Genomic DNA, 55,389 nt, shown 5'->3' with positions numbered 1-55,389 from the left:
TCGCCGGGCCGTTGTAGTGCAGCGGCACCGCGTGCTCGCCCCGCAGGGCGACCGGGACGAGCCGGGTGTCGCGCGGATGGCCGTGTACGTCGTCCCGCAGGGGCGCGGTGTACGGCTCGGCGGGGACGCGGCCCGCGAGCCTGCGCAGCAGGGGCTCGGCCAGGGTCAGCAGACCGGAGACGGCGGCGAGGGGGTTGCCGGGGAGGCCTACGAGGTGGCGGGGTGGTGGGGCGGTTTCGGCGGACGCGGACGCGGCCGATGCCGCGGCATCGGCATCGGCTTCGGCGGGCAGGGCAGCGCCGTCGGCGGGCAGCCGGGCCAGCAGCATCGGGTGGCCGGGGCGTACCGCGACCCCGTCGACGAGCAGTTCGGCGCCGACGCGGCGCAGCGTGGGGTGAACGTGGTCGACCGGGCCGGACGCGGTGCCTCCGGTCGTCACGACCAGGTCCGCGGTGGACTGCGACAGGGCCTCGTACAGGGCCTCGGCGTCGTCACCGAGGCGACGGACAGCCGTCACGTCCGCGCCGAGCGCGCGCAGCCAGGGCGGCAGCATCGGGCCGAGCGCATCCCGGATGCGGCCCTCCTGGGGCAGGCCCTCGGTGAGCAACTCATCGCCCAGGACGAGGACTTCGACGGTGGGACGCGGGGCCACGGGCAGCGCGTCGTACCCGGCGGCCGCGGCGATGCCGAGCACCGCCGGGGTCACCAGGGTGCCGGACGGCAGCAGTTGCTCGCCCGTGCGGCACTCCTGGGCGCGCGGCCGGATGTCCTGCCCCGGCACGACGTCGCGCTGGGCGTGCAGCTGGTGCTTGTCGTCCACGCGCGCGTGCTCGCTGCGGACGACGGCGGTGGTGTCCGGCGGGACCCGGGCACCCGTCGCGATCCGCACCGCCTCACCGTCCCCCAGCGGCTCGGGACGCTCCTGCCCGGCGAGTACACCGCCGGTCTGCACCGCCCAGGGACCCGGGCCCGCGACGGCCCAGCCGTCCATCGCGGAGGTGTCGAAGGAGGGCAGGTCGGTGAGGGCGGTCAGCGGGGCCGTGAGGGTGCGGCCCAGGGCGCTGGGGAGGGGGGTGGGGTCGGCCGCGCGGGCCCTGCGGGATGCGGCAGCCCCGGCGGCGGCCCCGGCCCGCCCGGCGGTGGCGCGGGCTTCGGGCCAGGGGGTGGCGGGGTGGGAGTGCTTGGAGTGGGAGGGGGTGGCGTGGGACGGCGTGGAGTCGGACGGGGTGGAGCCGGACGGGGTGGAGCCGGACGGGGTGGCGTGGGGGGCGGATGGGGCCAGGGAGGCTTTGGAGGCTTTGGAGGCTTCGGAGGACCTGGCGGCGGCGGGGATGCCGGGGCTGCCTTCCTCGGGACCTCGCCCTCCGCAGCCTCCACCTCCGCCTCCTCCGCCGTCGGCATGGGCTTGGGCGTGGGCGGCCTGGTCGTCGCGGTGGGGGTGGTCGGCGTGGGCGGGGCGGGCCTCGTTCGCCAGGGCGAGGGCCTCGTCGAGCTCGTCGGCCGGGTGGCGCGCGTTCACTGGTCTTTGCCCTGATCCTTGCCTTCGCCCGCACCTGCGCCTTCGTCGGCCCAGCGAGCCGCGAGTGCGGCAGCCTTGCGCGCGGCTTCCGCGACGGCCTCAGGACCGCCCCCCGCTCCGGCCTGCGCCGCCGCGTACCCGACGAGGAAGGTGGTCAGCGGCGCCGCGGGCCGGGCAACGCCGTGGGCGGCGTCACGGGCGAGGTCGAGCAGGATGCCGGTGTCGACGTCGAGTTCGATGCCCAGTTCGTCCTTGACTGCGGAAATCCATTCAGACAGCACACGCCCATGCTCTCTGATCCGCGCCCGGGCCGCGGCGATGTCGTCCCAGGTGTCGCAGTCGAACGCGGCGAGGGGATCGGCGAGCCGGGCCAGGGTGAGCCGCGAGGTGAGCAGCCGCAGGGGGAGCCCGGCGAGACCGCCCCCGCGGTCGTCCTCGGCGGCGAGCCGCGCGAGTTCCCTGCGCAGGGCCTCGCTTCGGTACGCAGCGACGAGGGGCTGGTCCCGGCCCTCGGGGTCGGTCAGCACCGCGCCGTCGACGTCGGCCGCGCGCACCGCGGCGACGAGGCCGCGTACGGTCCGCTCCCGCAGGAACGGCAGGTCGGCGGAGAGCACCACGACCAGTTCGGCGGGCGCCCGGCGCAGCCCGGCGTCGAGCGCGGCGAGCGGACCGCCGCCCGCGGGCTCCTCGCGCGCCCACACCACGGGCCGCCCGGTGGGCCGGGGCGCGGCGACGACGACGGTGGTCCCGGCGCCGGAGCAGGCCGCGAGGACGTGGTCGAGCAGGGCGCGGCCGCCCACGCGCACGCCGGGCTTGTCCGCGCCGCCGAGCCGCGCCGCCCGGCCACCGGCGAGCACGACGGCATCGAACGCGACGGCGTCGAACGCGACGGCACCTGGGCCCGCGCCCTGCTCCGTGCCCGCGTCGGGGGCGCTGTGCGAGGTCATCCCCCGAGTATGGGCGCACGGGATGTCAGTGCCACCCCCGTGGGCACCGCATGCCCCGTCTGCGGAGTGGTGTCACACCTTCCGCAGCAGCACCGCGGGCTGCTCCACGCAGTCCGCGACGAACCGCAGGAAACCGCCCGCCGTGCCCCCGTCGCACACCCGGTGGTCAAACGTGAGCGACAGCTGGACGACCTGCCGCACCGCCAACTCCCCCTGATGCACCCATGGCTTGGCGACGATCCGGCCGACGCCCAGCATGGCCGCCTCGGGGTGGTTGATGATCGGCGTGGAGCCGTCGACCCCGAACACGCCGTAGTTGTTCAACGTGAACGTGGACCCGGTGAGTTCCCGCGGCGTCAGCGTTCCGGCCCGCGCCGCCTCCGAGAGGCGCCCGAACTCGGCGCTCAGCGACTCCGTGTCGCGCGCGTGGGCGTCCCGCACGACGGGCACGACGAGTCCGCGGTCGGTCTGCGCGGCGAAGCCGAGGTGCACCTCGTCGAGCTGGACGACTTCGCGTGCCTCCACGTCCACCGTGGAGTTGAGCTCCGGGTAGCGGGCGAGGGCGGCGGTGCAGACGCGGGCGAGCAGCGCGAGGAGGGACACCTTGGGGCCGCCGGCCGCGTTCATCGCCACGCGCGCGTGCATCAGTTCCGTCGCGTCGGCGTCGACCCAGCAGGTGGCGTCCGGTATCTCGCGGCGGCTGCGGGCCAGCTTGTCGGCGACGGCGCCCCGGACACCGCGCAGCGGAATCCTCGTACCGCCGCCGGAGGGAGCCACGCGCTCCCCGGCCGCGGGGGTCGCGACGGGCTCGGCCACGGCGGTCACCGTGGTCCGCGAGGCCCGCATCGCGCCCTCGACGTCGGCCCGAAGGATCAGCCCTTCAGGACCGGAGCCCGCCAACTCCCGCAGGTCCACATCGTTTTCCCGGGCCAGCTTGCGTACGAGGGGGGAGATGACCGGCACCGGCCCGTCCCCGCGCGCGGGAACCCGCCCCGGATCAGCCGCCTCGGACTCCGCCTCCCCGAAGCCCGCCGAACCAGGACCCGTCGAACCGGGGGCTGTCGAACCGGGGGCTGTCGAACCCGGACCTGTTGCCCCGGAGCCCGCCGAACCGGCTCCCGTCGCCCCGGAGCCTGACGCCCCCGAGCCCGATGCCCCGGACGTCAACACCCCGGACACCGGCTCCCCGGCCCCCTGTGCACCAGCCCCCCGCACCCCGGCGCCCACGCCAGGCCCCCGCACCCGACGCCGCCGCGCAGGTGCCGCCGCCGTGCCGTACCCGACGAGCACGTTCCCCGACGACTCGTCCCCGCCCGGCGCCAGGGACGCGCCGTCACCCGTGGCGGGCGCTCCGACGGCGACCGTCAACAGCGGTGCCCCCACGGGAAGTTCCGTGCCCTCCTCTCCGAAGCGGGCGGTGATGACCCCCGCGTACGGGCACGGCACCTCGACCATCGCCTTGGCCGTCTCCACCTCGACGACGGGCTGGTCGACCTCGACGACGTCGCCGACCTGCACGAGCCACCGGGTGATCTCCGCCTCGGTGAGCCCTTCGCCGAGGTCGGGCAGCTTGAACTCCAGGACCTGCGCCATCAGCTCCCCGCCTCCCACTGCAGCCGCGCCACGGCGTCCAGGATGCGGTCGACGCCGGGCAGATGGTGGCGCTCCAGCATCGGCGGCGGATAGGGGATGTCGAATCCGGCGACCCGCAGCACCGGCGCCTCCAGGTGGTGGAAACAGCGCTCGGTGACCCGCGCGACGATCTCCCCGCCGGGCCCGCCGAACCCGCCCGACTCGTGCACGACGACCGCGCGCCCCGTGCGCCGCACCGACGCGGCCACCGTCGCGTCGTCGAACGGCACGAGCGAGCGCAGGTCGACGACTTCGAGGTCCCAGCCCTCGGCGCGCGCGGCCTCCGCGGCCTCCAGGCAGACGGGCACGGACGGGCCGTACGTGATCAGCGTGGCGCTGCGCCCGCTGCGCCGCACCACCGCCCTGCCGATGGGCGCCACGGCCTCCGGAGCGTCCGGGTTCCACTCGGCCTTGGACCAGTAGAGCCGCTTCGGCTCCAGGAAGACGACCGGGTCGTCGGAGGCGATGGACGCCCGCAGCAGGCCGTAGGCGTCGGCGACGGTGGCGGGCGTGACGACGTGCAGGCCGGGCGTCGCCATGTAGTACGCCTCGGAGGAGTCGCTGTGGTGCTCGACGCCGCCGATCCCGCCGCCGTACGGCACGCGGATGGTGATCGGCAGGGGCATCGCGCCCCTGGTGCGGTTGCGCATGCGCGCCACGTGCGAGATCAGCTGCTCGAAGGCGGGGTACGCGAACGCGTCGAACTGCATCTCGACGACGGGCCGGAGCCCGTACATCGCCATGCCGACCGCCGTCCCCAGGATGCCCGCCTCCGCGAGCGGCGTGTCCGTGCAGCGGTCGTCGCCGAACTCCGCGGCGAGCCCGTCGGTGACCCGGAAGACCCCGCCGAGCGTGCCGACGTCCTCGCCGAGCACGTGCACCGAGGGGTCGTCGGCGAGGGCGTCGCGCAGGGCGCGGCCGAGGGCCTGCCCCATGGTGGCCGGTTTCACGGCGACAGTGGTCATCGGTGCGCTCCGTCCGGCTCGTGCTCGCCCTCGGCTTCGAGCTCGGCCCGCAACTGCTCGGCCTGCTCGCGCAGATGCGAGGTCTGCTCCGCGTACACGTGCGTGAACAGGTCCATGGGGTCGAGGAGGGGGTCCTGGTTCATCCGCTCCCTCAGGTCCGCGGCCATCGCCTCGGCGTCCTCGCGCACCACGCGCGCGTGGTCGTCGTCGAGGAGGCCGCGCGCGGTCAACTCGCGCTCCAGGAGCAGGATCGGGTCGTGGGCGCGCCACGCCTCGACCTCCTCGTCCTGGCGGTAGCGCGTGGCGTCGTCGGCGTTCGTGTGCGCGTCCATGCGGTAGGTCACCGCCTCGATGAGGGTGGGGCCGCCGCCCTCACGGGCGCGGCTCACGGCCTCGCCGATCACCTCGTGCAGCGCGAGGGCGTCGTTGCCATCGACCAGGCGGCCCGGCATGCCGTACCCGACGGCCTTGTGCGCGAGGGACGGTGCGGCCGTCTGCTTGGCGAGCGGCACGGAGATCGCGAAGCCGTTGTTCTGCACCAGGAAGACCGCGGGCGCCTGCCAGACCGCCGCGAAGTTCAGCGCTTCGTGGAAGTCGCCCTCGCTGGTGCCGCCGTCACCGACCATGGCGAGCGCGACCACGTCGTCGCCCTTGAGGCGCGCGGCGTGCGCGAGGCCCACAGCGTGCGGCAGCTGGGTGGCGAGCGGGGTGCACAGGGGCGCTATGCGGTACTCGCGCGGGTCGTACCCGGTGTGCCAGTCGCCGCGCAGCAGGGTGAGGGCGCGCACCGGGTCGAGGCCGCGGGCGACCGCGGCGAGCGTGTCCCGGTAGCTGGGAAAGAGCCAGTCCCGCTCCTCCAGAGCGAGCGCGGCGGCGATCTCGCACGCCTCCTGGCCGGCGCTCGACGGGTAGACGGCGAGCCTGCCCTGCTTGGTGAGGGCCGTCGCCTGCGTGTTGTAGCGGCGTCCGCGGACCAGCTCGGCGTGGAGTCGCAGGAGCAGCTCCGGGGCCGCCTTCGCGGCCGCCTCGGTGCCGAGCACGCGGTACGGCTCCGCGTCCGGCAGCAGCGGAGCGGGGTCGGTCCTGAACTGCCATGCAGGGGGCGGGGCGGGCCGATAAGCGCCCCGCTGCTCCATGACCGTCATGACGGCACCTCCTGAGGGATCCTGAGGGAAGCTGTCTCCTCGTGGGAGCGGCAACAGAGGCGCGGCGATGTGATGCGCCTCACCTACCGATTGTTCGGTCGTCGGCACATTTTGGCTACAGGCACCTCCAGGCTGTGGACAAACGGTTCTCCACAGCCTGGGATGGACGCATTACGTCCATGGTAAGGAGGCGGGGGGACATGGCATCTGAACGAATGGCCGACAGGCAGGACGGCGACCGGCCGGAACCGCCGCCGCGCCCGCTGGACGCCATAGACCGCGACATCCTGCAGATCCTGCACACGGACGGTCGCGCCTCGATACGGTCCGTGGCGGAGCGCGTCCACGTGTCGCGGGCCAACGCCTACGCGCGGATCAACCGCCTCATCGAGGACCGCGTGATCCGCGGCTTCGGCGCCCGCATCAACCACGAACGCGCCGGTCAGGGCGCGTCGGCGTACATCACCCTGAAGATCGTCCAGAACACCTGGCGCACGGTCCGCGAGCAGCTGCGCACCCTGCCGGGCGCCGCCCACATCGCCCTGGTCAGCGGCGACTTCGACGTACTGCTCCTGGTGCACACGCCGGACAACCGCGCGCTGCGCGAGCTGGTGCTCACCCGTCTCCAGGCCATGCCGGAGGTGCTCAGCACGCGCACGCTGCTCGTCTTCGAGGAGGACGACCTGGAGACGGAGAGCTGAGCCCCGCCTCCGCCGTTCAGCGGGCCGTGCGGCCGGTGCCGTCCGTGGGGTCCGTGCCGTCCGTGGGGTCCGTGCCGACCGTGCCGACCGTGCCGACCGGCAGGGTCAGCGGTCCTTGCGCAGCCCGGCGAAGGCCAGCTGCACGACGGCGTCGGCGACCTCCGTCGCGTTCGCGGCACCCCGGCTGTCCGGCCGGTACCACTCCACGATGGAGTTGATCATTCCGAAGAGCAGCCGGGTGGCGAGGCGCAGTTCGACGTCCGAGCGCAGATCGCCGTCCGCGACGGCCTCCTTGAGCAGCTCGGCGACCTCGTAGTCGAACTCCCTGCGCCGGTCCATCGCCCACCGCTCGGTGTCGGTGTTGCCGCGCACCCGCAGCAGCAGCGTCACATAGGGCAGTTCGCAGACCAGGACCTCAACCGTGCGGCGCGTGACGTGCTCCAGGCGGTCCACCGCCCTGCCCACGCGCGCGTGCTCCTCGGTGAGGACGGCGAACAGGCCGTCGAGGGCGCGGCTCACCGCGCGCTGCAGCAGCTCCTCCTTGCCCGCGACATGGTGGTAGATCGAGGACTTGGAGATACCGGCCGCCTTGGAGAGGTGCTCCATGGACGTGCCGTCGTAGCCGCGCTCGTTGAAGACCCGCACGGCGACCTCGAGGAGGGTCTCCGGGGTGTACGTGTCGCGCCGTGCCGTGGTCATGCGTGCTCCTCCCGCGCGGCCGCGCGGCGCAGCGCCAGTGAGGGGGCGTAGCGCCCCGTGCCGTACTCGCCGTTCATGTCGTCGAGGGCGCAGGCCACCCAGTGGGCGGTCAGGTCCCGGCCCCAGGCGAGGGGTCCGCGCGGGTAGTTGACGCCCAGGCGCATGGCGGTGTCGATGTCGTCGGCGCTCGCCACGCCACGGGCGACGGCGTCGAGGGCGAAGTCGACGAGCATGAACACCGTGCGGGCGACGATCATCCCCGGGGTCTGTCCGATGACGCTGACCTTCTTGCCGAGCGCCTGGAAGAGGCCGACCGCCTCTGTGAGCTGCCGCTCGCTCGCCCTGCTGGACGGGGCGAGGGCGATCCGGGTCGCGGTCCGGTAGTCGAGGGCCAGGTCGAACTGGATCAGGGGTTCCGCGGCGGCGAGATCCGGCGCCTGGCCGTCGGCCAGGGCGAGCAGCGCGCCGCTGGGAAGCCTGATCCAGCCGGTGAGCGGGGCGCTCGGGTCGTCCCCGCGCTCGACCCGGATTCCGGCCTCCTCGATCAGATCGACCAGTACGCGTGTGTGGACCAGGTCGCCGGAGACCGTGACCGCGTCCGGGGCGTCGGCGGGCTCGGCGGTGTGCGGCTCGGCCTTCGGGGCGCCGTCGCCGTACGCGTACCAGCCGTGCCCGGTCTTGCGGCCGAGGCGGCGCGACTCGACGAGGCGGCGCTGGGCGAGGGACGGCGCGAACTTGGGGTCCTGGAAGAACGATTCCCACACCGAGCGCGTGACGGCCTCGTTCACGTCCTGCCCGATGAGGTCGGTGAGCTCGAAGGGGCCCATCCGGAAGCCCCCGCACTCGCGCAGGACGGCGTCGATGGTGGCCGGGTCGGCGACGCCCTCCTCGTACACCCGCAGCGCCTCGGCGTAGAAGGGGCGGGCGATGCGGTTGACGATGAACCCGGGGGTGTCGGCGCTGCGCACCGGTGTCTTGCCCCAGGCCTCGGCGGTGTCGTACGCGCGCGTGGCGGCCGCCGCGTCCGTCGCGAAGCCGCTGACGACCTCGACGAGGGGCAGCAGCGGCGCGGGGTTGAAGAAGTGCAGCCCGACGAGGCGCCCGGGCCTGGTCAGCGCACCGGCGACGGCGGTCACGGACAGGGACGAGGTGTTCGTGGCCAGCAGGCAGTCCTCGGCGACGACCTCCTCCAGGTCCTGGAACAGCTGCTGCTTGACGTCCAGTTGCTCGATGACGGCCTCGATGACGAGCCCGCAGCCGGCGAGCTCGGCGAGGCTCTCGGCGACCTGGAGGCGCCGGGCCGCCGCGGCACGGGCGTCCGCGTCGAGCCTGCCCTTCTCCACGAGCCGGTCCAGGCGGGCGGTGATCGCGGCGGCCGCCGTCTTCGCGAGGCCGGGCACGGCGTCGTACAGCCGCACCGGATGGCCCGCCACCAGCGCGACCTGGGCGATGCCCTGGCCCATGGTGCCGGCGCCGACCACGGCGACGGGGCTGCTGAGCTCGAGTGCTGTCATGCTCGCGATCCTCCCGCACAGGAGTGTCGGCCAGGGGCCCGGGGTGGCCGGAGGGGTTGTCCACAGCAAGGTTTTCCACAGCTTCGGCAGACCCCCTTGTCCCGACCGATCGTTCGGTTACTCTAGCTCTGTCCAGCTTTTCCCGCACTGCCCCTGCCCAGCCGCCGGCTCGAAGGAGAGCTGGCTCGACGAGGAGTTGGTCCGTCATGGCCGCCGAACTCACCGCGCACCAGCTGATCGCCAAGCACCGGCCCACCCTTGACCAGGCCCTGGAAGCCATCAGCACGCGCGCGTACTGGTCGCCCCACCCCGAGCACCCCAAGGCCTACGGGGAGAACGGCAGCCTGAGCCTGCCCGAAGGCAAGGCCGCCTTCGAAGCCCTCCTGAACAGCCGCTTCGACCTCGACCAGCCGGGCACGGACGACTGGACGGGCGCCGAAGTCTCCCCCTTCGGCCCCGAGTTGGGCATCACGTATCCGCACCCGGACGTGGACGCGCTGCTGCCCGCGATGCGCGCCGGACTGCGCGCCTGGCGCGACGCGGGCGCCGAAGTGCGCGCCGCGGTCTGCCTGGAGATCCTGTCCCGCATCAGCGCGCGGACCCACGAGTTCGCGCACGCGGTCATGCACACCAGCGGCCAGGCCTTCATGATGGCGTTCCAGGCGGGCGGCCCCCACGCCCAGGACCGCGGCCTGGAAGCAGTGGCGTACGCGTACGCGGAGCAGGCCCGCACCCCCGGCGCCGCGGAGTGGACCAAGCCCCAGGGCAAGCGTGACCCGCTGGTCCTCGACAAGCGCTTCACGCCGGTCGGCCGCGGCATCGCGCTCCTGATCGGCTGCAACACCTTCCCGACGTGGAACGGCTACCCGGGCCTGTTCGCCTCCCTGGCCACGGGCAACGCGGTCCTGGTCAAGCCGCACCCGCGCGCGGTGCTGCCGCTCGCCCTGACCGTGCGGGTGGCCCGCGAGGCCCTCGCCGAGGCCGGCTTCGACCCGAACCTGGTGGCGCTGGCCGCCGAGCGCCCCGGGGAGGGCATCGCCAAGACCCTCGCCGTCCGCCCCGAAGTCAAGATCATCGACTACACGGGCTCGACGGCCTTCGGCGACTGGCTGGAGACCAACGCCCGCCAGGCCCAGGTCTACACGGAGAAGGCCGGCGTCAACACGGTCGTCATCGAGTCGACCGACAACTACAAGGGCATGCTGTCGAACCTGGCCTTCTCCCTGTCGCTGTACAGCGGCCAGATGTGCACGACCCCGCAGAACCTGCTGATCCCCCGCGAGGGCATCACGACGGACGCGGGCGAGAAGTCCTACGACGAGGTGGTGTCGGACCTCGCGGGCGCGGTGAACGGCCTGCTCGGTGACGACGCCCGGGCCAACGGCGTCCTGGGCGCGCTGGTCAACCCGGACGTGAAGGCCCGCCTGGACGCCGCGCCCGGCATCGGCGAAGTCGCCCTGCCCTCACGGGAGATCACCAACCCGGAGTTCCCGGACGCCGTGGTGCGCACGCCGGTGATCGTGAAGCTGGACGGGGCGAAGCCGGACGCCGAGGCGGCGTACTTGAGCGAGTGCTTCGGCCCGGTGTCGTTCGCCGTCGCCGTGGACTCCGCCGGGGACGCCGTGAAGCTGCTGCGGCGCACGGTGCGCGAGAAGGGCGCGATGACCGTCGGCGCGTACACCACCTCCCAGGAGGTGGCCACGGCGATCGAGGAGACCTGCCTGGAGGAGAGCGCCCAGCTGTCGCTGAACCTGACGGGTGGCGTGTATGTGAACCAGACGGCTGCGTTCTCGGACTTCCACGGCTCGGGCGGCAACCCGGCGGCGAACGCCGCGCTGTGCGACAGCGCGTTCGTCGCCAACCGCTTCCGGGTGGTGGAGATCCGCCGGGAGGTGTAGGCCGGCGCCCCCTCGGGGCAGCGGTCCCTCGGGAACAGCGATCCCTCAGGAACAGCGGTCCTACGGGAGCGGACGGCTCAGGCCCCCGCTCCCGGGGGCCCGCCCGCGGACGGGGACCACGCGGCCGACGACCAGTGGAAGAGCGTCATGCCGACGCTCGTCGCCAGGTTGTAGCTCGACACCTGCGGCCGCATCGGCAGGGACACCAGGTGCTCGGCGCGGGCGCGCAGCCGGGCCGACAGGCCGCTGCGCTCGGACCCGAAGGCCAGCACGGCGTCGTCGGGGACCTTCAAGCCGCGGATGTCGTCACCCTCGGCGTCGAGGGCGAACACCGGCCCTTCAGGGAGTTCGTCGACGTCCATGCGCTCCACGGTCGTGGCGAAGTGCAGCCCCGCGCCGCCCCGGACGACCGTGGGGTGCCAGGGGTCGAGCGTGCCGGTCGTCACCACGCCCGTCGCACCGAAGCCCGCCGCGAGCCGGATCACCGCCCCCGCGTTGCCGAGGTTGCGCGGCTCGTCGAGGACGATGACGGGCGCGGTCCTGGGCAGCCGGGCAAGGGCCTCCAGCTGGGCCGCGCGGGACGGGCGTACCGCCAGGGCGGCCACCGCCGTGGGGTGCAGCCGCGGCACGAGGGCGCGCAGCGTGGCCTCGTCGGTCTCGGCGAGCAGCGCGTCGAGGGCGCCCGTGACGTCGGGCGCGAGGTCCTGCGCGAGCGCGAGAACGGCGGCCTTGTCGGCAGTCAGGGCCACCGGGACACGCGCGCCGAAGCGCACCGCGTGCTTGAGGGCGTGGAAGCCGTCGAGCAGCACGGACGTCTCGGCGAGCCCCCGCCACACACGTACCGCGTCCGCCGTTCCAAGACCGCCGCCCTCACCCGTACCGCTCATGCACCGAAGCCTACGCGCGCGTGCTCGGCCCCCTCCTGCGCACGCTCACCGGCCCCAGGGCGCGGCCCCGGCACGGCGTCCTTGCGGGAGAGCCGCGCGAGGGGAGAGCGGGAAATCAGCCCTCCACGCGCGCGTGCCGCCCAGCCGCCGAGCCGCCGCAGGAAGGACGTGGGCAGGAACACCGCGTCGGCCGCGATCATCGCGAGCGAGAAGAACGGCAGCCCGAGGACGACCGCGATGACCGCGTGCTCGATGATCATCAGGGTCAGCAGGACGTTCTTGACGCGCCGGTTGAGCAGCGTGAACGGGAAGGCGACCTGCACGGCGACCGTCCCGTACGTCACGAGCATCACCATGACGCCGTGCGAGGCGAGCAGCTCGGAAAGGGCGGGCCACGGCGAGAACGCGTCGAGGTGCAGCGGGTAGTAGACGGCGGTGCCGTCCTGCCAGCGGCTGCCCTGGATCTTGTACCAGCCGGCCGTCGCGTAGATCAGACACGCCTCGATCATGATCACGAGGAGGGCGGCGTTGTGCGCGAGGTTGGCGACGACGTCGAGCAGCAGCCGCCCCGCGCCCCGTGGCGCGCGCCGCCCGACCGCCCACCACAGGCCGTGCGCGCCCCAGAGGCTCCAGAAGAACACCAGCCAGAACGGCCGGAGCTCACCCGCGAACGTCGCGACGGACAGCGCAAGCCCCAGCGTCCACCACAGCACCGGGCCGACGCGGTCGGGGCGGGCACCCCCGTCGGAACCGTCGCCGTGCCCGGCACGCGCGCGTGCGGCGCGGCGCGCGTCCAGGGACCAGACCTGACCGCACCGCGTGAACACCAGGTAGATCGCCATCAGATGGATGACGTTGTCGCCGCCGTCGCCCATGAAGATGCTGCGGTTCTGCAGCGACAGGACGCCGACCATGAACAGCACGGACATGGTGCGCGTGCGCCAGCCGAGGAGCAGCAGGGCGCTGGTGAGCACGGCGAACCCGTAGACGAGCTGGAACCAGGCCCCCGAGTCGGACCACATGAGGACCGTGAAGGCGCCGTTGTCGTCGATGAGCTGCCGGGCCATGTCCCAGCCCCACGGGCCGTCGGGCCCGTACAGCTCGTTCCTGTGCGGCAGTTCGCGCAACAGGAACAGCAGCCACGTCGCGGAGAAGCCGATGCGGATCACCGCGGTCTGGTACGGCCCGAGGGCGCCGGACGTGACGCGCTGAAGGCCCCGCGCGAGCGGGTCGAGACGGGTCACCGGGCGCTCCCTTCGGCGGCGATGTCCTGCCGCGCGCGAGAGGCGTCGGTCAGCGGCAGGTCGCCGGGCGCCACCGTCCACCACGGCAGCACCCGCAGCGTGGGCCTGGTGTCGACCTTCTCGTCGCTCCACTTCGGCGGCGGCACGTTCGTGGTCCGGGACCGGATCTGCACCTGGTCGATCTTGTCACCGGACGCGAGCGGGTCCTGCCGGTGGACGCGCAGCAGCACGATGCGGCGGATGTAGCGCTCGGACAACTCGCCGCGCAGACCGGTGGGACGATTCTGCGCGTCGTGCGTGGACAGGAAGAAGTCCCAGGCGCGGCGCAGTTCGTTCTGCTGGGTGTGGCTGGGCAGCAGGTTGTGGTCGATGGCGGCGCCGTCCTGTGCCGACAGGTCGTACCAGCGCGTGGTGCGGCTGCCGCCGTCCGCGGTGCGGATCTGCGCGCGGGCCTGCACCGCGACGTTCTGCTGCAGCGGATTGGGCGCGAACAGCTTCCAGTTCTGCTCGAACTCGGGATAGACCCAGTCGTCGATGGCCTTCCCGTGCTCCTTGCTCACGGTGTTCGCCGGGGCGACGTGGAGGAAGAGCATTCCGACGTGTACGCCGACGGCGGCGACGATCACCGCGAGGGCGAGAGCGGCGGCGAGCTGGTAGCCGCGGGGGAGGGCGGCGATGCCGGTGCGGCCGGCGCTGTCCGGCGGGGGCGCCTCACCAGCACCACCTGACACCGGCGCCGCTCGCGCGCCCTCCGCAGCCGGATCCTCGTCCGGCGCAGGGAACGCGTCGGGCCCACCCGGGGCAGGGGACGCGTCGGGCCCGTCCGGGGCAGGGGACGCGTCGGGCCCGTCCGGCACATCCGCCCCATCGAACCCATCCGACACAAGGGACCCGTCGCCCCGGTCCGGCGCAGAGGACCTGGTGGGCCCGTCGGACCCGACGGGCCCACCAGGCGGGCCCTCGTCGTACGTGTCCATTCCGCCCCGTTTCCCGATGCCGCGCCGAACCCTGCCGCCGGAACGGTACTCAGGCCCGCCCGCCGGGCACAGCGTCCCGGAGGTTATCCACAGGGTTGACACCTTATGGCGGGGCGCCGCACCATTGAATTCCAGCGAACCGAACGATCGGTCGGTCGGCTGGCCGGAAAGACCCGAGAAGACGCCGAGAACTGCCCGAGGTCGAGGGGGACCGAGATGGCGACAGCGCACCAGACGCCCGGCACGGCGCAGGACGAGCGCGCGTCCGGCGCGGGGGACACCGCCCTGCTTGAGTCCGCCTTCGACGCGGCGGTCGCGGCGGACGAGCGCATCGAGCCGCGCGACTGGATGCCCGACGCCTACCGCGCCACGCTCGTGCGCCAGATAGCGCAGCACGCCCACTCCGAGATCATCGGCATGCAGCCGGAGGCGAACTGGATCACGCGCGCCCCCTCGCTGCGCCGCAAGGCCATCCTGATGGCCAAGGTCCAGGACGAGGCCGGCCACGGCCTGTATCTGTACAGCGCGGCGGAGACCCTCGGCACGGGCCGCGACGAGTTGCTCGACAAGCTGCACGAGGGCCGCCAGAAGTACTCGTCGATCTTCAACTACCCGACGCTGACCTGGGCGGACGTCGGCGCCATCGGCTGGCTCGTGGACGGCGCGGCGATCACCAACCAGGTCCCCCTCTGCCGCTGCTCGTACGGCCCGTACGCCCGCGCGATGGTCCGCATCTGCAAGGAGGAGTCCTTCCACCAGCGCCAGGGGTACGAGCTCCTGCTCGCCCTCAGCCGCGGCACGCCGGCCCAGCACGAAATGGCCCAGGACGCCGTGAACCGCTGGTGGTGGCCCTCCCTGATGATGTTCGGCCCCCCGGACGCCGAGTCGTCGCACTCGGAGCAGTCCATGACCTGGAAGATCAAGCGCCACTCGAACGACGAGCTGCGCCAGCGCTTCGTGGACATCTGCGTCCCCCAGGCCGAGTCCCTCGGCCTGACCCTGCCCGACCCCCAGCTGCGCTGGAACGAGGAGCGGGGGCAGCACGACTTCGGCCCCATCGACTGGAGCGAGTTCTGGTCGGTCCTCAAGGGCAACGGCCCGTGCAATGAGCAGCGCATCACGCAGCGCAGAAGGGCCCACGAGAACGGCGCCTGGGTGCGCGACGCGGCAGCCGCGTACGCCGCCAAGCACGACACCCACAAGAGCGGCGACGCCCACAGGGGCGGCCACGACGCGCACACCACCCACGGGGAGGCGACCGCATGAGCAGCTCGACCGACTGGCCGCTGTGGGAAGTGTTCGTGCGCTCACGCCGCGGCCTGTCCCACACCCACGCGGGCAGCCTGCACGCGCCGGACGCCGAAATGGCCCTGCGCAACGCCCGCGACCTGTACACCCGCAGGAACGAGGGCGTCTCGATCTGGGTCGTGCCCTCCGCCGAGATCACCGCGTCCTCACCGGACGAGAAGGACTCCTTCTTCGACCCGGCGGCCGACAAGCCCTACCGCCACCCGACGTTCTACGAGATCCCGGAAGGAGTGAAGCACCTGTGACCCCGGTGACCCCCGCACCCCGCGCCACCGACGCCGCGGCCCTCGCCCTGGGCGACGACGCACTGGTGCTCTCGCACCGCCTGGGAGAGTGGGCGGGCCACGCCCCCGTCCTCGAAGAAGAAGTCGCCCTGGCGAACATCGCCCTGGACCTCCTCGGCCAGGCCCGCGTCCTGCTGTCACTGGCCGGCGACGAGGACGAACTGGCGTATCTGCGCGAGGAGCGCGCCTTCCGCAACGTCCAGCTGGTCGAGCAGCCGAACGGCGACTTCGCCCACACCATCGCCCGCCAGCTGTACTTCTCGGTCTACCAAGGCCTGCTGTACGGCCAACTCGCGGACACCGACAGCGACCTGGCGCCCCTGGCCGCGAAGGCCGCCAAAGAAGTCGCCTACCACCAGGACCACGCCGAGCAGTGGACGCTGCGCCTCGGCGACGGCACGCCCGAGAGCCACGAGCGGATGCAGCGCGGCCTCGACGCGCTGTGGCGGTTCACCGACGAGCTGTTCCGGCCGGTGCCGGGCCTGGACCTCGACCGGGGGGCCATGCGGGACAGCTGGACCTCGACGGTCACCGCGGTGATCGAGAGGGCGACGCTCACCGTCCCCGACGGACCGCAGGGCGGAGCGTGGACGGCGGGCGCAGGCCGCGAGGGCCTGCACACGGAGTCCTTCGGCCGCATGCTCGCCGAAATGCAGCATCTGCACCGCAGCCACCCGGGGGCGTCATGGTGACCACCGCGCCCACCCCGCTCGAAGCGGAGCTCCGCGCCCTGGCAGGATCGGTGCCCGACCCCGAGCTGCCGGTCCTGACCCTGGCCGAGCTCGGCGTGCTCCGTGCCGTCCACGTCAGCGGCCCGGGCCGCGTCGAGGTCGAACTGACCCCGACGTACACGGGCTGCCCCGCCATAGAGGCCATGACCGCCGACATAGAGCAGGTCCTGCACGAGCACGGCATGGCGGACGTCTCCGTGCGCACGGTGCTCTCCCCCGCCTGGTCCACGGACGACATCAGCGCGGAAGGCCGCCGCAAACTGGCCGAGTTCGGCATCGCCCCGCCGCGCCCGCACACGGCCGAGGGACCGGTCCCGCTCACCCTCACGGTCCGCTGCCCGCACTGCGGCTCCACCGACACCGAACTGCTCAGCCGCTTCTCGTCGACGGCCTGCAAGGCCCTGCGCCGCTGCGTCAGCTGCCGCGAACCGTTCGACCACTTCAAGGAGTTGTGATGGCGCGCTTCCACCCGCTCCGCGTGGCGGCGGTCGAGCGGCTCACCGACGACTCCGTGGCCCTCACCTTCGCCATCCCCCCGGCCCTGCGCGACGAGTACCGCTACGCACCCGGCCAGCACCTCGCCATCCGCCGCGTCGTCGACGGCGAGGAGATCCGGCGCACGTACTCCATCTGCTCCCCGGCGCCCGGCCCCCAGGACACCGCGGAGCCCTCCGAGTTGCGCGTCGGCGTGCGCGTGGTGGAAGGCGGCGCCTTCTCCACGTACGCGCACAAGGAGGTCGCAGCGGGCGACGAGCTCGAGGTGATGACCCCGGCGGGCCGCTTCACCCTGGACCCCGCGCCCGGGCGGTACGCCGCGGTGGTCGGCGGCAGCGGCATCACGCCGGTGCTCTCCATCGCCACCACCCTCCTGGAGCGCGAGCCGGAAGCCGAGTTCTGCCTCATCCGCAGCGACCGCACCACGGCGTCCACCATGTTCCTGGAAGAGGTCGCCGACCTGAAGGACCGCTGGCCGGACCGGTTCCAGCTCGTGACGGTGCTCTCCCGGGAGGAGCAGCAGGCCGGGCTCACCTCCGGGCGCCTGGACCAGGAGCGGCTCGCGCTGCTGCTGCCCGCGCTGCTGCCGGTCGAGAAGGTCGACGGCTGGTTCCTGTGCGGCCCCCTCGGCCTGGTGCAGAGCGCGGAGCGAACGCTGCGCGCCCTGGGTGTGCAGCGACGCCGCATCCACGAGGAGATATTCCACGTGGACGACGTCCCCGCCGCCCCCGCCCTGGTCCCGGCCCCCGAGCACAGCACGGTCACCGTCACCCTCGACGGACGCTCCGGCACCTGGCCGGTGCGCGCCGGGGAGTCCCTGCTCGACACCGTGCTGCGCAACCGCGCGGACGCGCCGTTCGCCTGCAAGGGCGGCGTGTGCGGCACCTGCCGCGCCTTCAAGGTCTCGGGCGACGTGCGGATGGACCGTAACTTCGCCCTGGAGCCGGAGGAGACCGAGGCGGGCTACGTACTGGCGTGCCAGTCGCATCCCACCACGGACAAGGTGGAGCTGGACTTCGACCGCTGACCCCGGCCCTCCCCGCCTCGCGGCCCCTGCCCTCCCTGACCGCCGTCCGCCGTCCGCCGTCCGCCGTCCGCGCAGCGTCTGTTCCCTTCCCGTAGAACCTGTTCTATCTTGACGACCCGTCAGAAACCCTGGGTGTGCGGGAACGCCAACGGCCGGTGCGCGGAAGGACAGACAGTGGACTTCACCTTCACCGAAGAACAGCAAGCCGCACGCGAAGCGGCCAGGACCCTCTTCGCCGACGTGGCACCCGACGGCGTGCCCAGCCCCGCCCTCACCCCCGGTGCCGTCGCCGACGACTTCGACCGCGCCCTGTGGGCCAAGCTCGCCGACGCCGACCTGCTCAGCCTGCTCCTCGGGCCCGAGTACGGTGGCTCCGCCCTCGATCCCATCGCGCTCTGCCTGGTCCTGCGCGAATCGGCGAAGGTGCTCGCCCGCGTCCCGCTCCTGGAGTCCAGCGCCGCCGCGTACGCCGTAGGGGCCCACGGCGGCGCCGAGTTGAAGCAGCACGTCCTCCCCCGCGCCGGACGCGGCGAACTCGTCCTCACCGTCGCCGCCCACGGCCGCACCGGACACGACGGCGCCGAACTCGCCGTCACCGCCCACCCTCACGGCGACCACTGGCTCCTCGACGGCCTCCAGACCGGCGTGCCCTGGGCGCACAACGCCGACCTCACCGTCGTACCCGCCACCGCCCCCGAAGGCCGCACCGTCCTCGCGCTCGTGCCCCGCGCCCACCCCGGCCTCACCCTCGCCGAGCAGATCTCCACCAACGGCGAACGCCTCGGCGAACTGCGCCTGGACTCCGTACGCGTCCGGGCCCGCGACGTCATCACCGCCGACGGGGCCTGGGACTTCCTCCGCAACCTGCTCACCACCGGCACCTGCGCGCTCGCGCTCGGACTCGGTGACCGCGTGCTGAGCATGACCAGCGCATACACCAGCAAGCGCGAGCAGTTCGGCCACCCCATCGCCACGTTCCAGGCCGTCGCGGTCCAGGCGGCCGACCGCTACATCGACCTGCGCGCCATGGAGGCCACCCTCTGGCAGGCCGCCTGGCGCCTCAGCTCACCGGACCGCACGAGCGCGGGCAACGGCGGCCCCCTGCCGGCATCCGGAGACGTCGCGGTGGCCAAGATCTGGGCGGCGGAGAGCGTACGCCGACTCGTCCAGACCGCACAGCACCTGCACGGCGGCTTCGGCGCCGACACCGACTACCCCCTGCACCGCTACCACGCCTGGGCCAAACACCTGGAGCTGTCACTCGGCCCGGCGGCGGCGCACGAAGAAGCCCTCGGCGACCTCCTCGCCGCCCACACCCTCGGCTGACCCGCGGCCGTCCCCCCGGGGGGCCCCGGCCGCACCCTCCGCAGGAGGCGACGGCCTAGATCACCGTGCCGGGCTGCCCCTTGTCATCGACAACCGGCTTCCCGGAGGCCTCCCAGACCTGCATCCCGCCGTCCACGTTCGCCGCGTCGATGCCCTGCTGCACGAGGTACATCGTCACCTGCGCCGAACGAGCCCCGGACCGGCAGATGACATGCACCCTGCCGTCCTGCGGCGCCGCCTCGGTCAACTCCCCGAAACGCGCCACGAAGTCACTCATCGGAATGTGCAGCGCATCCGCCGCGTGACCCGCCTGCCACTCATCGTCCTCACGGACGTCCAGCAGGAAGTCTCCGTCCGAGAGACTGTCGACCCCGACCGTGGGCACACCAGATCCGAATTGCATGCCCCCGACGCTACCCGACCGCCCCGCCCCCGGGCCGCCCACCCGCACCGAACCGGCCGACGCGACCCGGCCGACGCGCCCCCGCCGCCCGGCCACGGGCCACGTACTACCGGCCACGCGCAACGGACCACGCGCAACGGAGGACGGACCACAGGCAACCGGCCCCGGACTACGCGGTGAGCCGCTCCAGCTCCGCCTCACGCTCGGCCACCTGCGCGAGCAGCTGCTCGGCGACCTCTTCGAGGAGCCGGTCGGGGTCGTCCGGCGCCAGCTTCAGCATCGCGCCGATCGCGCTCTCCTCCAGCTCGTGCGCGACCACCGAAAGCAGCTCCTTGCGCTGCGCCAGCCACTCGAGCCGGGCGTACAGCTCCTCGCTGGGACTGGGGCGCCGCTCCTCGGGCACCGGCCCCGCGTTCCACTCCTCGAGCAGCTCCCGCAGCAACGCCTCGTCACCGCGCCCGTACGCCGCGTTGACACGGGCGATGAACTCGTCCCTGCGCACCCGCTCCGCCTCGTCCTGCGCCAGGTCGGGGTGCGCCTTGCGGGCCAGGTCGCGGTACAGCTTGCGGGCCTCGTCGCTCGGCCGCACCCGCTGCGGCGGCCGCACCGACTGATCGGTCAGCATCGCTGCGGCCTCCGACGACAGCCCGTCGCCGTCCATCCAGCCGTGGAACAGCTCCGCCACGTCCGGCATCGGCAGCACCCGCGCCCGCGCCTCGTCCGCCTTGCGCCGGTCCTCCGGGTCACCGGACCGCGCCGCCACGGCCTCCGCGATCCGCGCGTCCAGCTCGTCGAGGCGCGCGTACATCGGGCCGAGCTTCTGATGGTGCAGCCGGGAGAAGTTCTCCACCTCGACCCGGAACGTCTCCACCGCGATCTCGTACTCGATCAACGCCTGCTCGGCGGCCCGCACGGCCTTTTCGAGGCGCTCCTCAGGCCGCGCACCGGCATCCCCGTGCGGTCCCGCAGAGGCCTCGGCAGAGGCCTCGCTCGGCCCTTCGGGCGTCTCGGGCTGCGTCGGCTCGGCTTCCGGGGTCGTCACCTGTCCAGCGTAGGCCACGGGTCACCCCCGCCCTCAAACCCCCGTCTCAGCCTCGATCCGTCCACCCCGCACCGCTTCCACCAGGCGCGCGTGGTCCGCCTCCGTCTGGTTGGCGTAGGTCACGGCGAAGCGGGTCACCGACTCGTCCAGCTCGTCGTTCTTGCCGCAGTAGCCGGCGATGAGCCGGGGGTCGGCGCTGTGCGCGTGGGCGCGGGCGAGCAGGGCGCCGGTCATGCGGCCGTAGTCGTCGAGCTGGTCGGCGGCGAGCGCGGCGGGGTCCACGCTGCCCTTACGGTTCCTGAACTGCCTTACCTGGAAGGGCCGTCCGGATATCGTCGTCCAGCCGAGCAGGAAGTCACTGACCACCTGCATGCGCTTCTGGCCGAGCACGACGCGGCGGCCTTCGTGGACGGCCTCCTGCTCCTTGAAGCCGGCGGTCGGCAGGTGGGGCAGCAGCACGGACGGGGAGGCCTCCTTGACCTGGAGCACCAGTGGCTCGCCCCGGTGATCCAGGAGCAGCACGACGTAGGAGCGCAGTCCGACGCTGCCGGTGCCGACGACGCGGAAGGCCACGTCCTGGAGCGAGTACCGCGCGAGCAGGGGCAGCCGGTCCTCCGGCAGCGTGCTCCGGTACGCGCCGAGGGCCAGGGCCACTGCCGCCGCTTCGGCGTCCGGGACGCGGCGCAGCACGGGGGGTGCGTCAATGAAGCGGCGGGGGGTGACGCCTCCCGGGTCCGTGTCCGCGTCGGGGACGGGTTCGGTGGACTTGGCGGCGAAGCGGGCGCTCGTGTTCTGCCGTGCCTTTTCGGAGACGCGGTCGAGGGTGCCGAGCAGGTCGCGCGCGTCGGTGTGGGAGACCAGCTCTTCGTCGGCTATCGCGTTCCACGCGTCGAGGACGGGGAGTTTCGCGAGGAGCCGCATCGTGCGGCGGTAGGCGCCGACGGCGTCGTAGGCCGCTTCCTCGCACGCGTCCTCGGTGGCGCCCGCCTCGCGGCCGGCGAGGACGAGTGAGGTGGCGAGGCGCTTGACGTCCCATTCCCAGGGGCCGTGCACCGTCTCGTCGAAGTCGTTGAGGTCGATGATGAGGCCGCCGCGCGCGTCCGCGTACAGGCCGAAGTTGGCGGCGTGGGCGTCGCCGCAGATCTGGGCGCCGATGCCGGTGACGGGGGTGCGCGCGAGGTCGTACGCCATGAGTCCGGCGGTGCCGCGCAGGAAAGCGAAGGGCGAGGCGGCCATTCTGCCGACGCGGATCGGGGTGAGGTCGGGGAGTCGGCCTCGGTTGGTGTCCTCTATGACGGAGACCGGGTCAGGGCGGTGGTCGTCCGCCGCGTACGTGGCGTGCGCGGAGCGGGGGACGCGGTCCCGGTGGGCCTTGCCCTCCTGCTTGGGGTGCGGGTGCCCGGCGGCGCCGTGTGCGGCCCGTCGCGCGAATCCGTCGACGTGCGGGAGCCGTCGGGCTCCGCTCGCTTCGCGCGGCTCGGGCACCGCTCCCACGACGCTCGCGCCAGCCCCGCCCGCCGTCCCGGACGTGCCCACCGTCCCAGGCAGGCGCACCGCTCCGGACGTGCCCGCCGTCCCAGGTGTGTCCGTTGTCTCAGTCACGCCATCCCCCCGAGTTCCGGCGTCCGCGCGCCCCGCGTGGTCGTACGCCCGGCGCCGCGAACATCAACTGGCATCGACCGTACCGCCGTGGGCGAAGCCCCGTCACAGCCTGTGGATAACTTCGCGGAGCCACCCGCCGCAGGCGTTCCTCCCGCCTCGCGGTGACATACATCACCGCCAGAAGGTCCAGACCTCTTCGACGACCGCCCACGCCCAGCCACCGGACCGGCCACCAGACCTGGCCGCCGCACCCGGCCACCGCACCCGGCCACGACTCCGACCGCCCCGAGCCGACCCCGCCCCAGCCACCCTCAAACGCAGAAAGACCCCAGCTAAGCTGGGGTCTTTCGCTTGTGCGCGAGGGGGGAGTTGAACCCCCACGCCCTTTCGGGCACTGGAACCTGAATCCAGCGCGTCTGCCTATTCCGCCACCCGCGCATGGGTGTTGTCTTTGGGTCTCTCACTGTGTGGTGCGAGCGCCTTCCGACATCCAGAAGATTAGCACGCTGCGGAGGGTGGATTCACATCTGTATTGACGGGCACCCGTCGGGCACCCGCCGGGCGCCGGTGCCGGGGCGACCAGGGAGGACGGGACCGGCCGGACCCGGAAGGACCGCCGGCCCGGCACCCCGTCCTGGCTCCCCGTCCCGGCCGAACCGCCGCCGGACGCAACCAAGCCCCCCGTCAAGTCCTCCTCCAAGGTCCACAGCCACGTGCGGGACACTGGCCTGAGACCCCCTCTACGATCCCTGTTAAGAGGGGTGCCGGAGTCGGGAAGGAGCGCGGGAGGAAGCGCGGATGGAGCGGAGCCCATACGGCCCCGGGTCAACCCGGGCAGGCGTTGTCGCGTCGGTTCCCGCGGGAACCCCTGAACGATCCCTGAGGATCGGCGGCAGGGCCCCGGGCGGGACTCCGGTGCATCCCTGAAGGAACCCGGAGGATCCCTCAAGAGCGGTGCGGGCATGCCTTGTGAGAGGCGACACTCGTGGTCTGGGCAGACAGGGGGAACCAGCTGATTTCCCGGCGCGTGGATACGATCAGTAAGCAGTACGAGGATGAGAACGACGGAGGAGGTGCCCCATGGGAGTCCTGAAGAAGTTCGAGCAGCGACTTGAAGGTCTGGTCAACGGCACCTTCGCCAAGGTGTTCAAGTCCGAGGTCCAGCCTGTCGAGATCGCGGGCGCCCTCCAGCGGGAGTGCGACAACAACGCGACGATCTGGAACCGCGAGCGGACCGTCGTACCGAACGATTTCATCGTGGAGCTCAGCGCCCCCGACTACGAGCGCCTGAGCCCCTACTCGGGACAGCTCGGCGACGAGCTGTCCGGCATGGTGCGCGAGTACGCGAAGCAGCAGCGCTACAGCTTCATGGGGCCGATCAAGGTCCACCTGGAGAAGGCCGAGGACCTCGACACGGGCCTGTACCGGGTGCGCAGCCGCACGCTGGCGTCCAGCACCTCGCAGACCCCCGACCACGCCCCCGGCGGCCCCGCGGGCCCCGGCGGCGGCCCCACGAGCGCCGGCCAGGGCCCCCGCGGGGGCTACGGCGGCCCGCAGGGCCCCTCGGGCGCCCCGGGCGCCCCTCCCATGCCCGCCGCGCCGCCGCCCGGCGCGGGCGCGGGCCGCGGTGGTGCCCCGGCACCGGCGGGCCGCCCGCAGGGTCCGGGTGCCGGCGCCCTCCCGGGCGCGCAAGTACGGCGCTGGATTGAGATCAACGGCAATCGCCACCAGATCTCCCGCCCGACGCTGGTGCTGGGCCGCAGCACCGACGCCGATGTGCGGATCGACGACCCCGGCGTATCGCGCCGGCACTGTGAGATCCGGACCGGAACGCCCTCGACGATCCAGGATCTCGGGTCTACCAACGGCATCGTGGTAGACGGGCAGCACACCACCCGCGCTACGCTCCGCGACGGCTCGCGGATCGTCGTGGGCAGCACCACCATCATTTACCGGCAAGCCGAAGGGTGAAGCGGGGGCAATGTCAGAGCTGACCCTGACGGTCATGCGGCTGGGTTTCCTGGCCGTTCTGTGGCTGTTCGTGATCGTGGCCGTCCAGGTCATCCGCAGCGACCTGTTCGGGACGCGTGTCACGCAGCGCGGCTCGCGCCGTGAGGGCGGTCGCCAGGCGGCCCGGCAGCAGGCCGCGCCGCCGCAGCAGCGCCAGCAGGGGGGCGGCGGCCGCCAGCGCCGCGGCGCCCCCACCAAGCTGGTCGTCTCGGAGGGCACGCTCACGGGCACGACCGTCGCGCTGCAGGGCCAGACCATCACCCTCGGCCGGGCGCACGACTCGACGATCGTCCTTGACGACGACTACGCCTCCAGCAGGCATGCCAGGATCTACCCGGACCGTGACGGCCAGTGGATCGTCGAGGACCTCGGGTCCACCAACGGCACGTATCTCGACCGGACCCGCCTGACCACCCCGACGCCGGTTCCGCTGGGCGCGCCGATCCGCATCGGCAAGACCGTCATCGAGCTGCGGAAGTAGTACGACAATGAGCGAGCGGAGCGAGCGAGCCGACGCGGTCCAGGACTTGGACGCCAGCGCGCTCCCGACCGGAGGGTGGGCACCGTGCGGATGTACCCGGAGCCGACGGGCGAGGTGCGCATGAGTCTGTCACTGCGCTTCGCCGCCGGATCGCACAAAGGCATGATCCGGGAGGGGAACGAGGACTCCGGTTACGCCGGCCCGCGTCTCCTCGCCATCGCCGACGGCATGGGGGGTCAGGCCGCGGGCGAGGTCGCGAGCTCCGAGGTGATCTCGACGCTCGTCACGCTCGACGACGACGTCCCGGGCTCGGACATCCTCACCTCGCTCGGCACGGCCGTGCAGCGGGCCAACGACCAGCTGCGCCTCATGGTCGAGGAGGACCCGCAGCTGGAGGGCATGGGGACCACTCTGACCGCCCTGCTGTGGACCGGGCAGCGGCTCGGCCTCGTACACGTCGGCGACTCGCGCGCGTACCTGCTGCGCGACGGCGTGCTCACGCAGATCACGCAGGACCACACCTGGGTGCAGCGGCTCGTCGACGAGGGCCGGATCACCGAGGAAGAGGCCACCACGCATCCGCAGCGGTCGCTCCTCATGCGTGCGCTCGGCAGCGGCGACCACGTGGAGCCGGACCTGTCCATCCGCGAAGTCCGCGCGGGCGACCGGTACTTGATCTGCTCCGACGGCCTGTCGGGCGTCGTGTCGCACCAGACGATGGAGGACACGCTCGCCAGCTACCAGGGCCCGCAGGAGACCGTGCAGGAGCTGATCCAGCTCGCGCTGCGCGGCGGCGGCCCGGACAACATCACGGTGATCGTCGCCGACGTCCTGGACATCGACACCGGTGACACGCTCGCGGGCCAGCTGTCCGACACCCCCGTGGTGGTGGGCGCGGTCGCCGAGAACCAGCTGCAGACCAACGACGGCGGGGCCATGCAGACCCCGGCGGGCCGCGCGTCGGGCCTCGGCCGTCCCGCGCCGCCGTCCGGCGGCGGCTTCGGCCCCCCCGGCAGCGGCGACACCGCGGAGTACGTGCCGGAGGGCTCCTTCGGTGCGTATGGCGACGAGGACTTCGTGAAGCCCGGCGGCGGCCGCAAGTGGCTGAAGAGATCGCTGTACACGGCGCTCGCGCTCGCCGTGGTCGGCGGCGGCCTCTACGGCGGCTACCGCTGGACGCAGACGCAGTACTACGTGGGCACGAACGACGCACACGTGGCGCTGTACCGCGGCATCGACCAGGACCTGGCCTGGGTGAGCCTGTCGAAGGTCGAGAAGGACCACCCCGAGATCGAACTCAAGTACCTGCCGCCGTACCAGCGCAAGCAGGTCGAGGCGACCATCTCCGAGGGCAGCCTCGGCGACGCCGAGGGCAAGATCGAGGAGCTGGGCCTGCAGGCCTCGGCATGCAAGAAGGACGCCGAACGGCGCAAGATCGAGCGCGAGAACCGGGAGCGCAACGAGAGCACGGCGAAGCCCGATGCCAAGCCCGGCGAGGGCGAGGCGGGCGGCATGACCGGCCAGACCGGCAAGCCGACGCCGAATCCCGGCGACGACAACAAGAACGCGAAGGACGACAAGTCCAAGTCCACCACCGCACCGACTCCCACACCCGGCCCCAGCCTCTCCGAGGAGGAGCAGAAGCTGGTCCCGCAGTGCGGTAAGCAGTAAGCAGCCGTTGGGGGCCCTTGCACGCCATGAGCAGTAGCACTACACACACGTCGACGATCGGCGCCATCGGCGCGCCGAGCCGGCGCAACACGGAGCTCGCGCTCCTGGTGTTCGCCGTCGTCATCCCGCTGTTCGCCTACATGAACGTGGGGCTCGCGATCTCCGGCGAGCTGCCCCCGGGCATGCTCGGCTACGGCCTCGGGCTCGGCCTCCTCGCGGGCGTCGCGCACCTGGTGGTGCGCAAGTTCGCGCCGTACGCCGACCCGCTGCTGCTGCCGCTGGCCACGCTGCTCAACGGGCTCGGTCTCGTGGTGATCTGGCGGCTCGACCAGTCGAAGCGGCTGCAGGATCTGCCCACGTTCAGCGCGGCCGCGCCCAAGCAGCTGCTGTACACGGCGATCGGCATCGCGCTGTTCGTCGCGGTCATGCTGTTCCTGAAGGACCACCGCGTCCTCCAGCGGTACACGTACATCTCGATGGCCGCCGCGATCGTGCTGCTGCTTCTTCCGCTCGTGCCGGGCCTCGGTATGAACGTGTTCGGCGCGAAGATCTGGATCCGTGTCGGCGGGTTCACCATCCAGCCCGCCGAGTTCGCGAAGATCGTCATCGCGGTGTTCTTCGCGGGCTATCTGATGGTCAAGCGGGACGCCCTCGCGCTCGCCAGCCGCCGCTTCATGGGCCTGTACCTGCCGCGTGGCCGCGACCTCGGTCCGATCCTGGTCGTGTGGGCGATGTCCATCCTGATCCTGGTCTTCGAGACCGACCTCGGTACGTCGCTGCTGTTCTTCGGCATGTTCGTCGTGATGCTGTACGTCGCCACGGAGCGCACCAGCTGGATCGTGTTCGGTCTGCTGATGTCCGCCGTGGGCGCCGTCGGCGTGGCGTCGTTCGAGCCGCACGTGCAGCAGCGCGTCCAGGCCTGGCTCGACCCCATGGGCGAGTTCGTCAAGAGCCAGAACGGCGAGCTGGGCCACTCCGAGCAGTCCATGCAGGCGCTGTGGGCCTTCGGCTCCGGCGGCACCCTCGGCACCGGCCTCGGGCAGGGGAACTCCGACCTCATCAAGTTCGCCGCGAACTCCGACTTCATCCTCGCCACGTTCGGCGAGGAGCTCGGTCTGACCGGGCTCATGGCGATCCTGCTGATCTACGGCCTGATCGTGGAGCGCGGTGTGCGCACCGCCCTGGCCGCGCGCGACCCGTTCGGCAAGCTCCTCGCCGTCGGCCTTTCCGCCTCCTTCGCCATTCAGATCTTCGTCGTGGCCGGCGGCGTCATGGGCCTGATCCCGCTGACGGGTATGACGATGCCGTTCGTCGCGTACGGCGGTTCATCGGTGATCGCGAACTGGGCACTGATCGGCATCCTGCTGCGCATCAGTGATACGGCGCGCCGACCGGCGCCGTCCCCCGCCCCGAATCCCGACGCCGAGATGACCCAGGTGGTACGGCCGTGAACAAGCCCGTTCGCCGCATCGCGATCTTCTGCGGCCTGCTCATCATGACCCTGCTGGTCCGCAGCAACTGGCTGCAGTACGTGAAGGCCGACTCCTTGGCGGAGGACAAGGACAACCGCCGCGTCACGATAGAGCGCTACTCGCAGCCGCGCGGCGACATCATCGTCGACGGCAAGCCGGTCACCGGCTCCGCGAAGACCGAGAGCGCCAACGACCTCAAGTACAAGCGGACCTACAAGGACGGGCCGATGTGGTCGCCCGTCACCGGCTTCGCCTCGCAGCGCATCGGCGCCACGCAGATCGAGTCCATCGAGGACTCCATCCTCACCGGCAACGACGACCGGCTCTTCTTCCGCCGCACCCTCGACATGCTCACGGGCAAGAAGAAGGAAGGCGGCAACGTCGTCACGACGCTCAACTCCGCCGCCCAGAAGGCCGCGTACAAGGGCCTGCAGGGCCGCGGCAAGGGCGCTGTCGCCGCGATAGACCCGGAGACCGGGGCGATCCTGGCGCTCGCGTCCACTCCGTCGTACGACCCGTCGCGCTTCGCCGGCAACACGAACGCGGACGCGGAGACCTTCGCCAAGCTGGACAAGGACCGCGACAAGCCGATGCTGAACCGCGCGCTGCGCGAGACCTACCCGCCCGGCTCCACGTTCAAGGTGGTCACGGCCGCGGCGGCGCTGGAGCACGGCCTGTACACGGACATCGACAGCAAGACGCGCTCGCCGCTGCCGTGGACGATGCCGAACACGACCACGGAGCTGAAGAACGAGGGCAACATCCCCTGCAAGAACGCCACGCTCCGCGAGGCGCTGCGGGTGTCCTGCAACACGGTCTTCGGCAAGATCGGCTCGGACCTCGGCAAGGACCAGATGCGGGAGACCGCGGAGAAGTTCGGCTTCAACGAGGAGCAGTTCATCCCGGTCCGCTCCAACGCGTCGAACTTCCCGAAGGACATGGACAAGCCGCAGACGGCCCTGTCGTCCATCGGCCAGTTCGAGACGGCCGCGACGCCGCTGCAGATGGCGATGGTGACCTCCGCGATCGCCAACGACGGCACGCTGATGGAGCCGTACATGGTCAGCGAGCTGCAGGCGCCGAACCTCGACGTGATCGAGAAGCACTCGCCGAAGGAGATGAGCGAGCCGCTGTCCAAGGAGAACGCGCAGAAGCTCCAGGACATGATGCAGACCGTCGTCAACGAGGGCACGGGAACCAGGGCCAAGATCCCGGGCGTCACTGTGGGCGGCAAGACCGGCACCGCGCAGCACGGTCTGAACAACAGCAAGAACCCGTACGCCTGGTTCATCAGCTACGCCAAGACCGACTCGGGTTCGCCGGTCGCCGTCGCCGTGGTCGTCGAGGACAGTGACGCCGCCCGTGGCGACATCTCCGGTGGCGGTCTCGCGGCGCCGATCGCAAGGGACGTGATGAAGGCGGTACTCGACAGCAAGAAGTGACCCATGTCACGGCCACTCCCCATCGGTGCACGTTGCGATACCGGTCCTGTATCGGGTGACGGTTGCGGCCGGGTCACGTTAGCCGAGCCGGGTACGGTATGCCCGGACAGCACACCGCCGGACCGCGCAACACGGTGCGGTCGGGACCGACGGAGAGGGCTGGATTAGCTATGGAAGAGCCGCGTCGCCTCGGCGGCCGGTACGAGCTGGGCCAGGTGCTCGGCCGCGGCGGGATGGCGGAGGTCTACCTCGCGCACGACACCCGCCTCGGCCGCACCGTGGCGGTGAAGACGCTGCGGGTGGATCTCGCCCGCGACCCGTCGTTCCAGGCCCGGTTCCGCCGTGAGGCCCAGTCGGCCGCCTCGCTCAACCATCCCGCGATCGTCGCGGTCTACGACACCGGCGAGGACTACGTCGACGGCGTCTCCATCCCGTACATCGTCATGGAGTACGTCGACGGCTCCACCCTGCGTGAGTTGCTGCACTCCGGGCGCAAGCTCCTTCCCGAGCGCGCCATGGAGATGACCATCGGCATCCTCCAGGCGCTCGAGTACTCGCACCGCAACGGCATCGTCCACCGCGACATCAAGCCCGCGAACGTCATGCTGACGCGCAACGGCCAGGTCAAGGTCATGGACTTCGGCATCGCCCGCGCCATGGGCGAGTCCGGCATGACGATGACGCAGACGGCCGCCGTCATCGGCACCGCCCAGTACCTCTCGCCCGAACAGGCCAAGGGCGAGCAGGTCGACGCGCGCTCCGACCTGTACTCCACGGGCTGCCTGCTGTACGAACTCCTCACCGTACGGCCGCCGTTCGTGGGCGACTCCCCGGTGGCGGTCGCCTACCAGCACGTGCGGGAAGAGCCGCAGGCGCCGAGCGTCTTCGACAACGAGATCACGACCGAGATGGACGCGATCGTCCTCAAGGCGCTCACCAAGGACCCGGACTACCGCTACCAGTCGGCCGACGAGATGCGCGCCGACATCGAGGCCTGCCTCGACGGCCAGCCCGTCGCCGCGACCGCCGCGATGGGCGCCGTCGGCTACGGCGGCCACCCCGACGACCAGGCCACGGCGATGCTGCGCCCCCAGAACGGCGCCCCCGGCCAGGCCCAGACGTCCATGCTGCCCCCGGTCAACCCGGACGACGGCGGCTACGGCTACGACGAGAACGGCCGCCGCGGCCGCCAGAAGAAGAGCAACCTGTCGACGATCCTCCTGGTCGCCGCGGGCATCCTCGTCCTGGTGGGCGCGGTCCTGATCGGGAAGGCGCTGTTCAGCGGCGACGGGGGCGTCAGTGACGACAAGACGGCGCCGAACTTCGTCGGTGAGACGCTGAAGGAAGCGCAGAAGTCGGCGAAGAACGTTGACCTGACCGTCGCGGTGTCCAAGCGCGAGCCATGTGAGAAGTACCCCGCAGGGAAGATCTGCTTGCAGGACCCTGAGGCGGGTACCAAAGTCACGAAGGGTGCCACAGTCAACGTGACCGTCTCGACGGGGGCACCGAAGGTGGCGGTGCCGAGTGTCCTCGGGCTGGACGAGGACGAGGCCATCGAGAAGCTTGAGGGCGACAAGTACCAGCTCAAGGTCGAGACCAAGAAGAGGATCTCCACGGAGACCGAGGGCAAGGTTCTCGAACAGGACCCGGTCACCGGCACCGAGGTGCAAAAGGGCAGCACCATCACGCTGTACATCGCCAAGGAGCAGCAGAAGCCCACCGTCCCGGACGTCGCCGGGCAGACGTGGGAGAACGCGAAGAAGCAGATCGAGGCCAGCGGGCTCGTCGCGACGCGTACCGACGTCGAGAGCGACAGCGTCGAGGAGGGCAAGGTCATCCAGACCACGCCCACCGCCAACACGAAGGTCGACCCGGGCTCCACGGTGACCGTCCAGGTCGCCAAGAAGGCCGAGGAGGAGGACGTGACGGTCCCGCCCCTCGCCGGCATGAAGCTGTCCGACGCCCGCGACGCCATCGAGGACGCCGACCTGACCGTCGGCAACATCCAGGGCCCGCAGGACGACGACGCCGTGGTGGTCCTTCCCCAGCCCAACACCGGTACGAAGGTCAAGCCCGGCACCGCGATCAACCTGACGACCGTCAGCGCCGGGGGCGGCGACCAGGGCGGCGGTGACAACGGCGGCGGCTTCATAGAGGGCGTCACCGGCTTCGGCCGCCACGAGCGGGATTGACCCCTACTTTCCACCCACCAGGAAGGGGTTCGGGACCCGCTAGCAAATGCGACCCCGAACCCCTCAGCCTTTTCAGAGCGCCAATTATTGCGAGCCGGAAAAGCCATCGACCCACTAATAACAGCGGATGACGTTATGCGTAACCGACAGCCCACGGCTTACAGTTACCCGCTTCGGCATCTGCTTCTGTCACAACATCAATGGTAATCTTGGACCCCTCTCTAAAGTTGAAGCCATCCCAGACAAGGGTTTTACCACGCCCCTCATGGTTTTCAAGAGAGTACTTTCTGCCACCATTCACTCGATAGCAAAGCATGACCCACTCACCATCCAGGGTTATATCTTTGAGCCAGAAATCATCGCCATCGGCACGAAACCCGCCCTCGGCCCCACCTGTACCCACAGATACATCTTCACCGGCGTAGGCGGCAGTCGTCGTTATCACCGTCAGCGCCAAGCATCCGACGCTTGTCGCCAGTACTCGACTGATCTTCACAGATCCCTCAGCTCTCATCCGCACGTCAATTACGAGAAGCGACCGTACAGCAGCTAACCCGTGAGACGACAGATCGAGATCAGGCCAGCCAAGTACACGCAGCGGAACAAGTAACATTCCCTCGGCTCGCGAGGAAACATCCCGAATATCGGCATTCAACCCATTACGGCGAAGGTAGAGTTTTGTTTCTAAAGCCCCATACTGGGGCTAGATGAACGTCTCAGTTCAACTGAGTGCGTCACCGCAGCTCCGCTGGCGGCGTCCGCTTGCTGTCGACCTTCTCCACCCGCTCCAGCTTCCCCCACACCACGTACCGGTACTTCGACGTGTAGACCGGCGTGCACGTCGTCAGCGTGATGTAGCGGCCGGGCTTCTTGGCGCCGGACTGCTTCGGGACGGGGTCGAGGACGCGGACGTTGTACTTCGAGGTCTCGGGGAGGGTCTTGAAGACCTTGTAGACGTACCACTTGTCGCGGGACTCGAAGACGATCGGGTCGCCCTCGTCGATCTTGTCGATCCTGTGGAACTTCGCGCCGTGCCCGTCGCGGTGCGCGGCCAGCGTGAAGTTGCCCTCCTCGTCCTGCGGCAGGGCCGACTTGACCGGCTCCGTGTAGTAGCCGGCGATGCCGTTGTTGAGGGTCTTGGTGTCGGTGCCCTTCTTGACCAGCATTTCGCCGCCACCGCTCATCGCCGGTACGTGGAGGAAGCCGATGCCGTCCTTGGTGTTCAGGGCGCCGGGGCCGTCGGCCCAGTGGTCGCGGACGCGGTCGCCCTGCTTCTTCGCCTCGCGGTCCGCTATGACGTTGGTCCACCACAGCGAGTAGACGACGAACAGGCCGAGGATCAGGCCCGCGGTGATGAGGAGTTCACCGAAGACGCTGACGGCCGTCGCGACGCGGCCGCGGCCGCGGGGGCGCGGCCTGGGCGCGGGCGCGGACTCCCCGGCCCGCTTCTGCTCGTCCTCTTCGGTGGTGGCTGCCACTGCATCTGCCCCGTCTGTCTGAGCGCCTAGTCGACCAGCACGGCCGGTTTTCCCTTGGCGCGTGGCCGGTCCTCGACCATCTTGCCCCACACGATCAAGCGGTACTTACTCGTGAACTCGGGCGTGCAGGTGGTCAGTGTGATGTAGCGGCCGGGTTTCGTGAAGCCCGAGCCGGGCGGGACGGGGTCCAGAACCGCCGTATTGCCGGGGGAAGTCTGCGGCAGCGAGCTCGCCGTCTTGTAGACGAAGTACCGGTCCTGGGTCTCCACGACGATCGGATCGCCCGGTTTGAGCCGGTTGATGTACCGGAACGGCTCGCCGTGCGTGTTGCGGTGTCCGGCGACCGCGAAGTTTCCGGGGTCCGCGTCGGGCATCGGGGTCCTGGTGCCGCCCTCGTTGTAGTGGCCGACCATGCCCCGGTCGAGGACCTTGTGCTTGTCGATGCCCTCGGCGACCGGCGTGACGACGTCGAGCTTCGGGATGTGCAGGAGGGCGAAGCCCTGGCCCGGCTCGAAGGAGCCCGGCTTGCCCTTGCCCTTCGCCCAGTCCTCCTGGAGGTCGCGGGCGGCGGCGTTGGCCTGCTGATGGGCCCGTATGTTCGTCCACCACAGCTGGTAGGTGACGAACAGGAGCATCAGGACGCCGACGGTGATGAACAGCTCGCCGACGACGCGGCTCGCGACGGTCGCCGGGCTCGGCCTGCGGGCGCGCTCGGCCCGGCGGGCTTCGAGGCGGGTGAGGGGGCGGGCGTCCGGGCCTTCGGTGGGGAGGGGGGCGGTTTTCCGGCCCGCGGGCTTCGCGGGGGTCCGGCGGCCCCTGTGCTTGGCGGCGGCCCTGCGCCGCGCGGCCCGGCCCTCGCCCGGCGGGGCGCCCGCCCGGTCCGCCTCCGGTGGCACGCGCTCCCGGTCGGTCTCCGGTGGCAGCCCCGCTATTCGGCGCGTGTCCGCCGTCCGCAGCCCGATGGTCGCGTCGTCGGCGGCCTCGTACGCGGACGGGGCCGCCTGCTCCTCGTACGAATCCTGCGGCTCCTGCGGCGCGTACGAATCCTGCGACGCGTACGGTTCGTACGGCTCGTACGACGCCCCGGCCCCCGAAGGCTCCGGCTCCGCTTCCGGCTCGTCCGGACCGGCCGGAGCCGGGACCGAACCGCTGCGGAACCACGGCGACGGATGTTCCCCCGCCCCCACCGCGTCGGCGCCCCCGTGCGCCTCCGCGGTCACGCCGTGGCCCTGCCCACCACCGGGGCCAGCCCGCTCGATCGTGCGACGGCGCCCAGGTCGCCGCACTCGGCGAGCCAGTTGGCGAGCATCAGATGGCCGTGTTCGGTGAGGACCGACTCGGGGTGGAACTGCACGCCTTCGACGGGCAGTTCACGGTGGCGCAGGCCCATGATGATGCCGTCGTGGGTGCGGGCCGTGACCTCGAGCTCGGCCGGGACCGTCCCCGGCTCGGCGGCCAGCGAGTGGTACCGGGTCGCGGTGAACGGCGACGGCAGGCCGGCGAAGACGCCCTTGCCCTCGTGCGTGACCGGCGAGGTCTTCCCGTGCAGGAGCTCCGGCGCCCGGTCCACCACGCCGCCGTACGCGACCTGCATGGACTGCATGCCCAGGCACACGCCGAAGACGGGCACGCCGGTCGCGGCGCAGTGGCGCACCATGTCGACGCAGACGCCCGCCTGCTCGGGCGTGCCGGGACCCGGCGAGAGGAGGACGCCGTCGAAGCCGTCCTGTGCGTGTTTCAGCTCGACCTCGTCGTTGCGGAGCACCTCGCACTCGGCACCCAGCTGGTACAGGTACTGGACGAGGTTGAAGACGAAGCTGTCGTAGTTGTCGACTACGAGAATGCGTGCGCCCACTAGTTGTCCACCGTCACGTCGTTGAAGGGCAGCAGCGGCTCCGCCCAGGGGAAGACGTACTGGAACAGCACATAGACGACCATGAGGATCAGCAGCAGCGAGAGCAGCGCCTTCACCCATGCGTTCCCCGGCAGATGCCGCCAGATCCAGCCGTACATGCCGTCCCTTCCGTCGCCGTACGGCACCAGACTAACGGCGCAGTGCCTTCGGTTTGCCTGCCTCCACGGGCTGGGTGGCGTCCAAGTGGGCCCAGGCGATCAGGCGGTGGCTGTGGCCCCACTCGGGCTCGCAGGTGGTGAGGGTGAGATAGCGGCCTGCCTCGCGGTAGCCGGACTTGCGGGGGACGGGGTCGATGACGCCGACGTCGGCGGGCAGGGTTCTGTACGGCTTGCGGTCGATGCGGTACGTGAACCAGGTCGTCCCGTCGGTCAGGACGACGGCGTCGCCGGGGCGCAGCTCGGGGAAGTCCTTGAAGGGGTCGCCGTAGGTGCGGCGGTGTCCGGCGACGGCGAAGTTGCCCTGCTGGCCGAGCCGGGCGGTGCGGGCGTAGTGGCCGAGGCCCTTCTTGAGGGTGCCGGTGGCGGTGCCCTGGAGCACGGGCTTGTTCCACGTGAAACCAAAGCGGGGGATGTACATGACGGCGAAGGGCTCGCCGTCTTCGTAGGGCGCGGGTTTCCGTAACGAGGCCGCGCCGCCGTTGCCACCCGCGCCATCCTTGCCGTCGCCGTCGCCCGCGGTCAGGGACCCCGAGGCCCACTTGTCCTGGAGCCGGTCGATCTGGCTGTCCATCGCGCGGTCGGCCTTCACCCCGGTCCAGAACAGGACGTACACCACGAAGAGCACGATGACGGTGCCGACGGTGATGCACAGTTCGCTGAACGTCCTCAACAGCACTCGCACCGACACAGGCGCCCCCAGCGGCCGCTACTCCACGGGCTTCGCGTAGTGGAGATCCACTGTGCCCGAGTAGCCGGGAAGAGTCACCGCCCCGTCGTCGTCGACTTTCCAGCCGAGCCCGTAGGCGTTGACGTACAGCATGTAGTTCTGGATCTCGGGGGAGGCGGCGAGGGCCTTCTTGAGCTTGCCGGGGTCACCGACGGCGGTGACCTTGTACGGCGGTGAGTAGACGCGGCCCTGGAGGATCAGGGTGTTGCCGACGCAGCGGACGGCGCTGGTGGAGATCAGGCGCTGGTCCATGACCTTGATGCCCTCGGCGCCGCCCTGCCACAGCGCGTTGACCACGGCTTGCAGGTCCTGCTGGTGGATGACCAGGTCGTTGGGCTGCGGCTCGGGGTAGCCGGGGAGCTTGGCGGTGGCGTTCGGCGGGGCGTCGGTGAGCGTGACCGTGACGGCGTCGCCGGTGAGCTTCTTGGTGCCCGCGTTCCGCTCCAGGGCGCCGAGGCGGGCGTCGTCGGCCTTGGTGCCGGGGTTGTCGCGCTTGGTGAGGGACTCGACGTCGTCGCGCAGCGAGCCGTTGGACTCGTCGAGCTCCTTGTTCTTGTGGCTGCGCTCCTGGATGAGGTCGGAGAGCCGGAGCAGGGAGGCGTCGGTGCGGATGTTGGTGCCCTTGGCCGTGTTGAAGCTCGTCATGAAGATGAGGCCGGCGAGGGCGAAGACGGCTGCGGTGAGCACCCTGAGCGGCCACCTGCGGCGCCGTGGGCCCGTACCCGCTGGGGAGTCGGCAGAATTGCTCAACGTACCCTTACTCCTTCACCGCCGCGGAAGCACTACGCTAACGGACGCCCGGGGGAAGACTTCGCGCGCTGTAGCGACGGAGCGTCCCGCCCGGCGGCCTGACCCAGTTACCTGCGCGGCCACGCAGCGCATCGACAGGAGAGACCCTCGTGCCGAAGTCACGTATCCGCAAGAAGGCAGACGACTACACGCCGCCGTCGTCCAAGAAGGCGACCAACATCAAGCTGACCAGCCGTAGCTGGGTGGCTCCCGTGATGCTGGCGATGTTCCTGATCGGCCTCGCCTGGATCGTCGTCTTCTACGTCACCGACGGCGATCTCCCCATCGATCCGCTGGGCAACTGGAACATCGTGGTCGGCTTCGGCTTCATCGCGGCCGGCTTCGGCGTCTCCACCCAGTGGAAGTAACGCGCGCCGTCACACAAGCCATGGCCTGAGTTATCCACAGCGCGAGCACCGCCATCCACAGACCTGGGGAAAGGTCTGAAGATCTGTGGATAACTCTCCGGGTGTTGACGCCGGTGTGACCGGTCGGCCGACCGCGGCCGACCGGTCACCCCCTGTCCCGCCTGGGAAAACCCGGGTCATCGGGGTTCGGCGACACAAGGAACACGCGTTCCCCACTTCGTGCACAAGATCGAGCACAGACTGTGGACAACTCCGGGCCCCCAGGTCACGGGGACGTGGGGGCACAGGAGCGTCAGGTCAGCTGTGCCGTCCGCGCCACCACGATCAGCACGATCACGACGAACACCGCGGCGCACGTGCCCCACTGCACGAGCGCCCGGCGCTCACGCGGCGCGTGCACCATGCCGTACGCGATCGCGACCCCCGCGGCCAGACCGCCCACGTGCGCCTGCCAGGCGATGCCGCTCCAGGTGAACGTGAAGAGCAGGTTCAGGGCGAGGAGCGCGATGACCGGGCGCATGTCGTAGTTCAGGCGCCGCATCAGGACGGCCGTCGCGCCGAGCAGGCCGAAGATCGCCCCGGACGCGCCGAGCGAGGCCTCGCTCTCGCTGGCGATCATGTACGTCAGGGCGCTGCCGCCGAGCCCGGACAGCAGGTAGAGGGCCAGATAGCGGGCCCGGCCGAGCGCCGCCTCAAGGGGGCCGCCGAGCCACCACAGGCCCAGCATGTTGAACGCGATGTGCCAGATCTCCTGGTGCGTGAACATCGACGTGACCAGGCGGTACGGCTGGCCCTCGGCGACGCCCTCCGTCGGCACGTACGGATACGGCGGCCACTGGCCGATCAGCACGAGGTCGTCGAGGAGGCTGTCGCCGCGCACGCGCACGGCCACGAAGACCATGACGTTGATCGCCAGGATGATCTTCGTGAGCAGGCGGGGGTCCTGGGTGAGGGTGCCGCCCGCGATCGTCCGCGGCCGGCTCGCCGACGGCGCGTGGCCGGTGCCCGAGCCGCCGCGTACGCACTCGGGGCACTGGAAGCCGACGGAGGCGCTGATCATGCACTCCGGGCAGATCGGACGCTCGCACCGCGTACAGCTGATGCCGGTCTCGCGGTCCGGGTGGCGGTAGCAGCTCGGCAGGCTCTGCGCGTCCTGCGGTCCCTGCGGGCTGCCTGGCGCCTGATCCATCACGGTCCCCTCAATCTCCGAACGAAGGCGGCACGGCGGATGTGCCGCAACGCGCCGCCCCGCCCTCCTCTACGGATGGGCGGGGCGGTTTTGTTCCCCTCGGCTCTGTTGCCCTCGGGTCTGGTGCCCTCAGGTCTGGTGCCCCGGGGCTGCTGCCCTGAGGCCTGCTGCCCTCGGGCCGCGCTCAGCCCTCGCGCGTCTCGACGACGACGGACTCGATGATCACGTCGTTGACGGGGCGGTCCGTGCGCGGGTTGGTCTGCGTGCCCGCGATGGCGTCCACGACCTTCTTGCTGGCGTCGCTCGTGACCTCGCCGAAGATGGTGTGCTTGCGGGTCAGCCACGCGGTCGGGGAGACCGTGATGAAGAACTGCGAGCCGTTGGTGCCCGGGCCCGCGTTCGCCATGGCGAGCAGGTACGGCTTGTTGAAGGCGAGGTCCGGGTGGAACTCGTCCGCGAACTCGTAGCCCGGGCCGCCCGTGCCGTTGCCCAGCGGGTCACCGCCCTGGATCATGAAGCCGCTGATCACGCGGTGGAAGACCGTGCCGTCGTACAGCCTGTCCGTGGACTTCTTGCCGGTGGCGGGGTGCACCCACTCACGCTCGCCCTGGGCGAGCTCGACGAAGTTCCTGACCGTCTTGGGGGCGTGGTTCGGCAGGAGCCGGATCTCGATGTCGCCCTGGTTGGTCTTGAGGGTGGCGTAGAGCTGCTCAGCCACGATCTGCCTTCCGTTGTCCTCTGTGACCCTCCGATCCTCGCACGGACGGGATCGGGACGAGTAGCGGACGAACAGCCGACGAGTCGGCGCAGAGGAGGCGCGCCCACCGGCAATCCATGGCATCGTCGGCGAGGAGTCCCCGCTGTACGGCCCCGCTCGTACGGCCCTCGCCACCCCAGGCACCGCTTGCCCACAAGGCTCCGCCCGCCCCCCGGATGCCCGCCCTCACATGCCGTAGGGCCATACGGCAGGCATGATCCCTGAAAGGGTGGAAAGGTGACATACCTATAACGCCACCGAGGAGGAGGAACCGTGACCCGCAAAGACAGCGTGCGCGCCGCGACGAGCACCGCCAAGGACAGCGTGCGTCACGCCGCGGACGTGGTGGCGCCCTACGCCGGCACGGCCAAGGACACGGCAGCGCACTACGCGCACGAGGCCCGCGTACGCATCGCGCCGAAGGTGTCGCAGGCCGCGCTCACCGCGGCCGAGCAGGCCCGCTCGCAGTACGGCACCCGTGTCGCACCCCGCCTCGAGCAGGCGCGTACGCACGTACCGCCGAAGGTCGACCACGCGGCCCACGAAGCGGCCGTCCGCACCCGCAAGGCCGCCCGGCAGGCCGCCGACTTCTCCAAGCCCCGCATCGAGCACGCGGTGGCCGCGGCCGGCCCGGTCCGCGACGAGGCCGCGGCCCGGGGCGCCGCCGCGCTCGCCGCGCTGCGCGGCCAGGTGTCGCCCGCCGAGATCCAGCGCCTCGCGCGCAGGCACGAGCGCCGGTCCCGCGCGGGGCGCCTCGCCAAGCGCCTCGCCGTCCTCGGCGTGCTCGCGGCCGGCGCGGTCGCCGCCTGGAAGTGGTGGGACAAGCAGGCCAACCCGGACTGGCTGGTGGAGCCGCCCGCCGCCACGGAGGTCCCCGACCGCACCCCGCTGACGTCGGTGGACGGCAGCGGTCAGGCGTCCCTGGACCCGGAGGTGCAGGCGAAGCAGGCGGAGGCCGAGGCGGAGGAGCGCGACGAGCGCCCCTGACGGTCAGGTTCCCTCAGGAATGCGGGCTGGGGCGGGCCGACCGCCCCACCCCGTAACCCCGTACGCCCGTAAGCCCGTAAGAGATCCAGCCGTCACAGCTCAAGCCGCCCCTCCACCACGTCCCGCGCCGCCTCCGCGATCTTCCGCTGGTGCGAGCGTGCGTGGCCGCGCAGGAGGGCGAACGCCTCGTCCATGGTCAGGGACTTGCGGGTGGCGATGACGCCCTTGGCCTGCTCGATGGCGAGGCGGCTGGACAGGGCGTGGGTCAGCTGGTCGGTCAGGAGCAGGCTCTGCCGCAGCTCGCGGTCGCGCAGCAGCACGACGGCCACGACGTCGGCCAGGGACTGGGCGAGGACGAGGCCCTCGTCGGTGATCGGCGCGTCCTCGGTGCCGTACACGACGAGCGCGCCGACGACCGACTCGCGCCCCTGCAGCGGACGCGCCGCGACCTGGGTGAAGCCGAGCGCCAGGGCCCGGGGAGCGTAGTTGGGCCAGCGCTGCCGGGTCACGGCGCTGGTCAGATCGGTACGCGGGACGGGCGCGCCGGCGCGGTAGCAGTCGGGGCAGGGACCCTCATCCATGGTGTGGGCCAGGAGCACCAGGTCACGGGAGGCCGCGTCGGATCCGAACGCCCGCACCGGTTCGGTGCTCGTCGGCATGCTCAGGACGGCACAGGCCCGGGTGCCGAGCAGTTCCCTGCTGCGGACCGCGAGCACCGAGAGCAGTTCCGTCGCCTTGCCCGGCGCCGCGTGGTCGACGCCCGTGAGCTCCACGAAGATGTCGGCAAGACGCTGCTGCGTCGTCATGACGGCCCTCCCGAGCTGAGCCTGATCTCGCCGGACAGGATGCGCCGGGCGAGCCACTCCAGGGACACCCCACGGCTGAACGCCCGGGCCTTGACGACCGCGAGGGCGTCGTCGGCCGAGCAGCTCATGTGCACGGACACCACGCCCGCGGCCTGCTGCACCAGATCCCGGTGGTCGATCCCGCCGTACAGCTCCGGGTCGGCGTCGGGGTCGAGGAGCACCGTGCGGGTCAGCGCCCCGACGATCTCGGCGAACGCCTGGGTGCCGACGAGCCCGGGCCGCGGGTCGAACACGGCGAGCGCCCCGAAGCAGCGGTCGCTGGCGTCCAGGGGCATGGCGGCGACCTCACGGATGCCGAGCGCGGTGAGGGCGGGGCCGTAGCAGGGCCAGCGCTGCTCGATGCCCGCGTACGAGGCGCTGACGAGGCGGGAGCCTGCCGTGGCGTCCCGGGTGGGGCCCTCGCCGAGCATGAACTCCAAGTCCTGGGCGGCGCGCGCCGGTTCGTTGGACGCGGCGACGGCGAGCTGGCTGTGGTCGGCGTCGACGAGGGTGAGCGCCGCGCTGGTCGTGCCGCACGCCTCGGCGACGCCCGTCATGAATCGCGGCCGCTCACCACGCCCCTGCATCCACCCCGTCAGATGGTGCGCGAACGCCTCCTGCAGCCGCGCCGACGAACGGTGACAGCCCGCCGTGGAGTGGAGCAGCGCGGCGATCTGGAAGTACTCGGCACGCCCGGACTCCGCCGCCTGACGCTCGAACCGCCCGGCAGCCTCAGCCGCCTGCCGCGCACGTTCGCGTGCCCGTGCCGCGCGGCGCCATGCTTCCGCCGCTTGGCCGACGGAGCCCTCGCCCGTGGTCATATGCGCAGCGTACGCCCGGGGGGCGATCCGGAGGAGGGCGTTTCGGGCTTCTTACCGGTATGAACCCCTGCCCGTCACGTAGGGGACGCGCCAGGGGACTCTTCCATGAGGAGCACCACACCTCCGTGGTGATCGTCGAACGGCGAGCAGGTGACGTTGCAGGTGATCGTGCGGCCGATGCGGTTCACGGCGGAGACCGCGACGGGCTCGGTGCGCTTGCCGGAGTCGAGGCACTTCTGGATGACGGGCCGCAGCTCCTCGGTGGGCAGCCCGAAGTCGAGCACGAAGAACACCTTGTCGGCGACCTCGTCCGCACGCAGGCCCCACAGCTCGGCGGCGCCGCGGTTCCAGCTCTTGACCCGCTTGTCCACGTCCAGGACGACGACGCCCGCGGCGACGCTGCTCATCACGCCCTCCAGGAAGGCGCGGGTCTCGTCCAGCTCCTCGGTGCGGATGCGCATTTCCTCGTTCATCGTCTCCAGTTCCTCGTTGCCGGACTGGAGCTCTTCGTTGGTGGTCTCCAACTCCTCGTTGGTCGACTGGAGTTCCTCGTTCGTCGTCTCCAGCTCCTCGATGCTCGACTGGAGTTCCTCGTTCGTCGTCTCCAGCTCCTCGTTCGTGGACTGGAGTTCCTCGTACGCCGTCTCCAGGTCTTCGCGTACGCGCTTTATCTCGGACTTGAGCTGGGTGGTGACCGTGACGTCGGTGAAGGTGATGACGGTGGCCGCGGGCAGGCCGGTGGGGCCGGTGAGGGGCTGGATGAGGATGTCGAAGTACTGGGTGTCCTCGCCCACGCGCCGCTCGACGCGGTTGACCCTGAGGGTTCTGCGCTCGTGCGTCGCCTGCTCTATCAGGGAGCGCAGCTCGACGGGCCGGTAGGAGATCTCCAGGTCCTGGAAGGGACGGCCGATGTCGTTCGTGCTGAGGGCGAACTGCACGCGCGCGTTGCTGTTGATCAGGGCGACGGTGCCCTCGGCGTCGACGGCGACGGCCGGGACCGGGATGGCGTCGAGGATCAGGTCGCGCGTCTGCCGGTTGCGCGCCACCGTGCGCTGTTCCGCGCCGACGATCGCCCTGATCTTCATCGGGGCGGGCTGGTAGGGCGGTCCGGTCTCGCCCGGCCGACGCCGGAAGACACGCTGTCGCATGCTGACCACCTCGAAGCGGTCGGCGTCGTTCAGAAGCATCTCCGCCTTGCCCAGGAAGAGGAAGCCGCTCTCCCGCAGCGCGAAGTGGAAGCGGTCGACGATCTGGGTCTGCGCCTCGACGTTGAAGTACATCAGCGTGTTGCGGCACACGAGGAGGTCGAGGCGGGAGATGGGGGCGTCGCGGGTCACGTCGTGCCGCCCGAAGATGACCCGGCGCCGCAGGTCGGGACGGAAGCTGTACCGCGCGCCGTTGTGCTCGAAGTACTTCTCGCGCAGCTCCGCCGGCAGCGCCTCCAGCGTCTTGGGCAGGTAGAGCGCGGAGCGGGCGTCGCGCAGCGCCTCCTCGTCGACGTCCGTGCCGTAGATCTTGACGCGGTTGATGCACTCCTCGATGCCGAGCGCCTCGGCGAACATGATCGCGAGGGAGTACGCCTCCTCGCCGCTCGAACAGCCCGCGCTCCACACGCGGATCTCCTCCTGCGGCTCGACGGCGGCGAGCATCTCGGGCACGACCTCGCGCTGCAGGAACGTCCAGGCGTCCGGGTCGCGGAAGAGGGACGTGACGTTGATCAGGATCGTGTTGAACAGCGCGCTGAACTCCTCGGCGCTGGTCTCGAGCCGGTCGCGGTAGTCCGCGTACGAGGTCACGTCGATGTCGGACATCCGCTTGCGGATGCGGCGCCCCAGGGACGAGCGCTTGTACCCCGTGAAATCGAAACCCCGGGCGTCACGCAAGAAGCGCAGCAGCTCCTCCAGCTCCTCGTCCGGCTCTGCGCCCTGTGTCTCGCCCATCACTGCCTCTTGGTTCCGACAAGCCCGCGCACGACCGCGGCGATCTCCTCCAGAGGTAGCACGAAGTCCACTGCTCCCGTACCCACCGCGGCCTCCGGCATGCTCCTGAACTCCGCCGTCTCCGGGTCCTGCGCGATCACGGTGCCACCGCGCGTCTTGACCGCCTCGGCGCCCATCGCGCCGTCGCTGCCCGTCCCGGTCAGCACACAGGCGATCGCCCGCGGCCCGTACGCGCCCGCCACGGACTCGAAGAGCAGGTCGGCGGAGGGCCGCACGAAGTGCACCAGCGCGCTGCTCGACAGCGTCAGGGTCCCGTCGGCCCCCACCAGGAGGTGCCGGTCGGGCGGCGCGATGTAGATCGTTCCGGGCTCCGCCCGCTCGTCCTGCTCCGCGAGCTTCACGTTCAGGGGGGTGCGCCGGGACAGCACCTCGGCGATGACCGTGCGGTGCCGGGGATCGAGGTGCTGGACGATGAGGACGGGCACGGGAAGATCGGGACCCAGCTCTCCGAGCAGCACCCGGAGGCCGTGGATTCCCCCCGCCGACGAGGCAATGGCCACGACCGCGTACGTGGCGTCCGCGGCCGGGTTCGCGGGCTGATGAGCCGTCACGGTGGCGAGCCTAGCGGACCTTCCGGACACGGTCGGGGTGCGGTCGCGCGCCCGCTCCCGTTACGCCAGGTGGCGCAACCGGGCGTGCGGGGGCGCGCCGCCACCGTTGTGCTGGCGGTCATGGGCTACCACATAGACGGCCCGCACACAGCGGGCAGCACGCGGCGCGACGCGCTGGGAATCGGTGTGTTCCTGCTGGCCTCGGGGGCGCTCGGCATGGCAGCACCCGCGCCGGACGAGCTCGCGGACCCGGATGACGACTACGACGATTACGCCGACTACGAGGGCCACGAGGCCTACGAGGGCTACGGGGCCTATGACGGCGCTGCCGACCCCGACGGCCCCGACGGCTGCGCGGCCGACTACGACGAGGAGTTCGAGTCGCACCTGGCGGCGGCCGACGCGGGGCTCGGGGACGCCGCACTGCGCTCCCTCGCCCCGCTCGGCCCGCCGGGCAGGCTGACCCTGCCGCTGCGCCGCCGCTACCGCGTGACCGCCCGCTACGGAGTGCCCGGAAACTGGATCGCGGGCCACCACACGGGCATCGACCTGGCCGTGCCCCGGGGAACTCCGGTGTACGCCGTCGGCGCGGGCGTCGTGGTCCTCGCCCGCTGGTCGGGCGCGTACGGGAAGGCGGTCACCGTACGGATGCGCGACGGGCACTACGCGCTGTACGCGCACCTGTCGCGCATCTCCGTACGCCCGGGCGCCCGGCTCCGCGCCGGCACCCGCGTGGGCAGCAGCGGCAGCACGGGACGCGCCACGGGACCCCATCTCCACCTGGAGATCCGCAACCGCCGCGGCTACGGGTCGGACATCAACCCGGTCAGATATCTGGCCCGCCGCGGAGTGCGGCTCGTGTGACGGGATGGCGCGGTGGCGGGGCCGCGAGGTGACGGGTGGCGGGCTACTGCACCGCGGGCACGAGGCCCGTCACCGGGGCGACCAGGTCCGTGACCTGGTGCAGCTGGTTGAGCTCGTTGAGCTGGTTCAGGCCGTTGAGCTGGCCGGCCACGGTCGGCAGCCGATCCTGGTGCTCGGCGGGGATGGGGGCCCGGCCCAGGTCGTCGAGGACGGTGACCGGGTTGAGCTTCGACGCTGCGGGCGTGTCGGCGGCCGCGTGGGCCGAGGGCACCGCGAGCGCGGCGGCACCGGCGGCGAGGGAGACGGCGGCCATGAGTCGGCGTGCTGAAGTCATGCCCTCAGAAACGGCGCGGGCTTCCGCAGGACACGGCCGCGCCGTGCCTCTCACCCGACAAGCCCAGATTCACGGCCGCCCGATGACCGGACCGAAAAAACCACCCCGGGCACTCGGGTAAGCGAGCCCGGGCCGAATTCCTACATTCGTACCGCGCACGTGCCTTCGGAATTCACCGGCGTGACCTCACAACGGGGGGTGCCGTTAGGGAATTGCGGCCACACCCACGAGGCCGCAGTTTCTCAAGTCGAAGGAGAACGTGATGTCTCGCATCGCGAAGGCGGCTGTCGCCACGCTCGGCGCCGGTGCCGTCGTGCTCGGTGGTGCCGCGATGGCCATGGCGGACGCCGATGCGTCGGGTAAGGCCACCAACTCCCCCGGTGTCCTCTCGGGCAACCTGGTCCAGGTTCCGGTGAACGTGCCCGTGAACGTCTGCGGCAACACCGTCAACCTCGTCGGCATCCTGAACCCGGCGTTCGGCAACACCTGCGTCAACAACGGCGGCGGCGCCGGCTACGGCCACTGAACGCGAACGCCCTCTGAGAAGCCCTCGGCGACGACCTCGCCGAGGGCTTCTCGGTGCCATGACCCGTACGGGGCCGACGTCACGCCCCGTACAGGGCCAGCCTCACGACCCGTACCGGTAGAGCCCTTCGTGGTCCACCATGTCGTCCGGCGTCGTCCGCCACGGGGGCATCCGCTCGTGGCGCGCGACGATGCGCTCGTACTGGGGATCGCCGAGCTCGGGCGGCCGCGCGGGGAGGTAGGGGGCGGCGTCCGGGTGCCGGCGCTGCCAGCGGCTCCACAGCAGGTCCACGAAGGCGTGGTTCAGCCAGAAGACCGGGTCGTTCACGGACCCGCCGCCCAGCATGTGGCCGCCCACCCAGCGGTGCACGCGGTTGTGGTTGCGCCACCGCTCGTTGCCCCGTCCCGGCGCCCAGCCCTCCAGCGTGTTGCGGAAGCCGCCCTCCGACGTCGAGTTCCAGGGCTCCACGTCGTACCGCGGCTCGCGCACCGCCCGCTCCACGTCGGCGGCGGTGGGCAGGTCGAGCGGGTTCGCGGGGTTGCCGAACGCGCGGGTCAGGAACGGTCCGTCGGTGACGCTCTCCTTGATCGTCCAGTTCCCGTTGCGGTGCGCGAACGGGCCCGTGCGCACCTGCCGGTCGCTGCTGCGCCCGTTGCCGCCCATGAAGTCCTCGCCCCACAGGGACGCGGCGGGCGTGCGGTCGCGCGTCCAGTCCCAGTAGGGGACGGTGACCGCGGAGTCGATCCGCTGCAGCGCCCGCTCGAAGTCGAGCAGGAAGCGCCGGTGCCAGGGAAAGAACGACGGCGACATGTGCGCGACCCTGAGCCCGCGCTCCCCGTCCGACACGTAGAAGTCGATGTGGATGCGGACGAACTCGTCGTACTCCCCCCTGCGCTTCAGGCGCAGCACCGCGTCCACGAACCTGCGCCGCTCGGCCCTGCTGAGCTGGTTCTGGTTCTTGCGTGTCCGGGCCATGTGAGCCCCCCTTCCGGTCCGAGTTCCGGTGCGCGTTCCGTCCCGCGCACCGGTCCGATGTGGCCGCGCGGTCAGTGCGTGTGGCCGCGCAGGGCCTCGCCGACGCCGAGCTCGTCGACGGCACCGCGGGCCGCCGCCAGCGGAGTTCCGTACGACGCGTAGTGGTCGACCATGCTGAGGTAGCTGCCGTCCGCGCGGCGCATCAGGCCGAGCTCCCTGCCGTCGACCGTGACGCGCAGGTCCCCCGAGACGCGGCCGTCCGGGCCCACGACCGGGTCCCCCTGGATGCGCCGCCCCCGGTACATCTCGTCGAACGCCCCCTCGCCGTCCTCGGCGGGCCGCGCGGCCCTGGCCCAGGTGGGCGCCACGCGCAGGACCCCGGCGGCGGCGATCGTCGCCACGGCCGCGACCCCCAACAGATGCCGCCGCCGCACCCGGTGCGTCAGGGGCGTACCGCTCGCTGCTGTCATGTGCTCCCTCTTCCGGTACGTCGCTGCTGTCCCGGCCCTCCCGGGGCACCGCGGGCCCGGCTTCGTCACGTCCGGGCCCACACGGTCCATCGGGTCGCCGGCTGTCAGGTGAGTCCCAGGTAGGCCGCCGGCTGGGCCTTCAGGAGCGGGGAGTCGAGGCCCGCGCCCGGCAGCGTGACCGGCGGCAGCGCGTACGGCCCGCTCGGCTCGGCCAGCGGCGCCTCCACCGTCGCGCCGGGCGTGGCGGCCTGCACGTCCGAGCCCTTCGCCGCGAGGCCGAGGGTGTCCATGCTGTGCTCGCCGACCACGTCGGTCAGCGGGACGACCGCGGTCACGTCGGGGAGCGCCTGGTTGACGGGGATCTGCGGCAGGGCCCGCGCCGGCAGCAGCTTGCCCTCGACGTACTGCGGCCCCTGGAAGCCCTCGCCGGGCATCGGCACCGGCAGGGTGCTGCTGATCTCGGGGGCCCGGATGCCCAGCGAGTTCTCCACCCCGTTGAGCGGCACGGGCACGGAGGGCCCGCCCGCGGCGGACGCGGTCGACGCCGCGCAGGCGGCCGCGGTGCAGGCGAGGGCCGTGGCGACGACCCCTCGGGTGGTGTGCTTCATGGCTCGGTTCCTTTCGGTCACGGCGACCACACGGTTCGCACAGGCTCAACGAGCCCGCATTCCGCACCAGCACGAATTTCGCCCGAGCAACCCAATGTTCTACTTAACGGATCATTGCGGGTTATTGCGGGTCAGTGCGTCCAGAAGTCCCACCATCGCGTGAGGATCAACGCTCCGACGACGCCGATGTGCAGGACGGGCAGGGCCCAGGTGAAGTCCTCGAAGAAGGTCTTCAGCCAGCCGGGCGCGGGCAGGAAGCCGCTGCGGACGGTGAGGGAAGTGACGTACCAGAACATCAGGATCGTGGCGACCCAGGCCAGGCAGCACCACAGGCACAGCGCGTTGATCCGGTACAGCGACTGGAACTGCAACCAGGTGCAGAACCCGACCCCGAACAGCGTGCCCGCGTTGAACGTCAGCCAGTACCAGCGCGGAAGGCGGGCCCGCCCCAGCAGACTCATGCCCACACCGATCACCACGGCGTACGCGGCGAGCCCCAGCATCGGATTCGGGAACCCGAACGCCTCCGCCTGCTCGCTCTTCATGATGCTGCCGCACGCCACCACCGGGTTGATGCTGCACCCCGGCTGGAAGTTCGGATCCTTCAACAGCTCGAACTTGTCGAGCGTGATCACCCACGACGCCAGCAGCCCCGCCGCACCCGTGATCACCAAAAGCAGCGCCAGCGCACGGCTGCCGCCGGCTGCGCGCGAAGGGGTCACGCGGCCGGCGGCGGTCTCCGGGACGTCCCGGGCGGACTGCGCCGGGACGGTGCGGGGTGGTGCCTGAGGGTCGCCGTCGCTCCGGGGCCCTGCCGTGGCGCGCATCAGCTGCGCAGCCGCTGCACCGGCAGCAGACAGTGCGTGGCGTTGGTCAGCGTCTCCTCGGCACCGGCGAAGGCCCGCAGGCTCTCCTCCGTCACGGGCGTGCCGGGCGCTCCTTCCGGCCACGCGCGCGTGGTCATCATGAAGTACGCGTGTCCCCGCCCCTGCACCGCCGCGAGCCACTCGGGCGGCACGACGCACTGCGCGTTGACGTGCGGCATGTTGACGACCGCCTGACCGGCCTCGACGAGGAGGCTCACGGGCAGGCTCGGGTTCCGCGCGCCGTCCAGGACGGGGCCGCCGACGGGCAGGCCCGCGTTGTGCAGCAGCGTGCCGACGGCGTCCGCCGTGGCCTCGGGGCCGCCCTCGGTGTCTCCGAGGGAATAGGCCATCAGAAAGGCCATGTCCATTTCCTCCTCGGGGTGTTCACCGCTCCAGGCGATCACTCCGAGGGTGCCCATGTCGGTCGGCTTGAAAGGGCGCTGCTCGCTCGGTGTCGAAGTCATGGGCGGAACCGTAGCGACGCGTGCGGGCCGGATTTCCGCCCTTGTCACCTGAGTGGCCGAGCTGACGTCGCCGCCGCACCCGATGGGGTGATGACGGCGGGGGCGTTTCCCGGTGCCACATACGAGTGAAAGATTCGGGCGCCCGCTGCGGTGCCCTATACGCGCGAAAGGCCGGGCCACGGATTTCTCCGCGGCCCGGCCTTTCGCACATTCTTCCGGTCGCCCCGACGCTCCCGGAAGGGAGTCAGTCGTTGACGCAGGTGGTGCCGAACGCCGGGTTCAGGGCACCGATGAGGTTCGCGGTGTTGCCGCAGACGTTGACCGGAACGTGCACCGGAACCTGGACGACATTGCCCGAGCCCACGCCGGGGGAGTGCGAGGCGGAGCCCTCCGCGCTGCTGTCGGCGACGGCGACACCGGCACCACCGGCCACAGCCGCGGCAACGGCGGAAATGGTGAGAGCGGCCTTCTTGGCAGAGTTCATCATCAAACCTTCCCTTGGGTTTAGCTGAGCCTAAGGACGTGCGCGCAATAAGCCGCGCAATAACACGCCCAAGAATTACTTGGCGAGAGGGAGCCCACCGAGGAGCTGCGTGGGGCCACCGTTCGCGTTCAGGCCGTCCGTCGCCTGCTTGACCGTGTTGACGACGGAGTTCTTGTTCTCCGTGTCGAGCATGTTGGTGCTCAGCGGCTGGGCTTCAAGCACCGGCTGGCTGAGCAGCGTGTCCACGCCGCCGTTCAGGCTGGTGGGCGTCAAGTTCTGGGCGAAAGCGGGCGCGGCGGCACCGGCGACGGCCATCGTTCCGGCGAGGACAGCGGCAGCCTTCAGGGGCTTCATCGTGTTCCTTTCTCTGGTAACTCTTGTCACCAATGGGCAGCACGGCTCAGGCATTTACTGCCTGGTGTCTCTCTCGCCGGGCCTAACGACCGGAACTCGGCGCGGAAACCCCCTCAAACGCAAACTCCACCGAACCCACCCGATGGAAGGGCCCGCCACATTCTCATATCAACTGGACTATTCCTCGGGTGAGTTGACGTTCCCACCACGCAGTTTCGGGCACGACGAATCCGCCGCACCGGAACGTGCCGGTGCGGCGGATTTCGTATGCGGGCTACTCCTCGAGGGGCAGCGGCAGCGGCACCGGCAGCTTCGGCAGCGGCAGCGCGTCCGTCGGGAGCGGGAGCTTGGGCAGCGCGGGCAGGCCCGGCAGGTTCGGAATGGGCAGTCCGCCGCCGAGGACCACGGCGACGACCGTGCTCACCAGGCTGGTGAGGACGCTGGTGGCGGCCGGGACGACCTGCGTCGGGTCGCCGGAGGTGACGGCCTTGAGGAGGGCGTCCACGGCCTTCTGGAGCGCCGCGAGGGCGTCGCCCGTGAGGTCGAGGGGCGCGGCGGCCTTCTCCGCGCTCTGCGGGCCGCCCAGGGGCAGCGGGAGCGGCAGCTGCGGCAGCGCGGGGGCCTGCGGCGTCGTCGGGGTCTGCGCGGCGGGCGGGACGGCCGGGACCGCAGCCGTGATCTTGGCGATGGCGTCCGTGACCGCCTGGGTGAGCTTCGTCGCGTCCGCGGCGGGCAGTTGGCCGTTGTCGGCCTTCAGGGCGGCGGTCAGCAGGTCGGTGACGGGCGTGAGGATGGTGCCGAGGTCACCGAGCGTCTTGATCTGGGCCAGCAGCGCGTCCGCTCCCGGCACCGGGAGGTTCGCGGCGGCGGGCGGTTGCTTGCGGGCCTCGTCCTGGAGGGCGAGGGCCGGGCCGGCCGTGCCGATGAGAAGCGTCGCGCAGAGCGCGGTGGTCGCTATACGCCGTGCGGGCAGTGCACGCATAGGTCGTTCCCTTTCGGTGGTCCGTCGGATCTTGTGATCACCGTGAAAGGGGCGAACGCGCTCCGCAACCGAATGAATGCGGTGCGTAATCGGGCCTTTTGGGGAAGTAGGAGCATTTCCGCAGGTGGGAAGCCGAATTGGGCGTCGAGGGCCGGGCGTTGCGGCCACCGCCATTCGGGTACAGACAGCGACGGCCGCCCCGCCGAACGCGGAGCGGCCGTCGCGAAGGGGTGCGCCGGGTCAGTCGTTGACGCAGGTGTTGCCGAACGACGGGTTCAGCAGGCCGATGACGTCGATGGTGTTGCCGCAGACGTTCACCGGAACGTGCACCGGCACCTGGACGACGTTGCCCGAGATGACACCGGGGGAGTTGGTGGCCGCACCCTGCGCGCCGCTGTCGGCGGCGGCGACACCGGCACCGCCGGCTACGGCGGCCGCGGCGACGGCGGAGAGGGCGAGAGCCTTGGTGGTACGCGACATGGAGAGCTGCTCCTTGGTCATATGACGCTGGTGCCGAGCGGGATGCCCGGCGCGAGGATCAACGGGCAGGGCTGACGGTCGGTTGTGCCCCGGACGGGTGATGGATCCCTGGGGCCATTTCAGTGACACGCCCGTTCCTGCGTTGCCGCGGGCAGGCCCGGGACCGGCGGATTCATGCCTCAGCGGCCCTCTCGCAGGGGGTGGTTGACCCGGTGCTTCACAGATTCGACACACGTCTCGGGGTCGCGGGGAAGGCCCTCGGCGCCCGCTACAGTTGCGCTTCCCCTTGAGGGAAGTTCAGCCATATTCGTGCATCTTCGCGCAGTTGGTTGCCATCTGCGTGCTGTGTCGTTCTTTTCAGCGTCCCGTGTCGTCGTTCTTCAGAGTCCCGTGTCGTTCTTCAGAGTCCGCACCCTCCGGAAGGCCACCGCCGTCATGCGCCACTCCCCGGGCCTGCGTCGCGTCCTCGCCGTCCTGCCCCCGTGCGCCGCGCCCATGGCCGCGCACGGGCCCGCGGTGGCCGCGCCGCCGGGCAGGAGGAAGCCCCGGAGCGAGTGCGCCAAGAGGTATCACGCCGTGCGGCGCGGCGGGGTCGTACGCGCCGCCGACGCGGCAATCACCTGCGGCGACGCGGTGACGCGGACGGCGATGTCCTGCCTCCGGACGCGCGTCGGCCACGCCCGCGTGCACCTCGGCCACGCCCGCGTGCACTAGCGCACCGTCCTGCGCGCCCATCACCGCGCACACACCTAGGGGAATCGCGCATGCACTTGGCTTCGCCCATCCCGCGCCCACGTGTCCTGCACGTCAGCCAGCCCGTGGACGGCGGCGTGGCACGCGTGGTGCAGGACCTCGTCGCGGCCCAGACCGCCGCGGGGCTCGACGTCCATGTCGCCTGCCCGGCAGAAGAGGCCACCCTCCCCTCGGGAGAGGCCGCCTTCCCGGCAGGAGAAGTCGCCTGCCCGGCAGGAGAGTCCGGCGGGTTCCCCGGCACCCACGCGCGCGTGCACGCGTGGGCGGCGACCCGCTCCCCGGGACCCCGGCTCCGGTCCGAAGTACGCGGCCTCGCCCGCATCGTCGACGCCGTGCGGCCCGACCTCGTGCACGCCCACAGCGCCAAGGCGGGCCTGGCCGCGCGCCTCGCCGTGCGCGGGCGCCTGCCCACCGTCTTCCAGCCGCACGCCTGGTCGTTCGAGGCCGTCGACGGGGCGACGGCGGTCCTCTCGCGGGCCTGGGAGCGGTACGGGGCGCGGTGGACGGCGCGGCTCGTGTGCGTCAGTGAGGCGGAGCGGCGCAGGGGCCTGCGGGCGGGCGTGAGGGGCGCGGCCCGTGTCGTGCCCAACGGCGTCGACCTGGACCGTTACCGGCCCGCCGCCACCCGGGACGGCAGGGCCGCGCTCCCCCTGCCCGACGCCGTGCGCGACCCGGCGGCCCCCCTGGTGGTGTGCGTCGGACGGCTGTGCCGCCAGAAGGGGCAGGACGTGCTGCTGCGGGCCTGGCCCACGGTGACGGCGGCGCTGCCCGGCGCGCGGCTCGCCCTGGTCGGGGACGGCCCCGACGCCGGTGCGCTGCGGGCGGCCGCCGACGCGTCCGTGCTGTTCGCCGGGGCCGCCGCCGACGCGGTGCCCTGGTACCGGGCGGCCGACGTGGTCGTACTGCCGTCCCGGTGGGAGGGCATGGCGCTCGCCCCGCTTGAGGCCATGGCCTGTGCGCGGCCCGTGGTGGTCACCGCGGTCGACGGGGCCAGGGAGAGCCTGCCGCCCGCCCTCGTACCGCACGCCCTGGTGCCGCCGGAGGACCCCGTGGCCCTGGCCCGCGCCCTCGTCGCCCTGCTACGGGACCGGGACCTGCGCGACCGGCTCGGCGAGCGGGCGCACGCGCACGTGCGCGACCACCACGACGTGCGGCGCGCCGCGGCCGCGATCGAGGAGGTCTACCGCGAACTCCTCGCCGCGCAGGGCACGTACGCGGCTGCCGTCGAGCCCGCGTACACGGCGGCCACCGAGCCCTCGTACGCGGCAGCCACCGAGTACAGGGAGTCCACCAACCCGTGAGTGCGGAACGAACCGTCGCCACCTCGTCAGCGGAGCCGAGACAGGGGCAGCAGGACCCCGCCACGGCCGTCGTCGTGGCTCCGCGGGACGCACGGGGGCCCCGTGTCGGCCCTGGCTCCCGGCAGCCGTACCGCCAGGGGTCCGCGGCCCTGCTTCCGGTGGCCGACATCTCTGCCGCGGCGCTCGGAGCCCTGGTGTACGCGGCCGACGCCGCGCCGCGCTCCGTGCTGGGCGTCGCGCTCCTCGTCGGGGTGCTGCTCGCCGCGGCCGTCGTCGTGTTCAACGCCCACGGAGGCCTCTACCGGCCGGCCCGGCTGCCCGGTGTGCTCGACGAACTGCCCTCGCTCTGGGGGCGGGTGGCGGTCGCGTGGTGCGTCACGCTGACGTGCGTCACGGTCGTACCCGGCTTCTCCGGAGTGACCGGTTTCTTCGGCGGCTCCGGGGGATCCGGCTCCGGGGGGTCCGGCTCCGGGGGGTCCGGCTTCGCGGAGCCGTTGGTGCCGGGGGTGCCGGTGGCGCCGGTCGTTCCGGGCGCGCTGTTGGCCGCGTGCGCTGTGCACTGTGCGGTGAGCGCCTGCGGTCGCGCGCTGCTGTACTGGCGCCGCCGCGCGGCCCTCGTCCGTGGCCCGCGCCCGGTCCTGGTGCTCGGCAGCGGTGCACAGGCCCGCAGGGTCGCCGCGGCCCTGCTGCGCCACCCCCGGTGCGGCATGCGGCCGGTCGGCGTCGTCTGCGCCGCCGAATCCGGAGCCCGGCAGGACCAGGACACCGCCCCGGGCCTGCCGGTCCTTTCCACCGCGGACGCCCTGCACCGCGCCGCCATCCAGAACGACGTACGCACCGTCCTGATCGCCGAAGGACCGGCGGACGGGCGCGAGCGCTGGCTGCCCGCGCTGCACGCCCTCGGCTGCGACCTGTGGGAGCTCTCCCCCGGAGCAGCCGGAGCTGCCGGGACAGCCGGGACAGCCGGAGCCGGGACGGCCGCAGCAGCCGGAGCCGGAGTACCCCGCGCATCCGGAGCCGGAGTACCCCGCGCATCCGGCACCGCCGTGCACGCGGGCCCGCGTCCGCAGCACGTGGCCGGGTTCCTGTGCCGCCCGCTGGCGCCCGGTGCGCGGGGGGCGACGAGCGTGCGCAAGCGGGCCCTGGACGTCGCGGTCTCCGCCGTCCTGCTGCTGCTCGCCGCGCCGGTGCTGCTCGGGTGCGCCGCGCTGCTGCGCGCCCTGGAAGGTCCCGGGATCGTGTTCCGGCAGGAGCGCGTCGGCATGGACGGCCGCCGGTTCACGCTGCTGAAGTTCCGCACCCACCGTCCCGCCGACTCGCAGGAGGCGGCGACCCGTTGGAGCGTGGCCGACGAGGACCGGATGAGCGCCTACTGCCGGTTCCTGCGCCGCACGTCCCTGGACGAACTGCCGCAGCTGTGGAACGTGCTCCGGGGCGACATGAGCCTCGTGGGGCCGCGCCCCGAACGCCCCTTCTTCGTAGCGCAGTTCAGCCAGAAGTACCCCGAGTACGAGCGGCGGCACCGCATGCCCACGGGCATCACCGGGCTCGCCCAGATCCACGGCCTGCGCGGCGACACCTCCATCGAGGACCGCTGCCGCTTCGACAACGCGTACATCGACAGCTGGTCGTTCTGGCAGGACCTGTGCATCCTGCTGCGCACCGTCGGCTGCCTCGTGCGGCACTCGGGGAGCTGAGGCCCCGTGTCCGCCCTCGCTCCCGCCCCGCG

57 protein-coding genes and 1 tRNA gene (1 of these 58 only partly in view) are annotated in these 55,389 nt (G+C 71.5%); 21 read left to right on the top strand and 37 right to left on the bottom strand.

All coding sequences use genetic code 11. The annotated features are described in order from the left end of the window. The 5 genes from ACFWZ5_RS15905 to pdhA form a co-directional block, all read right to left on the bottom strand. Positions 1-1,282, bottom strand: partial view of a molybdopterin molybdotransferase MoeA gene (locus ACFWZ5_RS15905; protein ID WP_384790337.1) — the 5' portion only. 179 nt of this gene lie to the left of the window's left edge; the window shows 1,282 of its 1,461 coding nt (coding positions 1-1,282); it begins with the start codon at positions 1,280-1,282; its stop codon lies beyond the left edge, outside the window. Positions 1,283-1,515: 233 nt separating this feature from the next. Then, positions 1,516-2,466 (bottom strand): NTP transferase domain-containing protein, encoded by a 951-nt coding sequence (locus ACFWZ5_RS15900; RefSeq protein WP_384790262.1) that lies wholly within the window; start codon positions 2,464-2,466, stop codon positions 1,516-1,518. Between the two features lie 72 nt (positions 2,467-2,538). Further along, positions 2,539-4,059, bottom strand: coding sequence for a dihydrolipoamide acetyltransferase family protein (locus tag ACFWZ5_RS15895; protein WP_384790259.1), 1,521 nt, complete (start codon positions 4,057-4,059; stop codon positions 2,539-2,541). Continuing rightward, the gene (locus ACFWZ5_RS15890; RefSeq protein WP_384790256.1) at positions 4,059-5,063 is read right to left on the bottom strand and encodes an alpha-ketoacid dehydrogenase subunit beta; all 1,005 of its coding nucleotides are present in this window, start codon (positions 5,061-5,063) and stop codon (positions 4,059-4,061) included. The genes ACFWZ5_RS15895 and ACFWZ5_RS15890 overlap by 1 nt, the downstream gene beginning before the upstream one ends. After that, positions 5,060-6,208 (bottom strand): pyruvate dehydrogenase (acetyl-transferring) E1 component subunit alpha, encoded by a 1,149-nt coding sequence (gene pdhA / locus ACFWZ5_RS15885; RefSeq protein ID WP_384790253.1) that lies wholly within the window; start codon positions 6,206-6,208, stop codon positions 5,060-5,062. The genes ACFWZ5_RS15890 and pdhA overlap by 4 nt, the downstream gene beginning before the upstream one ends. Before the next feature lie 215 nt (positions 6,209-6,423). Between pdhA and ACFWZ5_RS15880 the strand changes: the two genes are divergently transcribed. Then, entirely contained in the window at positions 6,424-6,909 is a 486-nt protein-coding gene (locus tag ACFWZ5_RS15880) for an Lrp/AsnC family transcriptional regulator (RefSeq protein ID WP_384790334.1), read from the top strand. Positions 6,910-7,014: 105 nt separating this feature from the next. Here ACFWZ5_RS15880 and ACFWZ5_RS15875 read toward each other — a convergent pair whose 3' ends face one another. Together ACFWZ5_RS15875 and ACFWZ5_RS15870 are read right to left on the bottom strand one after the other, a co-directional pair. Then, positions 7,015-7,608 carry a TetR/AcrR family transcriptional regulator gene (locus ACFWZ5_RS15875; RefSeq protein ID WP_384790250.1) on the bottom strand — a complete coding sequence of 198 codons (594 nt, stop codon included), beginning with the start codon at positions 7,606-7,608 and terminating at the stop codon, positions 7,015-7,017. Continuing rightward, on the bottom strand, positions 7,605-9,122 hold the full coding sequence (locus ACFWZ5_RS15870; protein ID WP_384790247.1) for a 3-hydroxyacyl-CoA dehydrogenase: 1,518 nt from the start codon (positions 9,120-9,122) through the stop codon (positions 7,605-7,607). Before ACFWZ5_RS15870 ends, ACFWZ5_RS15875 begins: the two co-directional genes overlap by 4 nt. 206 nt (positions 9,123-9,328) lie before the next feature. Between ACFWZ5_RS15870 and paaN the strand changes: the two genes are divergently transcribed. Next, complete coding sequence (gene paaN, locus ACFWZ5_RS15865) at positions 9,329-11,020, top strand: phenylacetic acid degradation protein PaaN (RefSeq protein ID WP_384790245.1); 1,692 nt, start codon at positions 9,329-9,331, stop codon at positions 11,018-11,020. 77 nt (positions 11,021-11,097) lie between these two features. Here the strand turns inward: paaN and ACFWZ5_RS15860 are convergent, their stop codons facing one another. The 3 genes from ACFWZ5_RS15860 to ACFWZ5_RS15850 are packed head-to-tail and all read right to left on the bottom strand — an operon-like array spanning position 11,098 to position 14,128. Then, positions 11,098-11,907, bottom strand: a complete 810-nt coding sequence (locus ACFWZ5_RS15860) for a TrmH family RNA methyltransferase (RefSeq protein ID WP_384790242.1) — start codon at positions 11,905-11,907, stop codon at positions 11,098-11,100. Next, positions 11,904-13,151, bottom strand: coding sequence for an HTTM domain-containing protein (locus ACFWZ5_RS15855; protein ID WP_384790239.1), 1,248 nt, complete (start codon positions 13,149-13,151; stop codon positions 11,904-11,906). Before ACFWZ5_RS15855 ends, ACFWZ5_RS15860 begins: the two co-directional genes overlap by 4 nt. After that, the gene (locus ACFWZ5_RS15850) at positions 13,148-14,128 is read right to left on the bottom strand and encodes a DUF5819 family protein (RefSeq protein ID WP_384790236.1); all 981 of its coding nucleotides are present in this window, start codon (positions 14,126-14,128) and stop codon (positions 13,148-13,150) included. Before ACFWZ5_RS15850 ends, ACFWZ5_RS15855 begins: the two co-directional genes overlap by 4 nt. Before the next feature lie 216 nt (positions 14,129-14,344). On the opposite strand from ACFWZ5_RS15850, the gene paaA reads away from it, so the two are divergent. The 6 genes from paaA (at position 14,345) to ACFWZ5_RS15820 (ending at position 19,299) form a co-directional block, all read left to right on the top strand. Continuing rightward, the gene (gene paaA / locus ACFWZ5_RS15845) at positions 14,345-15,394 is read left to right on the top strand and encodes a 1,2-phenylacetyl-CoA epoxidase subunit PaaA (RefSeq protein WP_384790234.1); all 1,050 of its coding nucleotides are present in this window, start codon (positions 14,345-14,347) and stop codon (positions 15,392-15,394) included. Continuing rightward, on the top strand, positions 15,391-15,681 hold the full coding sequence (gene paaB, locus ACFWZ5_RS15840; RefSeq protein ID WP_384790231.1) for a 1,2-phenylacetyl-CoA epoxidase subunit PaaB: 291 nt from the start codon (positions 15,391-15,393) through the stop codon (positions 15,679-15,681). The genes paaA and paaB overlap by 4 nt, the downstream gene beginning before the upstream one ends. Then, complete coding sequence (paaC, locus tag ACFWZ5_RS15835) at positions 15,678-16,412, top strand: 1,2-phenylacetyl-CoA epoxidase subunit PaaC (protein WP_384790228.1); 735 nt, start codon at positions 15,678-15,680, stop codon at positions 16,410-16,412. The genes paaB and paaC overlap by 4 nt, the downstream gene beginning before the upstream one ends. Then, positions 16,406-16,906, top strand: coding sequence for a 1,2-phenylacetyl-CoA epoxidase subunit PaaD (paaD, locus tag ACFWZ5_RS15830; RefSeq protein ID WP_384790225.1), 501 nt, complete (start codon positions 16,406-16,408; stop codon positions 16,904-16,906). The genes paaC and paaD overlap by 7 nt, the downstream gene beginning before the upstream one ends. Then, the gene (gene paaE / locus ACFWZ5_RS15825; RefSeq protein ID WP_384790222.1) at positions 16,906-17,973 is read left to right on the top strand and encodes a 1,2-phenylacetyl-CoA epoxidase subunit PaaE; all 1,068 of its coding nucleotides are present in this window, start codon (positions 16,906-16,908) and stop codon (positions 17,971-17,973) included. The genes paaD and paaE overlap by 1 nt, the downstream gene beginning before the upstream one ends. Positions 17,974-18,147: 174 nt before the next feature. Then, entirely contained in the window at positions 18,148-19,299 is a 1,152-nt protein-coding gene (locus ACFWZ5_RS15820) for an acyl-CoA dehydrogenase family protein (RefSeq protein WP_384790219.1), read from the top strand. Between the two features lie 55 nt (positions 19,300-19,354). Here the strand turns inward: ACFWZ5_RS15820 and ACFWZ5_RS15815 are convergent, their stop codons facing one another. The 4 genes from ACFWZ5_RS15815 to ACFWZ5_RS15800 form a co-directional block, all read right to left on the bottom strand. Continuing rightward, positions 19,355-19,684, bottom strand: a complete 330-nt coding sequence (locus ACFWZ5_RS15815; RefSeq protein WP_384790331.1) for a rhodanese-like domain-containing protein — start codon at positions 19,682-19,684, stop codon at positions 19,355-19,357. 187 nt (positions 19,685-19,871) lie between these two features. Next, entirely contained in the window at positions 19,872-20,744 is an 873-nt protein-coding gene (locus tag ACFWZ5_RS15810; protein ID WP_384790216.1) for a J domain-containing protein, read from the bottom strand. A gap of 33 nt (positions 20,745-20,777) precedes the next feature. After that, a complete protein-coding gene (locus ACFWZ5_RS15805) occupies positions 20,778-22,238 on the bottom strand; it encodes a DUF2252 domain-containing protein (RefSeq protein WP_384790328.1) in 1,461 nt (486 codons plus the stop codon). A 462-nt stretch (positions 22,239-22,700) separates the two neighbouring features. After that, positions 22,701-22,784, bottom strand: a tRNA-Leu gene (locus ACFWZ5_RS15800). A 642-nt stretch (positions 22,785-23,426) separates the two neighbouring features. On the opposite strand from ACFWZ5_RS15800, the gene ACFWZ5_RS15795 reads away from it, so the two are divergent. The 6 genes from ACFWZ5_RS15795 (at position 23,427) to pknB (ending at position 31,614) form a co-directional block, all read left to right on the top strand. Further along, positions 23,427-24,317 carry an FhaA domain-containing protein gene (locus ACFWZ5_RS15795; RefSeq protein ID WP_384790213.1) on the top strand — a complete coding sequence of 297 codons (891 nt, stop codon included), beginning with the start codon at positions 23,427-23,429 and terminating at the stop codon, positions 24,315-24,317. A gap of 10 nt (positions 24,318-24,327) precedes the next feature. Further along, on the top strand, positions 24,328-24,837 hold the full coding sequence (locus ACFWZ5_RS15790; protein WP_384790210.1) for an FHA domain-containing protein: 510 nt from the start codon (positions 24,328-24,330) through the stop codon (positions 24,835-24,837). A 90-nt stretch (positions 24,838-24,927) separates the two neighbouring features. Next, a complete protein-coding gene (locus ACFWZ5_RS15785) occupies positions 24,928-26,508 on the top strand; it encodes a Stp1/IreP family PP2C-type Ser/Thr phosphatase (RefSeq protein ID WP_384790325.1) in 1,581 nt (526 codons plus the stop codon). Between the two features lie 26 nt (positions 26,509-26,534). After that, positions 26,535-27,959, top strand: coding sequence for an FtsW/RodA/SpoVE family cell cycle protein (locus ACFWZ5_RS15780; RefSeq protein ID WP_384790207.1), 1,425 nt, complete (start codon positions 26,535-26,537; stop codon positions 27,957-27,959). Next, a complete protein-coding gene (locus tag ACFWZ5_RS15775; protein WP_384790204.1) occupies positions 27,956-29,422 on the top strand; it encodes a peptidoglycan D,D-transpeptidase FtsI family protein in 1,467 nt (488 codons plus the stop codon). Before ACFWZ5_RS15780 ends, ACFWZ5_RS15775 begins: the two co-directional genes overlap by 4 nt. Before the next feature lie 170 nt (positions 29,423-29,592). After that, on the top strand, positions 29,593-31,614 hold the full coding sequence (pknB, locus tag ACFWZ5_RS15770) for a Stk1 family PASTA domain-containing Ser/Thr kinase (RefSeq protein WP_384790201.1): 2,022 nt from the start codon (positions 29,593-29,595) through the stop codon (positions 31,612-31,614). 133 nt (positions 31,615-31,747) lie between these two features. On the opposite strand, the gene ACFWZ5_RS15765 is transcribed toward pknB, so the two are convergent. The 7 genes from ACFWZ5_RS15765 to ACFWZ5_RS15735 form a co-directional block, all read right to left on the bottom strand. Beyond that, positions 31,748-32,071 carry a hypothetical protein gene (locus tag ACFWZ5_RS15765; RefSeq protein WP_384790198.1) on the bottom strand — a complete coding sequence of 108 codons (324 nt, stop codon included), beginning with the start codon at positions 32,069-32,071 and terminating at the stop codon, positions 31,748-31,750. Between the two features lie 277 nt (positions 32,072-32,348). After that, positions 32,349-33,092 carry a class E sortase gene (locus ACFWZ5_RS15760; RefSeq protein WP_384790196.1) on the bottom strand — a complete coding sequence of 248 codons (744 nt, stop codon included), beginning with the start codon at positions 33,090-33,092 and terminating at the stop codon, positions 32,349-32,351. Positions 33,093-33,118: 26 nt separating this feature from the next. Further along, positions 33,119-34,312: a class E sortase gene (locus ACFWZ5_RS15755; RefSeq protein ID WP_384790193.1), complete on the bottom strand. Its 1,194-nt coding sequence runs from the start codon at positions 34,310-34,312 to the stop codon at positions 33,119-33,121. Beyond that, the gene (locus ACFWZ5_RS15750) at positions 34,309-34,947 is read right to left on the bottom strand and encodes an aminodeoxychorismate/anthranilate synthase component II (RefSeq protein ID WP_384790190.1); all 639 of its coding nucleotides are present in this window, start codon (positions 34,945-34,947) and stop codon (positions 34,309-34,311) included. The genes ACFWZ5_RS15755 and ACFWZ5_RS15750 overlap by 4 nt, the downstream gene beginning before the upstream one ends. Then, on the bottom strand, positions 34,947-35,132 hold the full coding sequence (locus ACFWZ5_RS15745; protein ID WP_384890770.1) for a hypothetical protein: 186 nt from the start codon (positions 35,130-35,132) through the stop codon (positions 34,947-34,949). Before ACFWZ5_RS15745 ends, ACFWZ5_RS15750 begins: the two co-directional genes overlap by 1 nt. Positions 35,133-35,136: 4 nt before the next feature. Then, positions 35,137-35,847, bottom strand: coding sequence for a class E sortase (locus ACFWZ5_RS15740; protein WP_384790322.1), 711 nt, complete (start codon positions 35,845-35,847; stop codon positions 35,137-35,139). A gap of 24 nt (positions 35,848-35,871) precedes the next feature. After that, on the bottom strand, positions 35,872-36,642 hold the full coding sequence (locus ACFWZ5_RS15735) for a DUF881 domain-containing protein (RefSeq protein WP_384790184.1): 771 nt from the start codon (positions 36,640-36,642) through the stop codon (positions 35,872-35,874). 149 nt (positions 36,643-36,791) lie between these two features. Between ACFWZ5_RS15735 and crgA the strand changes: the two genes are divergently transcribed. Beyond that, positions 36,792-37,049 carry a cell division protein CrgA gene (gene crgA / locus ACFWZ5_RS15730; protein ID WP_384790181.1) on the top strand — a complete coding sequence of 86 codons (258 nt, stop codon included), beginning with the start codon at positions 36,792-36,794 and terminating at the stop codon, positions 37,047-37,049. A gap of 292 nt (positions 37,050-37,341) precedes the next feature. Here the strand turns inward: crgA and ACFWZ5_RS15725 are convergent, their stop codons facing one another. Next, on the bottom strand, positions 37,342-38,238 hold the full coding sequence (locus ACFWZ5_RS15725) for a rhomboid family intramembrane serine protease (protein ID WP_384790178.1): 897 nt from the start codon (positions 38,236-38,238) through the stop codon (positions 37,342-37,344). Positions 38,239-38,422: 184 nt separating this feature from the next. Then, complete coding sequence (locus tag ACFWZ5_RS15720; protein WP_384790175.1) at positions 38,423-38,956, bottom strand: peptidylprolyl isomerase; 534 nt, start codon at positions 38,954-38,956, stop codon at positions 38,423-38,425. 312 nt (positions 38,957-39,268) lie between these two features. Between ACFWZ5_RS15720 and ACFWZ5_RS15715 the strand changes: the two genes are divergently transcribed. Further along, positions 39,269-39,982 carry a DUF5324 family protein gene (locus tag ACFWZ5_RS15715; RefSeq protein ID WP_384790172.1) on the top strand — a complete coding sequence of 238 codons (714 nt, stop codon included), beginning with the start codon at positions 39,269-39,271 and terminating at the stop codon, positions 39,980-39,982. Between the two features lie 92 nt (positions 39,983-40,074). On the opposite strand, the gene ACFWZ5_RS15710 is transcribed toward ACFWZ5_RS15715, so the two are convergent. The 4 genes from ACFWZ5_RS15710 to ACFWZ5_RS15695 all read right to left on the bottom strand — a co-directional run bounded on the left by ACFWZ5_RS15710 (position 40,075) and on the right by ACFWZ5_RS15695 (position 44,199). Beyond that, positions 40,075-40,788 (bottom strand): ANTAR domain-containing protein, encoded by a 714-nt coding sequence (locus ACFWZ5_RS15710; protein WP_384790169.1) that lies wholly within the window; start codon positions 40,786-40,788, stop codon positions 40,075-40,077. Then, the gene (locus tag ACFWZ5_RS15705; RefSeq protein ID WP_384790166.1) at positions 40,785-41,648 is read right to left on the bottom strand and encodes an ANTAR domain-containing protein; all 864 of its coding nucleotides are present in this window, start codon (positions 41,646-41,648) and stop codon (positions 40,785-40,787) included. The genes ACFWZ5_RS15710 and ACFWZ5_RS15705 overlap by 4 nt, the downstream gene beginning before the upstream one ends. A 74-nt stretch (positions 41,649-41,722) precedes the next feature. Continuing rightward, positions 41,723-43,588 (bottom strand): CheR family methyltransferase, encoded by a 1,866-nt coding sequence (locus tag ACFWZ5_RS15700; protein ID WP_384790163.1) that lies wholly within the window; start codon positions 43,586-43,588, stop codon positions 41,723-41,725. After that, the gene (locus ACFWZ5_RS15695) at positions 43,588-44,199 is read right to left on the bottom strand and encodes a chemotaxis protein CheB (RefSeq protein WP_384790160.1); all 612 of its coding nucleotides are present in this window, start codon (positions 44,197-44,199) and stop codon (positions 43,588-43,590) included. Before ACFWZ5_RS15695 ends, ACFWZ5_RS15700 begins: the two co-directional genes overlap by 1 nt. Before the next feature lie 120 nt (positions 44,200-44,319). Between ACFWZ5_RS15695 and ACFWZ5_RS15690 the strand changes: the two genes are divergently transcribed. Continuing rightward, entirely contained in the window at positions 44,320-45,063 is a 744-nt protein-coding gene (locus tag ACFWZ5_RS15690) for a M23 family metallopeptidase (RefSeq protein WP_384790157.1), read from the top strand. Positions 45,064-45,106: 43 nt separating this feature from the next. Here ACFWZ5_RS15690 and ACFWZ5_RS15685 read toward each other — a convergent pair whose 3' ends face one another. After that, on the bottom strand, positions 45,107-45,397 hold the full coding sequence (locus ACFWZ5_RS15685) for a hypothetical protein (protein ID WP_384790154.1): 291 nt from the start codon (positions 45,395-45,397) through the stop codon (positions 45,107-45,109). Positions 45,398-45,659: 262 nt separating this feature from the next. Here ACFWZ5_RS15685 and ACFWZ5_RS15680 point away from each other — a divergent pair, with 262 nt between their 5' ends. Further along, positions 45,660-45,923, top strand: coding sequence for a chaplin (locus ACFWZ5_RS15680; protein ID WP_384790151.1), 264 nt, complete (start codon positions 45,660-45,662; stop codon positions 45,921-45,923). A 102-nt stretch (positions 45,924-46,025) separates the two neighbouring features. Here the strand turns inward: ACFWZ5_RS15680 and ACFWZ5_RS15675 are convergent, their stop codons facing one another. The 9 genes from ACFWZ5_RS15675 to ACFWZ5_RS15635 form a co-directional block, all read right to left on the bottom strand. Continuing rightward, a complete protein-coding gene (locus ACFWZ5_RS15675; RefSeq protein WP_384790148.1) occupies positions 46,026-46,898 on the bottom strand; it encodes a tyrosinase family protein in 873 nt (290 codons plus the stop codon). A gap of 71 nt (positions 46,899-46,969) precedes the next feature. Continuing rightward, positions 46,970-47,368, bottom strand: coding sequence for a tyrosinase family oxidase copper chaperone (locus ACFWZ5_RS15670; RefSeq protein WP_384790145.1), 399 nt, complete (start codon positions 47,366-47,368; stop codon positions 46,970-46,972). A gap of 104 nt (positions 47,369-47,472) precedes the next feature. Continuing rightward, positions 47,473-47,976 (bottom strand): hypothetical protein, encoded by a 504-nt coding sequence (locus ACFWZ5_RS15665; RefSeq protein ID WP_384790142.1) that lies wholly within the window; start codon positions 47,974-47,976, stop codon positions 47,473-47,475. Between the two features lie 131 nt (positions 47,977-48,107). After that, entirely contained in the window at positions 48,108-48,803 is a 696-nt protein-coding gene (locus ACFWZ5_RS15660; RefSeq protein ID WP_384890762.1) for a vitamin K epoxide reductase family protein, read from the bottom strand. After that, on the bottom strand, positions 48,803-49,306 hold the full coding sequence (locus ACFWZ5_RS15655) for a DUF5949 family protein (protein ID WP_384800935.1): 504 nt from the start codon (positions 49,304-49,306) through the stop codon (positions 48,803-48,805). Before ACFWZ5_RS15655 ends, ACFWZ5_RS15660 begins: the two co-directional genes overlap by 1 nt. Positions 49,307-49,550: 244 nt before the next feature. Next, positions 49,551-49,793, bottom strand: coding sequence for a chaplin (locus tag ACFWZ5_RS15650; protein WP_384800938.1), 243 nt, complete (start codon positions 49,791-49,793; stop codon positions 49,551-49,553). Between the two features lie 72 nt (positions 49,794-49,865). After that, positions 49,866-50,144, bottom strand: a complete 279-nt coding sequence (locus tag ACFWZ5_RS15645; protein WP_384800941.1) for a hypothetical protein — start codon at positions 50,142-50,144, stop codon at positions 49,866-49,868. 274 nt (positions 50,145-50,418) lie between these two features. Beyond that, positions 50,419-51,126: a hypothetical protein gene (locus ACFWZ5_RS15640; RefSeq protein WP_384800944.1), complete on the bottom strand. Its 708-nt coding sequence runs from the start codon at positions 51,124-51,126 to the stop codon at positions 50,419-50,421. A 240-nt stretch (positions 51,127-51,366) separates the two neighbouring features. Next, positions 51,367-51,606, bottom strand: a complete 240-nt coding sequence (locus ACFWZ5_RS15635) for a chaplin (protein ID WP_384800947.1) — start codon at positions 51,604-51,606, stop codon at positions 51,367-51,369. A 390-nt stretch (positions 51,607-51,996) separates the two neighbouring features. Between ACFWZ5_RS15635 and ACFWZ5_RS15630 the strand changes: the two genes are divergently transcribed. From ACFWZ5_RS15630 to ACFWZ5_RS15620, 3 genes are read left to right on the top strand one after another with little or no spacing between them, the layout of a single operon-like run. Next, on the top strand, positions 51,997-52,320 hold the full coding sequence (locus ACFWZ5_RS15630) for a hypothetical protein (RefSeq protein ID WP_384800950.1): 324 nt from the start codon (positions 51,997-51,999) through the stop codon (positions 52,318-52,320). 50 nt (positions 52,321-52,370) lie between these two features. Then, positions 52,371-53,660 (top strand): glycosyltransferase, encoded by a 1,290-nt coding sequence (locus tag ACFWZ5_RS15625; protein ID WP_384800953.1) that lies wholly within the window; start codon positions 52,371-52,373, stop codon positions 53,658-53,660. Then, positions 53,657-55,357, top strand: coding sequence for a sugar transferase (locus ACFWZ5_RS15620; protein WP_384800956.1), 1,701 nt, complete (start codon positions 53,657-53,659; stop codon positions 55,355-55,357). The genes ACFWZ5_RS15625 and ACFWZ5_RS15620 overlap by 4 nt, the downstream gene beginning before the upstream one ends. Positions 55,358-55,389: the final 32 nt, after the last annotated feature.

Source organism: Streptomyces sp. NPDC059003, from assembly GCF_042740445.1.
GTDB lineage: Bacteria > Actinomycetota > Actinomycetes > Streptomycetales > Streptomycetaceae > Streptomyces.
Note: the sequence above shows the minus strand (reverse complement) of the source record. Positions and strands in the feature narration are given on the sequence as shown.

Coding starts and splice junctions, on each gene's coding strand:
- ACFWZ5_RS15900 (WP_384790262.1), bottom strand. CDS start 2,466: ATGACCTCGCACAGCGCCCCCGACGCGGGCACGGAGCAGGGCGCGGGC.
- ACFWZ5_RS15895 (WP_384790259.1), bottom strand. CDS start 4,059: ATGGCGCAGGTCCTGGAGTTCAAGCTGCCCGACCTCGGCGAAGGGCTC.
- ACFWZ5_RS15890 (WP_384790256.1), bottom strand. CDS start 5,063: ATGACCACTGTCGCCGTGAAACCGGCCACCATGGGGCAGGCCCTCGGC.
- pdhA (WP_384790253.1), bottom strand. CDS start 6,208: ATGACGGTCATGGAGCAGCGGGGCGCTTATCGGCCCGCCCCGCCCCCT.
- ACFWZ5_RS15880 (WP_384790334.1), top strand. CDS start 6,424: ATGGCCGACAGGCAGGACGGCGACCGGCCGGAACCGCCGCCGCGCCCG.
- ACFWZ5_RS15875 (WP_384790250.1), bottom strand. CDS start 7,608: ATGACCACGGCACGGCGCGACACGTACACCCCGGAGACCCTCCTCGAG.
- ACFWZ5_RS15870 (WP_384790247.1), bottom strand. CDS start 9,122: ATGACAGCACTCGAGCTCAGCAGCCCCGTCGCCGTGGTCGGCGCCGGC.
- paaN (WP_384790245.1), top strand. CDS start 9,329: ATGGCCGCCGAACTCACCGCGCACCAGCTGATCGCCAAGCACCGGCCC.
- ACFWZ5_RS15860 (WP_384790242.1), bottom strand. CDS start 11,907: ATGAGCGGTACGGGTGAGGGCGGCGGTCTTGGAACGGCGGACGCGGTA.
- ACFWZ5_RS15850 (WP_384790236.1), bottom strand. CDS start 14,128: ATGGACACGTACGACGAGGGCCCGCCTGGTGGGCCCGTCGGGTCCGAC.
- paaA (WP_384790234.1), top strand. CDS start 14,345: ATGGCGACAGCGCACCAGACGCCCGGCACGGCGCAGGACGAGCGCGCG.
- paaB (WP_384790231.1), top strand. CDS start 15,391: ATGAGCAGCTCGACCGACTGGCCGCTGTGGGAAGTGTTCGTGCGCTCA.
- paaD (WP_384790225.1), top strand. CDS start 16,406: ATGGTGACCACCGCGCCCACCCCGCTCGAAGCGGAGCTCCGCGCCCTG.
- paaE (WP_384790222.1), top strand. CDS start 16,906: ATGGCGCGCTTCCACCCGCTCCGCGTGGCGGCGGTCGAGCGGCTCACC.
- ACFWZ5_RS15795 (WP_384790213.1), top strand. CDS start 23,427: ATGGGAGTCCTGAAGAAGTTCGAGCAGCGACTTGAAGGTCTGGTCAAC.
- ACFWZ5_RS15790 (WP_384790210.1), top strand. CDS start 24,328: ATGTCAGAGCTGACCCTGACGGTCATGCGGCTGGGTTTCCTGGCCGTT.
- ACFWZ5_RS15785 (WP_384790325.1), top strand. CDS start 24,928: ATGTACCCGGAGCCGACGGGCGAGGTGCGCATGAGTCTGTCACTGCGC.
- ACFWZ5_RS15780 (WP_384790207.1), top strand. CDS start 26,535: ATGAGCAGTAGCACTACACACACGTCGACGATCGGCGCCATCGGCGCG.
- pknB (WP_384790201.1), top strand. CDS start 29,593: ATGGAAGAGCCGCGTCGCCTCGGCGGCCGGTACGAGCTGGGCCAGGTG.
- ACFWZ5_RS15725 (WP_384790178.1), bottom strand. CDS start 38,238: ATGGATCAGGCGCCAGGCAGCCCGCAGGGACCGCAGGACGCGCAGAGC.
- ACFWZ5_RS15710 (WP_384790169.1), bottom strand. CDS start 40,788: ATGACGACGCAGCAGCGTCTTGCCGACATCTTCGTGGAGCTCACGGGC.
- ACFWZ5_RS15705 (WP_384790166.1), bottom strand. CDS start 41,648: ATGACCACGGGCGAGGGCTCCGTCGGCCAAGCGGCGGAAGCATGGCGC.
- ACFWZ5_RS15700 (WP_384790163.1), bottom strand. CDS start 43,588: ATGGGCGAGACACAGGGCGCAGAGCCGGACGAGGAGCTGGAGGAGCTG.
- ACFWZ5_RS15690 (WP_384790157.1), top strand. CDS start 44,320: ATGGGCTACCACATAGACGGCCCGCACACAGCGGGCAGCACGCGGCGC.
- ACFWZ5_RS15685 (WP_384790154.1), bottom strand. CDS start 45,397: ATGACTTCAGCACGCCGACTCATGGCCGCCGTCTCCCTCGCCGCCGGT.
- ACFWZ5_RS15680 (WP_384790151.1), top strand. CDS start 45,660: ATGTCTCGCATCGCGAAGGCGGCTGTCGCCACGCTCGGCGCCGGTGCC.
- ACFWZ5_RS15675 (WP_384790148.1), bottom strand. CDS start 46,898: ATGGCCCGGACACGCAAGAACCAGAACCAGCTCAGCAGGGCCGAGCGG.
- ACFWZ5_RS15670 (WP_384790145.1), bottom strand. CDS start 47,368: ATGACAGCAGCGAGCGGTACGCCCCTGACGCACCGGGTGCGGCGGCGG.
- ACFWZ5_RS15665 (WP_384790142.1), bottom strand. CDS start 47,976: ATGAAGCACACCACCCGAGGGGTCGTCGCCACGGCCCTCGCCTGCACC.
- ACFWZ5_RS15660 (WP_384890762.1), bottom strand. CDS start 48,803: ATGCGCGCCACGGCAGGGCCCCGGAGCGACGGCGACCCTCAGGCACCA.
- ACFWZ5_RS15655 (WP_384800935.1), bottom strand. CDS start 49,306: ATGACTTCGACACCGAGCGAGCAGCGCCCTTTCAAGCCGACCGACATG.
- ACFWZ5_RS15650 (WP_384800938.1), bottom strand. CDS start 49,793: ATGATGAACTCTGCCAAGAAGGCCGCTCTCACCATTTCCGCCGTTGCC.
- ACFWZ5_RS15645 (WP_384800941.1), bottom strand. CDS start 50,144: ATGAAGCCCCTGAAGGCTGCCGCTGTCCTCGCCGGAACGATGGCCGTC.
- ACFWZ5_RS15640 (WP_384800944.1), bottom strand. CDS start 51,126: ATGCGTGCACTGCCCGCACGGCGTATAGCGACCACCGCGCTCTGCGCG.
- ACFWZ5_RS15635 (WP_384800947.1), bottom strand. CDS start 51,606: ATGTCGCGTACCACCAAGGCTCTCGCCCTCTCCGCCGTCGCCGCGGCC.
- ACFWZ5_RS15625 (WP_384800953.1), top strand. CDS start 52,371: ATGCACTTGGCTTCGCCCATCCCGCGCCCACGTGTCCTGCACGTCAGC.